Source organism: Streptomyces parvus, from assembly GCF_032121415.1.
Taxonomy (GTDB): Bacteria; Actinomycetota; Actinomycetes; order Streptomycetales; family Streptomycetaceae; genus Streptomyces; species Streptomyces globisporus_A.
Genome location: NZ_CP135079.1, coordinates 4,832,562 through 4,890,232 on the forward strand (window position 1 = coordinate 4,832,562; position 57,671 = coordinate 4,890,232).

Consider the following 57,671-nt stretch of genomic DNA (forward strand, 5'->3'; position numbering starts at 1 on the left):
GACGAGGCGCTCACCCTGTACGGCACCCCGCACTGGGCGAAGATGACGGAGAAGGACCGGGGCGAGCTGCGCAAGCACTACACCTCCTGGCAGTTCAGCCAGTTCCTCCACGGCGAGCAGGGCGCGATGGTCTGTGCGGCGCGCATCGTGGAGTCCGTCCCCGACCTCGACGCCAAGTTCTACTCCGCCACCCAGACCATGGACGAGGCCCGGCACGCCGAGATCTACGGCCGCTTCCTGCACGAGAAGATCGGCATGCTCTACCCGGTCAACGACAACCTCCAGGGGCTGCTGGGCGACACCCTGCGCGACTCCCGCTGGGACATGCCCTACCTCGGCATGCAGGTCCTGATCGAGGGCCTGGCGCTGGCCGCCTTCGGGATGATCCGCGACACGACGACCAAGCCGCTGCCCAAGCAGATCCTCGCGTACGTCATGCAGGACGAGGCCCGGCACGTCGCCTTCGGGCGGATGGCGCTGCGCGACTACTACAAGCAGCTGAGCGACGCCGAACTGCGCGAGCGAGAGGAGTTCGTCATCGAGGGCTGCTACCTGATGCGGGACCGGCTCAGCGGGGTCGAGGTCCTGGAGAACTTCGGCATCGGCAAGCAGGAGGCGAAGGACCTCTCGGAACACTCGGAGTACCTCCAGCTCTTCCGGAAGCTGCTCTTCAGCCGCATCGTCCCGTGCGTCAAGGACATCGGCCTGTGGGGCCCGCGCCTCCAGAAGGCGTACGTCGACATGGGCGTCCTCGAACTCGGCGACTCCAGCCTCGACCTGCTGATGTCCCAGGACGAGGAGATAGCCGAGCAGCTTGACCGGGACCGCTTCGCCGCCGAGGAGGGGGCCCGGGTGGCGGAGGTCGCGGAGGCGATCGAGGAAGGCGGCGCGGCGGCCTGAGACCGGGACGGCCGAACCGCCTCGCGGGGGCATGGCCCCTGTCGCACGGGGCGTTCCTCTCGACCTGATACCGAAATCGGCCGCATCGAAATTCCGTTCGCAAACCTGTCGTACCGTGAGCGCATGACCACCCCGCCGCATCCGCCGCAGAGCCCGTACGGGCCGCCGCACCCGCAGAACCCGTACGGCGGCCCGCCGCCGGTCGCGCCGGGAGCCGTGCCGCACCAGCAGCCCTACGGCTATCCGCAGCAGCCCCCGCCCCAGCAGGGCGGCTGGGGGCAGCCAGGACCTGCGGGCACGGGCGGCGGCTGGCCGCCCCAGGGCCCGCGGCCCCCGCGCCGCAAGCGGACCGGGCTGATCGTCGGGATCGCGGTCGGCGCGGTCCTGGCCGCGGGCGGGATCGTCTTCGGCGTCACCCAGCTCGCCGACAAGGGCGCCGACCTGGTGTACCCGAAGGCGGAGTACGAACTCGTCGTGCAGAAGAAGCTCCTGGACGGCGAGTTCAGCCTGGAGCAGGACCTCTCGAAGACCGAGGGCGAGGAGATCGAGAAGACCCCCGACGCCAGCATCCGGGATGCCGAGGCGGTCGTCGCGCACTACACCTCTGCCAAGGGTGGCGCGTTGGTGCTCTCGGGGATGTACGGGCGGCTGGCCAGCCCCGACTTCATGCGCGGCAAGATCATGGAGGGGGCGGCGGAGGCCGACGGCGCGACGCTCGTCGTGCGCCCCAGGGAGTTCCGGCCCGAGGGGCACGCCATCACGGTCGAGTGCCAGGTCGTGCAGTCGAAGGAGTCCGGCGGCCTCGTCAACATCCCCATGTGCGCCTGGGGCGACGACAACACCGCCGCCATGATCGGGGTGATCCGCCCGGAGACGCTGCTCAAGGACCCGAAGTCCATCGACCTGGCGGCGGTCGCGGAGGAGACGGCCAAGATCCGCGAGGAGATCCGGCGGCCGATCGGCTGACCGCCGGTCAGCGGCCTCCCGGCAGCGGCGGCGGAGGCGCGGCGGGCAGGGCGTCCTCCATCGCGCGGGCCGCGGCGAGCAGCCCCGGGTCCGCGCCGCGCGGTGCCACCACCTGGAGCCCCACCGGGCAGCCGTCCCCGGTGAAACCGGCGGGCAGGCTCGCCGCCGGATGCCCGCTCAGGTTGAACGCCCAGGTGAGCGCCGTGGAGTAGCGGGAGCCCGGGCCCTGGTGGCCGTGCGGCCGGTTCGGAGTGGCCGGGGTCAGCAGCAGGGCCCCGCCCAGGAGCAGCGCCTCCAGCCGCTCGTCGTTCGTCCGCCGCACCCGCACCGCCTCCGGGGCGTCCGGCGCTCCGCCCCGTACCGCCGTCCAGGCGCCCGCCGGGTCGAGCAACCCGGCGTCGCGGTCCAGCAGGCGCACGGTCCCCGCTGCGACGAGCCGGTCCACGGCCGCCCGGACGACGGCCGCCACCCCTGGGTCCACCGCCGCGAACCCGAGGCCCTCGCTGTACACGGCGGGCAGGGGGAGGGGGAGAGGCGTCGGCAGCCGGGCCGGGGCGTCGTCCGGTGCGCCGCCACCGCCCAGCACCTGGCGCAGATACGGCTCCGCTGCCGCCGCCGACCGGGCGAACACCCCGGCCGAAGCCAGCCCGGTCCGGTCGGGGGAGGGGAGGAGCCCGTTCGTCGTCTTCAGCCCGAACACCCCGCACCAGGCGGCCGGGATGCGGACCGAGCCGGCCCCGTCGCTGCCCGTCGCCGCCTCCGCCATCCCGGCCGCCACCGCGACCGCCGACCCGGCCGAGGAGCCGCCCGGAGTACGGTCCGCCCGCCACGGGTTGACCGTACGGCCGTGCGCGCCCTGCCCCCAGGTCTGCCAGACGGTCCCGGGCCCGGGCACCGAGGTCGCGCCCACCGGGACCCCGCCTGCCGCGATCAGTCGGCGGGCCGCGTACGAGCGGATGCCGGAGGGGCCCTTCACCGCGAACGGCAGCCCGCCCAGGGGGAGTCGCCGCGCCACGGCCTCCCGCTCCCGGGCGAGCGCCTCGTCCGGCCAGACCTCGATGAACGCGTGCAGCGCCGGGTCCAGCTGCTCGATCCGCTCCAGGGCCCGCGCCACCGCGGAGGTCGTAGGTGTCATCCGGCCAGTCTGGCGGTGCGGGCCCCCGGCCGGCCGCCCGGACTACTCCTGCTCCGCCAACGCCGCCTCCATCACGGCCCGGGCGATGGGGGCCGCGCTGCCGCCGCCGCTGATGTCGGCCCGGTCGGCGGCGGCGTCCTCCACCACCACCGCCACCGCGACGGCGGGGCGGCCCGAGTCGGCGGCCTGGGCCCAGGAGATGAACCAGGCGTACGGCAGACCGGAGTTGTCGACGCCGTGCTGGGCGGTGCCGGTCTTGCCGCCGACCCGGGCTCCGTCGATCGCCGCGTTCGACCCGGTGCCGTTCTCCACCACCTCGACCATCATCCGCTGGAGCTGCACGGCCGTCGCCGGGTTCATCGGCCGCTCGTACGACTGCGACCCCTCCTGCCGGACCGTGTCCCCGGTGTTCGTGGTCACCCGGTCCACCAGGTGCGGGCGTCGCAGGTCCCCGCCGTTGGCCACCGCCGAGGCGACCATCGCCATCTGGAGCGGGGTCGCCGTCGTGTTGAACTGCCCGATCGAGGACAGGGCCAGCTGGTCCTCGCTCATGTCCGTGTCGAAGTTGCTCCTCGCCACCCCGGACGGAATGCGCAGCCCGGAGTCGTTGAAGCCGAACTTCTTTGCCGTCTCCACCATCCCGTCGAGCCCGACCTCTACCCCCAGATGGGCCATCACCGTGTTGCAGGAGACCCGGATCGCGTCCGCCAGCGACGCGTTCTCACACCCCCTCGCCTCGTTCGGCAGGGTCGTCCGCGTCCCCGGCAGGACGTACGGCGACGGGGTGTCCGTGGCCGCGTCGGCGTCCGTCACCGCCCCGGTGTCCAGGGCCGCCGCCGCCGTCACGATCTTGAACGTGGAGCCCGGCGGATAGGTCTGCCGGATGGCCCGGTTGAGCATCGGCATGCTCGTGGAGGCGTTCAGCCGGGACCACGCGCCGGTCACCGCCGCCCCGGTCCCGGACAGCCGCTCGGGGTCGTACGACGGCGTCGACACCAGGGCCAGGACCGCGCCCGTAGAGGGATCCAGGGCCGCCACCGCGCCCCGCCGCCCGCGCAGCCCCTCGTACGCGGCCTGCTGCATCGACGCCCTGATCGTGGTGACGACATCGCCGCCCGGCTGCCGGCCCCGGGTGAACTCGTTCCAGAAGGGCAGCGGCGCCAGCAGCGAGTCCGTACCGGACAGCACCGCGTCCTCGGCGTTCTCGAGCAGCGTGGTGCCGTACGTCTGCGAGGCGTATCCGGTCACCGGCGCGTACAGCGGGCCGTGCAGATAGGTGCGCTCGAAGCTGAGCTGTTCGCCGGTCTCCTTGCTGCCGGTCACGGGCCGGCCGCCGACCAGGATGTTCCCGCGCGGTTGGTCGTAACGGACGATGGCGCCACGGCGGTTGGCCGGGTTGTCGTCCAGCTCGTCGGCCTCGAAGAGCTGGACGCGCGCCGCGTTGACGAGCAGCGCCACGAGCAGCAGCAGACAGAAGGCGGCGGCCCGCCGGATGTAGCGGATCACCGGTTCTCCTCCTCCTCGGCCGCCGCGACGACCCCGGTCTCCACCAGCTCCGGACGGGGCCGGCGCGCGACGTCGCTGAGCCGGATCAGCAGCGCCACGATGATCCAGTTGGTGACGACGGACGAGCCGCCCTGCGCGAGGAACGGCATCGCCATCCCGGTCAGCGGGATCAGCCCCATCACCCCGCCAGCGATCACGAACACCTGGAGCGCCAGGATCGAGGCGAGACCGATGGCGAGCAGCCGCCCGAACGGGTCGCGCAGGGCGAGCCCGGCCCGGTAACCACGCGCCACGAGCAGCGCGTAGAGCAGGAAGATCGCGGTCAGCCCGCACAGGCCCAGCTCCTCGCCCGCGGTCGCGAGGATGAAGTCGGACTTGGCGGCGAAGCCGATCAGGATGGAGTTCCCGGCACCGAGCCCCGCCCCGAGCATCCCGCCCGCCGCGAACGCGAACAGCGACTGGGCGAGCTGGCCCGGCCCCCGCCCCGCGTCGATCGAGGCGAACGGATCCAGCCAGTCCTGCACCCGGCTGTGGACGTGCGGTTCGAAGGAGCCGACGACGAACGCCCCCACGGCCGCCAGGAGCAGCCCGACCGCGATCCAGCCGGTCCGGCCCGTCGCCACGTACAGCATGATGACGAACAGCCCGAAGAACAGCAGCGAGGTGCCGAGGTCGCGCTCCAGCACCAGCACGCCGACGCTCAGCAGCCAGATCGCCACGATCGGCCCGAGCACCCGGCCCGCGGGCAGTTGCAGCTTCCACACCTTGCGGCCGGTGTAGGCGAGCGCGTTGCGGTTGGCGGCCAGATAGGCGGCGAAGAACACCGCCAGCAGGATCTTGGCGAACTCCCCGGGCTGGAAGGAGAGTCCGCCGATCCGGATCCAGATCTTCGCCCCGTTCACCGCCGGGAAGAAGATCGGCACGATCAGCAGCACCAGCGCCGCGGCCACCGAGAGATACGCGTACCGCTGGAGCACCCGGTGGTCGCGCAGGAGCACCACCACGGCGGTGAACAGCGCGACGCCGAGCGTGGACCAGACGAGCTGGGTGGGTGCGGCCTGGTCCCTCGGCGTCTCCAGGTCGAGCCGGTAGATCAGCACCAGGCCAAGGCCGTTGAGCAGGACGGCGATCGGCAGCAGCAGCGGATCGGCGTACGGGGCCCGGAAGCGGACCGCGACATGGGCGAGCAGCGCGAGCGCGCCGAGCCCGGCACCGTATCCGGCGACGTCCGGCGGCACGGCTCCGTCGTGGGTGAGCCCGACCGCCGCATAGCCGAAGACGGAGATCAGGACGCCCCCGACGAGGAGGGCGAGCTCCACCCCGCGCCGCTTGGGCAGGCGGAGCTCGGGCGGGGGAGCGTCCGCCGTCGTTGCGGTCATGCTCCGCAACGTAGCAAGAGGTGGGCGGTATTTCCCTTATGTCACACCTTTGCCGATTTCGGAGCCCCTTCGCTCCTGCGCCCGCCCGTGGGGCGCGCGGCGACAGGGGCCGGGCTCCACGGGCGGGCGCAGGTGCGTTGTGCGGGTGACGCGAGGTCAGCACCACTTCGGCGCGGCGCCGATGTTCTCGATGTAGCGGGCCGAACCCCAGGCCCAGGTGCCGTCGGTCAGCAGGTACCAGCGGTTGTTGCCGTCGACGTTGTCGCCCTGCGTCTTGCAGAAGATGTGGACGACCGAGCCGTACTCGACCGAGCCGACGATGCGGCTGCTGCGGGTCGGCTTGTCGCGGAGCAGCAGGTACGGCTTGGCGATGACCCGTCCCTTGTAGGTCCGCTTGGGCGCCTGGGGTCGCGCCTGACCCTGCTGCTGCGCCTCCTTCTGCTGCGCCTCGTGCTCGCGCTGCAGCGCCGAGGCGGAGAGCTCGTCGGACGTCGGGTCCGGAGCGCTGGCCTCCGCGCGCTGGCCGACGGGCTGGGGGTCGGCCGCCATGGCGGCGGGAGCGGCGGCCGTGAGCGCCGCGAGCGTACCGGTGGCCACGCAGAGACCGAGCCGGCGGAGCCGCGAGCGGCGGGACAGGGGGGACATGCTGCCTCCATGCGATGAGGAAAGCGGAACGTGGGGGACACGAGCTGGGCTCGTGATCGTCACGCTAGAATCGCCACTCACGGTCTGCAACGCGTCACGATGCGTGAGGGTCCTTCCCCGTTGGGCCGTCCGGGTCGTCCGGGCCCCGCCGAGCCCTGTCCCCACCGGGATTCCCGTCGGAATCACCGTCGTCGAGCCGCACGTACTCCGGCAGGGTCAACCGGGCGAGCGCCCCGCCGTCCGGCGCACTGCCGAAGTCCAGCCGGGCGCCGACGACCTGGGCCTGGCCGAGCGCGATGGTCAGCCCGAGGCCGTGCCCCTTGCCCGCGCCGTCGGTACGGAACCGCTGCGGCCCGCCGTCCAGCAGATACGCGGGGAACCCTGGCCCGTGGTCCGTCACGGAGACCACCGCCCCGTCCACGCTCAGCACCACCGGAGGGGCCCCGTGCCGGTGGGCGTTGGCCACCAGGTTGCCGATCACCCGCTCCAGCCGCCGCCGGTCGGTCTCCACCCGGGCGGCGCCGCTCACCCGTACCTCGGTGTCGGTGCCCGACGCCCGGACGACCCGCTCCGCGATCGGCGCGAGATCGTGCACGGCCAGGTCGACCTGTTCGGTGCGGGCGTCGAGGCGGGAGATCTCCAGCAGGTCCTCCGTCAGTGCCCGCATCGCCCGCACCCGGTCGCGCACCAGCTCCGCCGGCCGGCCCGGCGGCAGCAGTTCGGCGGCGGCCCACAGGCCGGTCAGCGGGGTACGCAGCTCGTGTGCCACATCGGCGGTGAACCGCTGCTCGGTCTGGAGCTTGCGCTGAAGGGTCGAGGCCATCGTGTCGAGAGCGCCCGCCACGATCGCCACCTCGTCCTGGGCTCGGACCGGGCGCGCCGTACGCGGGTCGCCGACCCGGGCGTCGAGGTCGCCCGCGCTGATCCGGCGGGCCACCCGGGCGCTCTGGTGGAGCCGGCGGGTCACCCGGCCGACGGCGAACAGCCCGACGAGCAGCGTGGCGGCGATGGCCAGCAGCGAGGAGCCGGTGATCGCCCGGTCGAGGCCGCCGATGGTCCGGGCGCTGTGGCTGTAGTCCGTCCAGGTGGCCAGCGCCCGCCCGTCCGCCGGGCCCGCCGCCCACATCGCGGGACCGCCCTGGCCGTCCGGGTCGCCCGGCCGGTGCGGCCCGTCCGCGACCACCGTGCCCCGCTCGCCACCGGCCGCGAGGGCGCGCAGCGGGCCGGGCAGGCCGGGCGGGTCGATCCCGGATCCCCGGGGCAGCGGCTCCCCGGCCTCGTACGCGTCGGTGACCACTTCCAGCCGGGCCAGCGCCTTCTCACGGGCGTGCTCGACGGTCTGCCGGGTGACCGCGGTGTGTACCAGGACGCCCAGGAGGGCGGCCAGGGTGCAGCACATGACGGTCAGGAAGACCGCGGACTTCCAGGTGAGGCTCGCGGTCCAGGAGAGCGAGCGGAACCGGCGCCGACGCCTCATCGCGTCTCCGTGGCGGAGTCGGAGGGCGTCGACGCCCCCGGGCCTGAGGCGGCGTCGGCGGACGGGGCCGGTGTGCCCGTCGGCGTGGGCTTCGGCCTCGGGGCCTTCCGGTGCTCGGGCGTCCGCAGGATCTCGTCCCGGGTCGGCAGCATCGCCCGCTGCCGGTCGTCCCAGGACCACGCGGTGCGGTACTCGTACCCCGGGATCACCGAGGGGGCCCGCATGATCAGGTCCCGGCCCGCCAGCTCCACGCTGATCACGGCGTCGTACGTCGACATGATCCGGGTCAGCCCGCCCCCGTCGGGCATGAAGACGCGCACGGCGAGCTGCCGGTCGGGCATGCGGATGCCGAGCACCAGTTCGTCCCTGCCGTCACCGGTCAGATCGCGGTAGTACGGCGGGAGGACCGGGCAGTCGTCCGGGGCGGTCCGGCACGCCTTGATCTGCCGCACCGTGCCGTCCGGCAGCTCGTCCAGGCCGCTGTCCCGGTCCGTCTTCGCCTTCAGGCCGGCCTGCGCCACCGCCACCGGATCCAGCCGCCGCACATCACCGCCGGCGACCCGGATCCCCGGGATCCGCGCGGTCTCGCCCTCCCCGTAGTCGTACGGGGCGGAGGAGGCGGGCGGCAGCTCCGGCCACAGGGCCTTGGGCTCGACGGCCGACGGCGCGTCCCCCGCGCTCTTCAGCCCACCCGCCGCGCCGCAGGCGGACAGCAGGGCGAGCGCGGCGACGGCGCACACCGCGGTGCGGGTCGCCGCCGGGGCGCGGTGCGGGCGCACGGCTCGCCTCCTCCTCGACGACAGAGGCTTCACACCCTAATCGGACAGCCGCGCGCAATGCCCGGTTCGCACCACTGCGTGACGGTGCGCGGCCCTACGGTCGCCGCAGGGCCGGCGCTCGGGGCAGGGCCGGGTCAGCGCTGGTACGGGTTCTGCCCGGGAGGCGTGACGCCGGGCTGCTGCGGGGCCTGGCCGTAGGCGTTGCCGTCCTGCCCGGCCGCGGCCTGGGCGAGCAGCTGGTCCGCCTCCTCCTTGGGTATCTGCCGCTCCCCGCCGCAGAACGTGCACTGCGTGGCGTACTTCGTCGAGAACGGGAACAGCGGCACGAAGAACAGCGTGAACTTCGTGACCCGCTTGCGCAGGGTGTGCGCCGCCGGATTGCCGCACCAGCCGCACACCATCGTCAGGACGGCCAGTTGGTGGAGATAGCCCTTGGTACCGAAAATGATCATGACGTGCTTCCTTTCCCCGTCCCCCGCAGTGCCTGCCGGCACAGCGCCAGGAGCTTTTCGTCCTCGTGGATGTCATGACTGCCGTACCCGCCGTCCATCGCGTTGTGGCGGCGTACGGAGACCAGTTCGCTCCGCAGGACGTGCGCTGCGGCCGACCCCTCCGGAATCGGCCCCATCCGTGCCAGGCATTCTGCCACCCGGACCCGGACATGGCGGTTCTGCTCCCAGGCGGCGAGCAGCGCCGCGACGGTCTCCCGCGTCCGGCCGGACACCTCCCACAGGGCGATCGCCGCCTCCACCCGCAGCCACAGCTCCTCGTGCGCCAGCAGCCCGCGCAGCCGGGGCGCGACCACCGCGGCGCGCGGCCCGAGGGTCCCCAGCGCCACCGCCGCCGCCCGCCGGTCGTGCACCTGGTCCGACTGGAGGCCCTCGATCAGCGCCGGCAGCACCGCGTCGGCGTCCCCGGAGACCGCCCACAGGGCCTCGGCCGCCTCTGTCGCGGACGCCGTCCCCGGTCGGCGGACCAGCGCCCGCAGCTCGGGGACGGCCTCCCGTGCGGCGGGCCCGAACGCACCGAGCGCCCGCAGCGCCGCCGTACGCAGCCACTCGCCCCGGTACTCCGGCGCCCCGCGCAGCACCCGCAGCACCTCGGGGGCCGCCTCACCCGCCTTCAGCGCGGTCAGCCCGGCCAGCAGCGGGCTCGCCCGGTCGTAGGCCCCCTCGTCGAGCTCCACCTCCGCGAGCCTGCGCCGCAGCGTCCCGGCGAGCGGCCGGGCCACCGCGCCGAGGTGGCCCACCGCGAACCCCACGTCGTGCGCCACCTGCGGCAGCTCCAGGGCCGCCGCGAGCGCGGGCACCGCACGGGCGTCGCCGAGCCGCGCCAGGGCCTTCACGGTGGAGCAGAGCCCGGGCGGACCACTGGCCCACGTCTTCACCCAGCTCCCGGGATCGGCGGCCAGCCGGGCGGCCAGGGCGTCCGCGGCGGGCGCGGCGAGCCCGAACAGCTCCTCCAGCACATGGGACGCGGCCTCGGCCAGCCGGGGCTCGGGGTCGGACAACTGCTCGCCGACGAGCGCCACCAACTGCTCGTAGGGGCCGCGCCAGGCCCGTATGAGCCCGCCGCTCATCCGCACCGCGTCGATGCGCTGGCGGCGGTCGGGGCTGCGCAACTGGTCGGCGAGCAGGGCGGTGCGGTCGCCCACCCGGTCGTCGAGGCCGACGTGCAGGGTGCGCAGCAGATCCGCCGCCCAGGGGGCGCCGCGCCCGGCGTTCTCCTGGGCGGAGAGCGAGCGCAACTGCCCCACGAGCGTCGGCGTCACGACGTGCTCGCCCCGCCCGGTCTCCGCCGAAGCCACGGGCTCGGGGTCCACGGGCAGCACCGGCTCCACGGGCTGCACCGACTCGGAGCCCGCCCGCTCGCTCGGCTCCAGCGGCTGGGGGCCCACCGGCTCCGTGGTCGGCGTCGGGTCGGCGTCCGGGGCCCGGTCGGGGTCCGGCTCGGCCCCTGCCCGCGTGGCGGCCCCTCCGGGAGAGGCGCTCGATTCCGGGATCGTGTCGGCTCCCGGGGCGGTGCCCGTCCCCGGGATGGCGCCCGCCCCCGGGGTGGCACCTGCTCCCGGGATGGTGCCCGCCCCCGGGATGGTGTCCGCCCCCTGCGTGGTCCCCAGGGTGGCGCCCGCTCCCGGAGCGGTGTGCTCATCCCGGTCGCCGGACTCCTCCGGTACCGAACGCATCTCGCGCAGCAGCCCCGAGACCACCGGCACGACATCGCCGGGCAGCCCGTCGGGCGAGCAGCGCGCCAGCTGGGCCAGCGCCGCGAGCCGCAGCCCCGGGGAGTCGGCCCGGGACGCCAGGTGGCCCAGCCACTTCCCGACCCGCTCCGCCAGCGGCCGGTGCCGCAGGGCGACCCGCCCGGCCGCCTCCACCAGGGCGAGCCGCACCTCCTCCTCGGGCTCCACCGGCAACCGCTCCCGCAGCAGCGCGAGCACCCGCACCGGATGCCGGTGCAGCGTGGCGAGCGCCAGCGGGGCCGCGAGCCGCACCCCGGGGTCCTCGTCGGCGATCAGCTCGAAGAACACACCGGCGCCCGCGGTGACCGCGGCCGCCGCCATCGCGTAGTTCGCAACGCCCTCGATCTCGTCCTCGTCGATCTCCGCCTCGTCGTCCTCGTCGAGGTCGAAGCCCCCGATGCTGGTGAGCAGTTCGACGATGCCGCCCCGGTCCTGCACCCCCGGGTCCACGACCAGCTCGAACAGGAACGGGATGCACGCGAGCGTGCACGCGTACACATCGCCCTGGTGGTGCACCGCCCCGTACATGCCGTCGAGCGCGGCCTCCCGCTCCGCCGGATCGGCGGAGGCGAGCCCCCGCAGCAGCTCCGGTACGTCGTCGGCCGGCCCGTAGGCATGCTCCATCGAGGCCCAGTCGACCTCGTCGATCCCCGAGAACACGCCATCCCCTCCCCACGATCACGACAGCGTCCGGACCGGCGCACCGCATGGCGCCGCCGGCCCGTCACACCCCTCCCGGCGCGCCCCGCAGAAAGCGCCTGCGCAGAGTGTGCACCACGGCTCCGACAATCCACCCGCCACTTGTGGCCTTTCCTCGCGCCCGTAACCAGGTCATGACCGGGTCAAGACGATCCGGCTGTGAGGTCCCTGTGAGCTGTCGGCTCTTCCCTGGGCCCGCGGGGTGTCATGCGGGCAGCGGACGAGCCTGTTCCGGGTCGTTCAGCGGGGCGAGCAGATCGCCGTGCAGGTCCAGCCGGGCGGCCATGTCCGCGGCGCGGAACACCAGGGCCCCGGCCTCCCGGCACCCCGCGATCTCGTCCCAGGTGACGGGGGCCGAGACGGTGGGCTCGGGCCGGGCGCGCAGGGTGTAGGGCGTGGCGGTCGTCTTCGACGCGGAGTTCTGGCTGAAGTCGACGAACACCTTGCCCGGCCGCAGGGCGCGCTTCATCCGGTGCAGCGCGAGCGCCGGCAGGGCCTCCTCCGCCTCCACGGCGAGCCGCTTCGCGTACGCGGACACCTCCCCGGACGGCGTGGGCTCCAGCGGAACCAGCAGATGCATCCCCTTGGACCCGGACGTCTTCCCGTACGCCGCCAGCCCGTCGCCCGCGAGCCGCTCCCGCAGCCAGAGCGCCACCGCGCAGCACTCCACGACGGTCGCGGGGGAGCCGGGGTCCAGGTCGAAGACCATGCGGTCGGCGATCCCCGGGGCGCCCGTGCGCCACTGCGGGGTGTGGAACTCCACCACCAGGTTCGCCGCCCACATCAACGAGGCCAGATCGCGCACGACCACCTGCCGGGCGCCCTGGTCCTCGCTCCGGGGGACCGGGGTGGTCTCCACCCAGGCGGGTGTACCGGGTGGCGGATTCTTGGTGAAGAAGAGCTGGCCGCCCGGCCCGTCCGGATACCGCAGGAAGGACACGGGACGCTCGGCCAGCTGGGGCAGGATCACGCTGCCCACGGTGGCCGCGTAGTAGTGCAGCACCTCGCCCTTGGTCGTTCCCGTGGCGGGATACAGGACCTTGTCGAGATTGCTGAGCGAGATCCGTCGCCCCTCCACCTCGGTGTTCGGCGTCATACGATAAGAGTCACACGAAATCAGGCCAAAGCATCCTTATTCACCACAGAGTCCTGCACGGTCGACAAGGGGTGAACGGTGAGGTCCATATGGAACGGCGCGATCTCCTTCGGGCTGGTCAGCATCCCGATCAAGCTGGTCAACGCCACCGAGAACCACTCGATCCACTTCCGCCAGATCCACCTCCCCGACGGTGGCCGGATCCGGTATCGCAAAGTCTGTGAACTGGACGAGGAAGAGGTCTCCGGCGGCGAGATCGGCAAGGCGTACGAGGACGCCGACGGCACGATGATCCCGATCACCGACGAGGATCTCGCCCAGCTCCCGCTGCCCACCGCGAAGACCATCGAGATCGTCGCCTTCGTGCCCGCGGACCAAATCGACCCGCTCCAGATGGACGCGGCGTACTACCTCTCCGCCAACGGCGTACCCGCCGCCAAGCCGTACACCCTGCTCCGCGAGGCCCTCAAGCGCAGCAACAAGGTCGCCGTCGCCAAGTACGCCCTGCGCGGCCGCGAACGGCTCGGCATGCTCCGCGTGGTGGACGACGTGATCGCCATGCACGGACTGCTCTGGCCCGACGAGATCCGCGCCCCCGGGGGCGTCGCGCCGGACGGCGACGTCACGGTGCGCGACGCCGAACTCGACCTGGCGGACGCCCTGATGGACACCCTCGGCGAGGTCGACATGGACAGCCTCCACGACGACTACCGGGAGGCGGTGGAGGAGCTCATCGCGGCGAAGGCGGCCGGCGAGACCGTGCGCCCGGCCGAGTCCGGGGATGCCGGCGGCGGCAAGGTCATCGACCTGATCGCGGCCCTGGAGAACAGCGTGCGGGCGGCGAAGAAGTCCCGGGGCGAGGAGGGGGCCGGGGCGGCGGACGAGGGCGAGATGGCCGCCGTGCACCCCATCAAGAAGACGTCCGGAAAGTCGTCGGCGTCGGGGAAGCCGTCCACGCGGACAACGAAGAAGAGCTCCCCGGCAACGAAGAGGTCCACCCCCAAGTCCACCGGCGCCAAGAAGTCCACGTCGGCGACGAAGAAGTCCACGTCGGCGACGAAGTCCACCGGAAGCCGGTCGACCGCGAAGAAGACGGCGACGAAGACGGCGGCGAAGAAGACCTCGTCGAGCGGCACCGGGACGAAGAAGACGGCATCGTCCCGCAAACGCGCCTCGGCCTGACCGGGGTTGCCGGCCCCCGCCCCTGCTCCCCGCTGTCCGACGCCCCCCGTACGCTACGGCCCATGAGCGAAGAGGTCCCCTCGGGGCGGGTGATCGACGGCCGTTTCACGTTGGTCGAGCGGCTCGGCAGCGGCGGCATGGGCATGGTCTGGCGGGCCCGCGACGAGGCGCTCCACCGCGATGTCGCGCTCAAGGAGGTGCGGCCCCCGGACCCGGCGCTCGCGGAGTACGACCCCGAGGGCGCCCGCACCCTGCGCGCCCGGGTGCTCCGTGAGGCCCGCGCCCTGGCCCGGGTCGACCACCCCAACGTGGTCACCGTCCACCACATCGTGGACCCCGGCGAGGACGGCTACCCGTGGATCGTGATGGAGCTGGTGGCCGGCTCCTCCCTGCACGACCGGCTCTCCACCGGCCCCATGGAGCCCGCCGACGCCGCCGGGCTGGGGCGCGGCATCCTCTCCGCCCTCCGCGCCGCCCACGCGGCCGGGATCCAGCACCGGGACGTCAAGCCCGCCAACGTCCTGCTGCGACCCGACGGCCGCCCCGTCCTCACGGACTTCGGCATCGCCGCCATCCGCGAGTCGACCAGCCTGACCATGACGGGCGCCCTCATCGGCTCGCCCGACTACATAGCCCCCGAGCGCATCCGGGGCACCGAGGGCGACCCGTCCTCCGACCTCTGGTCGCTCGGCATGATGCTGTACGTGGCCGTCGAGGGCCGCCACCCGCTGCGCCGGGCCACCACCCTTGCCACGCTGGCCGCCGTGCTCGACGAGGAGATCCCGCCACCGGTACGGGCCGGGGCCCTCGCTCCGGTGCTGAGCGCGCTCCTCACCCGGGACATCCCGGCCCGCCCGGACGCGGAAACCCTCGACCGGATGCTCGCCGAGGCCGCCCGGGGCGTCGGTGGCGCGCCCCCGACGCCCACGGAGCCCGTAAGGGAACGGCCCGCCTCCGCGCACCCCGGGCCCGTACACGCCGCGCCCACGCAGTCGGCCGCCACACCGCCGCCCCGCCCGGGGCCAGGGCCCGCGTCCCACGCGCCCTTCGGGTCACCGGTGGCCGACCGAGAGCGTCCGGCACCTGCCCGGGCCGGCGGATCCGCGGCTCCCGAGGACCGCGTCCCGACGGGCTACGGCACCCCGCCCCCCGTTTCCGGCACCGCCTCGCGGGAGAGCGGCCGCCGCACCGAGCGCCGGGTCTGGCGGATCAGCGCCGCGTCGTCCGTCGTCTCGGCCGTGGTGATCGCGGGCACCATCCTCTGGACCACCGGCGCCTTCTCCTCCAAGGGCTCCGACAGCGACGACCGCCCGCGCGACCGCGCGAGCGCACCGCGGGTCTCGGCCCCGGCGCCGGACCCGGTCGCCGACGGTTCCGACGACACCGGGGCGTCCGGCGCGTCCGACGAGAAGGACGTACCGGCGGCGGCGAACCTCCTGACCCCGGAGGGGGCGCGGACCGCGATCGAGGCGCTGAAGCCGCTCATGGGCGGAACGAAGGTCACCGACTTCACGCTCTACGGCGAACACGCCTCCGCCGAGGCGCCCCTGAAGTCCAACGCCGCGCTGTACGACCGCTTCAGCTACCGCGACGGCCGGGCGAAGAACGACGACATGGGCGGCACCCTGATGTCCGGGTCCACGACGGTCGACCTGGACTCCGTGGACTGGGACGCGCTGCCCGCCCTGCTGAAGACGGCGGAGAAGACGCTCAACGTGGATGCCCCGGAGAGCAGTTACGTGATCGTGGACCCCTCCTCGCCCTTCCACGGCGACCGCCCGGTGCTGCGCGTGTACGTCTCCGACTCGCACGGCGGCGCCTTCCTCACCGCCGGACTGGACGGCCGGGTCATCGAGACGAACCCGCGCCCCAAGGGCTGAGCGCCGGCTGGACCGGGTCCGGGAGCAGCGGCAGGTCCAGATCGAACGGGCTCCGCTCGATGACGTAGGTGCAACTGGTGTAGGTGTAGCCCGGCTGGACCTTCGTCCCGGAGGAGTAGCTGTCCACCCGGGCGGTCGCGCCCGTGCCGTGCTTGTAGAGGAAGTGGTACTCCCCGGCGGGCAGGTGGAGCCGGGCCTTCGGGTAGTTCCTGCTACTCGCCTTGCAGGCCCGCCGCGGGCCTTCGGAGGCGCTGTACCGCTCGCAGCCCGCGCACGCCTTCAGCGTGACGGTGCCGGTGACGGGCCCGGTGTAGAGGACCTCGACCGTGTTCGGCGCGTCATTGCTGATGACCAGCTCCATGCGGGCCCCGCCGGGCCGCTTCGACGGCGGCAGCCGCTTGCCCGCGGCCGACCGGTCGTCGGCTATCTCCGCGGCTATCGCGATGTTCCGCGCCTGCCGCGCCCGCCCGTCGCTCTTGTACGTCCGTGCGAAATCGGTCAGCGTCGTGCGCGCGGCACCGAACTTCTCGTCCTCGAACTGGTCGACCCCGCAGGCGTACACCCCGTCCACGACCCCCTTGTCGGCGTCGGCGCGCAACGTCTTCACGCTGTCGGCGGGAAGCCGCGACGCGGTGGCGCCGAGGCCGCGCAGCACCTCGGTGGCCGTGCACGGCTCGGCCCCCTTCAACGCCGCGACCTGGTCCTTGATCCGCTCGTCGATCGCGGGCGCGACGCGGCGCGCGGAGGCGGATTCGGGAAACGTACGCAACAACTCGCCCAGTTCATCACCGCCGTCCCCGCCACTGCCGCCCCCCGCCCCGCCCAGACGCGAGACGCCGCACGCGTAGAGCGACTCGGCGAGCGGAGTGTCGGGCCAGGCGGCCAGGTCACCCAGCAGCTTCTTGTCCACCGAGTCCGGCAGCGTCCGCAGATACGTCAACGGCGCGACGGCCTCGCAGTGCAACTTCTTCGCGTACGGGGCGGAGACGGCGTCGTAGTACGCCTTCAGCCGGTCCGGGACGAGCTTCGCGGCCCGGGACCCGGGATGGTCGTCGCCGAGCGCGCGATAGACGTCGAGGGCTTTCCCGTACTCGCCCTTCGCCGTTCCGAACGGCTGCCGCGAGGCGGTGGCGACCCGCTCGTCCCCGGCCTCCAGCCGCTCCAGCAGCATCTGTTCCCGCGCCTCGTCCCGCGCGGAGCCGTACACCGCGGCCCCGCCCGCCGGCACGGCCAGCAGCACCACGCCCAGCCCGACCGCCAGCCCGGGCCGCCACGCCCCGCCCACCGCCGTACGCCGGGCGATCCGCCCCCCGTCGACGGCGGCGAGCATCAGGACGAGCAGATACCCGACGAGCACACCCGCGGGCACCCCGTCCGGATCGGCGGGCAGCGCCACCCACAGCAGCACCGCCGTGGCCCCCCAGCACACCGCGGCCCGCCCCCAGCGCCCCAGGAGGGCGTAACCGAGCCCGAGCCCGGTCAGGTTGGGCAACGCGGCCGCGGCCGCCCGCAACGACGCGCCGGGCGGCGGAGGCCCGACGGACGGCGCGTGAGAAGGCGGAGGCGGCACGGCCCCGTCGGCCCCGTACCCCGCAACGCCGTAGCGATCACCGGACTCCATAACGGTCCCCCACCGCCGAGCCGACAAAGTCACCGGGAATCTGCCCGGAGGCGGAACCTCTCACGCATGACGGGCCACGCATTCTCCCTCCCTGCACCACATCGCTCGGTGGCCTATGTGGCGAAACGCCCTCTCCGTTACGGGAGTTGAGGGGAAGGGCTCCAGGGATTGCACCCGAACGAGTGAGCCTGTTCGGATCATCGGGCCGTTGTTCTGTGCCATGATCGCAGAGCCGGAAAGTCGGCGGTCAAACCCCCAACCAGCACTGTGCAGAAGGAAGTTGTCACACGCATGTGGAAAATTCTTCAGTGGATGTGGTGACCCCGCGCGGTCCTGTGGGCCACGTCACCAGCGGTTGATCCACACCGCCGATACGGACCGGCCCCCGGGCGCACCTCAGGCGCCGGTCCCTCTCGCTTTCTCCAGCAGCAGACGCCGCAGGCTCTCCGCCTCCGCCTCGGAGCCCAGGCTCCGGTACACCTCCTCCGCCCTCCGCGCGTATTCCAGGGCCGGTTCACTGCGATGCGTGATCAGCGCCGTATGCGCGAGCCCCGCCAGCGCCCGTGCCGCCGTGGGACGCGATCCCGTGCGCTCGGACAGGGCGAGCGCCTGCTCGTAGACCTCCATGGCCACGTCCGGCCGGCCCGCGGATCGGTGCGCGTCGGCCATGCCCAGCAGGGCCCGGGCGCGCTCGTAGGCGCTGTCGATCCTCCGCGCCACCTCCTCCGCCAGCGTGAAGTGCAGCAGCGCCCCCTCGCCGTCGCCGTTCGCGGCCTGGGCCGTGCCGAGACTGATCAGGGCGTTCGCCTCGCCCAGCGCGTCCCCCCGGGCGCGGTGGCTCTCCAGCGACCGCCGGAACCCCTCCAGCGCCCGCGGCGTGTCTCCCATCGCCTGGTACACGGCGCCGAGGTTCGTCTCCAGGATGGCCAGCTCCTGCGCTCCGCTGTGCAGGCGTGCCAGCACCTTCGACCGCTCCAGGTGGTCGTGGGCGCGCTCGATACGGCCCTGGATCCGGTGGACCTCGCCGATGTTGTTGTGCGCGCGGATCTGCCCCAGCAGGTCCCCGGTGTCCTCGTGGATGTGCAGCGTCAGGCGCGCCCGGCCGAGCGCCTCGTCGTACCGGCCCTCGTGGAACAGCGCCGCCCCCTCGACGTTCAGGCAGTCCGCCTCGCCGTGCCGGTCGCCCAGATCGCGGTAGAGCGCCAGTGCCCGCGCCACCATGCGCAGCGCCGGGCCGGTGTGTCCGGCGGCCAGGTGAGCGCGGCTGGCCTGGAGTGAGCTGTCGGCGCACCCCGCCGGGTCCTTCAGGTCCTGGAACAGCGCCAGCGCCTCGCCCGCGCAGCTCAGCGCCTCCCCGGGCCCCGACTGCGCCAGCACCTCCGCCGCCTCCACCAGCGTCTGTGCCAGCAGGACCGGGTTGCCCCGGGAGCGCAGCGCCTCCACCGCCGCCCCGTACAGCTCGTTGGTGATGTCCCAGCTGCCCCAGATCCTGAGTGAGGGGGCGAGCGCGTGCGGGAAGAGCGCCGCGTGCTCCGGATCCTCCGCGGCCGCCGTGCGGGCGGCTGCCATCAGGTTGGCCCGCTCGGCTCCCAGCCAGGCCGTCGCCTCCCGGGCGTCGCCGAACTCGGCCGCGTACACCGACAGATGCGCGGGCTCAAGGGCCCTGCGGCGCGGGTGGGTGAGGCGGTGGGCCCGGTACGCGGAGCCGAGGCAGTACCCGAGGAGCCGTCCGACGGCAGCGCCGCGCGCCTCCTGCGGCTCCTCGACGGTGCACATGCGCAAGGCGAACGCCCGAGTGAGGTCGTGCAGCTGGTAACGGCCGAGGGACGGTTCGGTCAGCAGATGGCCGTCCAGCAGTTCCTCGATACCGCGCCCGACGTCCCCGGCGCCGCCGGGCCCGGGCGAGCTCCCGGACAGAGCGGCCGCGGCCGCCGCCGTGATGTCGGGCCCGGGGTGCAGCGCGAGCAGCCGCAGCAGGCGGCGGGTGGCGGCCGTCAGCTCCGCGTACGAGAAGCGGAACGCCGAGACGAACACCTCCTCGTCGAGGCCGTCCAGGGGGTCGCTCGACTGCGCGAGGCGCTCCAGGAGATGGCGCAGGTCCCAGATCTCCCGGTGCCGGAAGCGGCCCGCGAGCAGCGTCGTGGCCAGCGGATGCCGGCCGCAGGCGTCCACCAGCAGCTCCAGCGCCTCCGGGTCGTGGGAGGTCCGGGCGGCGCCCGCGATCCGGCTGAACAGGGCCGCCGCCTCCCGGGCCGACAGCGCGTCCACCGGCACGGAGACGGCCCCGTCCAGCGCGGAGAGCCGGTTGCGGCTCGTCACGATCGCCAGGCATCCGGGCGATCCGGGCAGCAGCGGGCGCACCTGCGCGGCGTCCCGGGCGTTGTCGAGCACGACCAGCACCCGGTGGCGCGCGGTCCACTCCCGCCACGCGGCCGCCCGCCCGTCGAGGGTGTCCGGCAACGCCTCGCCGGTACCGGCGGCCTGCAGCAGCAGGGCCAGCGCCTCGGCCGGATCGACGGGCCGCCGTCCGCTGAACCCGTGCAGATCGACGTACAGCTGACCGGCCGGGTAGTCCTCGGCCAGCCGGTGCGCGGCGTGTACCGCCAGCGCGGTCTTGCCGATGCCGGGCATCCCGTGGAGCACGGCGAGCGGCAGGGCGTACCCGTCGGCGCCGGCGATCCCTTCGCGCAGAAGCGCCAACTCGTCGGCCCGGCCGGTGAAGTCCCGTGTGTCGCGCGGCAGGTTGTTGCGGCCCGGATGGCACGAGGCGGGCTGCGCGGCCGGGGCGGCGCTGGGTGTCGGGGGAGTGGCGGCTCCCGGGGCGACGCCGGACGCCGGGGCGGGGGGACTGACGGTGACCATTTCCGTCCGGGGCCCGGACAGACCCTGGTCCTGCTCCAGGATGCGCTGGTGCAGCGCCCGCAGATCGGGCCCCGGCTCCATGCCCAGCGCCTCCCGCAGGCGGGCGTGCGTCATGCGGTAGAGCTCCAGCGCCTCGCTGTGCCGGCCGCTGCGGTGCAGCGCCAGCATCAGGGAGCCGACCACCCCCTCCGCCAGCGGGCTCTCCGCCGCCAGCTCCCGCAGTTCGCCGATGAGATCGGCGTGCCGCCCCAGCTCCAGCTCCAGCCGGATGCGCTCCTCCCGGACGTGGCGGTGGTCCTCCACCAGCCGCGCCCGCACCGACGCCGCCCACTCGCCGGAGCTCTCGGTGAGCGGTTCGCCCCGCCACATGCTCTCGGCGGTCCGCAGCAGCCCGATCGCCCAGTCCGTGCGGCCCTGCTCCGCCGCCAGGGCGGCCTCGGAGCGGAACCGCTGGAAGCGGATCAGGTCCAGATCGTTCCGGTCGCGCATCCGGAGCCGGTACAGCCGGGGCTGCACGAGGTCCACCCGTACGAGCGGTCCCACGGCGTGGTCCAGACGCCGCCGGAGCTTGGAGAGATAGGCCTGGAGTGTGGCGGGCCCTTTGGGAGGCGGCTCGTCGCCCCAGACCCGCTCCATCAACGTGTCCACGGCGACCGGCTCTCCGCGCGCGTGTACCAGAACCGCGAGCACACAGCGCTGTTTCACCGAACCGAGCATGTGCTGCTGGTCTCCGTGCCACAGTTCCAGAGGTCCCAGAGCAAGAAGATCCATAACGCTCCCCCGGACAGGTGCACCACTTCCTGCCGCCACCGGCAGCCTCCGCACGTCTGTGCGGAACAGTCCACTGTTCCCTGAGCCACCGGCTCGGACCAGAGCGCACAGGGGGCGTGAGCGGGGCGCATGGCGCGGCGCTTTTCCCCTGCAGTTGGAAGGCAGGATTCCTGCAAGCCGCCTGTCCACATCGGTGGGCAGATGCGTCCCGGGCCGCCATCAGGAGCGGCCTCCGCGGGCCCCTCGGTCCGCGGCGACGGAAACGGGGACTGATTCGGATGAGCCTGACCTTGCCGGACGCGCACCGGCTCCTTGTACCGGTGCGCCTGGACGTCGAACGCTGGACCACCCGGCACACCCGCAGGAAGATCCTGGCGGTGGTGCACACCGTCACGGCGGGACAGCGACTGCTCGAAGCCGTGCGGCTGTTGGAGGGCGACACCCGTGTGCAGGTGTTCTTCACCCAGGCGCCCGACGTGTTCAGCCACGGAGTGGACCACTTCCTGGAACGGCTGGGCGGGCTGGTGCTGCCCTGGCACCAGGCGGTCCAGACGCCCTTCGACCTGGCCCTGGCAGCCGCCCACGGCGGCCTCCTGGAACTGCACGCCCCGGTGATCGTGCTGCCGCACGGTGCCGGGCACAACAAGCTGGTCTCCGCGGGGCAGCGCGGCCGCCGGGTCGCCCCACGCGGGACCTACGGACTCGACCGGCAATGGCTGATCCAGGACGGCCGGCTGGTCCCCGAATCGATCGTGCTCGCCCACCACGAGGACCTGACCCGCCTCGGCCGCGACTGCCCCGAGGCGCTGCCCGCCGCCGAGGTCGTCGGCGACCCCTGCTTCGACCGGATCACGGCGAGCCTGCCGCAGCGGGCCCTCTACCGCGACGCCCTGGGGGTCGGGCCGCGCCAGCGACTCGTGACCGCCTGCTCCACCTGGGGGCCGCGCTCGCTCCTGGGCCGGCAGTGGGAGCTGCTGGAACGGCTGGTCGACGAGCTGCCCCGGGAGGACTTCCGGGTCGCGCTCCTGCTCCACCCGCACGTCTGGAACGCCCACGGCGAATGGCAGGTCCGCAGCTGGCTCGCGCGGCTCGCACGCTCCGGGCTCCTGGTGATCAGCCAGCACGCGGACTGGGTGGGGGCGCTGGTCGCCGCCGACCACATCGTGGGGGACCACGGCTCCGTCTCGCTGTACGGGGCGATGACCGGAGCCCCGGTCCTCATGGGCGACGTCCCCGAAGACGACCTGGACCCCGGCTCACCCGCGGCCGAACTGGTCTCCTTCGCGCCGCGGTTGCACACCGGCCGCCCCCTCGTCCGGCAGTTCGCCCGGGCCGCCGCGTCCTACCGTGCGGAGCGGTACGCACAGGTGGCGGCCCGGATCACCTCGGAACCGGGGCGGTTCGCCGTCCGGATGCGGGCCCTGATGTACCGCAAGCTCCGGCTGCGCGCCCCCGCCGTGCGGCCGTGCACGGACCACGCGCCGCTGCCGGTGACGGCACGTCACGACGAACGGGGTACCACCTGATGACCGCGACGACCGTACGGATCACCGAGGACGTCCCGCAGCACGGGGTGCGCCGGGCCGTGGCCGCTCTGCTGCACCCGGACCGCCCGCTGCGGATCGCCGACGAGCATCTGCGCGTCCGGCTCCCCGCCCCGGCCCCGATGCCGCTGCTGGCGGACGTGCTGGTGGCAAAGGCCCCGGCCACGGAGCCTTCGCCGTACGAGGACTCCGCCCGGCACGCGGCCGAACTCGCCGACTGCCACCCCGGCGCGCTGGTGGTGGCCGTGTACCGGGGCTCGCGCTGCTGGCTGCGGTTGGGCGGCCGGCCCCGGCTGCTGGTCCGTGAGCCGGGATGGCCCGTGCAGCCCTGGACGGTGTGGGCCTCGGTCGCGCACGTCTGGCTGGTGGCCGGGCTGGACCCGGCCGCGTTCGACCCGGCTGCCGTACAGGTCGTCAGGACGGTGCGCAGCTACGCGCCGGCCCCGCCCTGCCCCTTCCCGGACGGGTCCGTCCCCGGGGGCGGGGGAGGTGGAGCCTCCGCTTCCGGCGGCTCCGACCGGGCGTCCGCTTCCGGTTCCGGCGGCTCCGGCGCATCCGGCCGGGCCTCAGCTTCCGGCGGCTCCGACCGGGCGTCCGCTTCCGGTTCCGGCGGCTCCGGCGCATCCGGCCGGGCCTCAGCTTCCGGCGGCTCCAGCGCGCCCAGCCGGGCCTCCGCCTCGACCGCCTCCCTCGACCCGGACCGTCCGACCGATGCGTACAGGGACAGCGCCTCCCGGTAGAGCTGCCGGGCCTGACGTGGCTGCCCGCGCCGCTCGGAGAGCTGGGCCAGCCCTCCGAGCACGCGGGCCGCCTCGAACCCGGCGGCCTGCGCCCGCAGCGCGGACAGCGCCGCCGACAACTCGGCCTCCGCCCGGTCGAGCCTGCCCAGACCCACACACGCCCGCCCGGTCAGGCCGGCCGCCCGCGCCGCGTTGTACGTGTCGCCGGCCGACTCCAGGACGAGGCGGGAGGCCTCGGCGTCCACGGCCGCGTCCTCGTACCGCCCCTGGACCAGGGCGACGTCCGCCAGATTGAACCGGGCCAGCGCACCGGCCCGTAGGTCACCGAGGGCGGGCAACGTGTCGGCGGCGCGGGCGAACAGCTCGGCCGCGCTGTCCAGTTGCCCGAGCCGCTGGTGGGCCAGCCCCCGGTAGTTCAGCGTACGCGCGTGCCCGAGGGCGTCGCCGCGCTGCTCGAAGGAGACGGCGGCCCGCTCGAACATGGCCAGTCCCTCGGAGTGGTCGCCCGTGGCGAGCCTCCCCAGGGCGCCGGAGGTCAGCATCCGGCAGAACGCCTCGTCGTCCCCCTCCTCCTCGGCGGTCAGCAGCCCCTCCCGGTGCGCCTCCACCCACTCCCGGTACAGCTTGCGACGCGGGAAGAGCGGCCACAGCGCATCGGTCAGCTGCCAGGCGAGCTCCGGTGCGCCCATCGCCCGCGCGTGACGGACCACCGCCATCAGATTGGGCAGTTCCCGCTCCAGCCAGTCCAGCGCCGCTTCGGCCGCCGTCTGCCCCTCCGCGGGAGCGAGGTCCTCCTCCACGACGGAACCGGGCTCGACGCCCCGTCCGAACGCCCGCTCCAGGGAGTCGCGTCCGGGCTCGACGACCTGCTCGGCCCGGCAGGCGTTCGCCAGGTAGTGGTGGCCGATGCGGAGCAGTGCGGTGGTCCGCTCCTCGGCGCTGGCGTCCTGTGCGGCCCGCTCGGCGGCGTGCAGCCGCACCAGATCGTGGAACCGGTAGCGCTCGTCGCCCGAGGCCCCGGCCACGTCGACGAGCAGATTCGCGTCGTGCAAGGCGTCGAGCGCCTCGACCGCGTCCCCGCCCAGCAGCGTCCGCGCCAGCGGGACGCCGAACTCCCGGCCCGGGTGAAGCCCCAGCAACCGGTAGAGGCGGGCCGCCCCGGGCGGCAGTCCCCGGTAGGAGAGGTCCAGCGCGGCCCGCACGTCGTGCTCGCCCTCGATGGCCAGCGCCTCCAGCCGTTCGCGCTCCTCGGACAGGGCCCGGACCATCGAGGTGATGCCCTGTCTGGGACGGGCCGCCAGCCGCGCCCCGGCGATGCGCACCGCGAGCGGCAGCCCCGCGCAGAGCAGGACGAGCGCCCGCGCCTCCTCTGGTTGGGCGGCGACCCGGCCATCGGCGAGGGTCGCGTCGAGCAGTTCGACCGCCGCATCGGTGGAGAGGGGGTCCAGGTGGATGACATGGCCCCCGTCGAGGCTGAGCCCCGGCATCCGCCGGCGGCTGGTCACCGCCGTCACGCACCGCCCCGCCGGGAGGAGCGGCCGCACCTGGGCCGCGGTCGCCGCGTCGTCCAGTAGCACCACGAGCCGCCGGTCCGCGGTCAACGACCGGTAGAGCGCGACCCGTTCGCCCAGCGCCGACGGCACCTGGCCGGCCGGGACGCCCAGCGCCCGCAGGAACCGTGCCACCACCTCGCCGGGATCGGCCGGACCCTCCGGAGCCTGCGCGCCCAGATCGGCGTACAGCTGACCGCCGGGGAAGTCGGGGCGCAAGGCGTGCAGCCAGGCCAGCGCGACCGCGGTCTTCCCCACGCCGCCGAGACCGCTGACCGCGGCCAGCGTGGGATGTCCTTCCTCCGTGGCCCGGCTTCTGTGCGCCTCCAGGGCGCGGAGCGCGTCCGTGCGGTCGGTGATCCGGACCGCGGGCGGTAACTGCCAGGGCGGCGGCATCTCCTCCCGCGCCGCGGGCCCCGACACATGGATACCGCCGTGCACGCTGCTCGCCTGGACCACGAAGCCGTGCACCGTTCCGCTCAGTTCGTTGACGCTGTGCTCGTGCCCCCGCATGCGTCCCCCTCCGGACAGCCGAGTATCAGCTTTCACCAGACATCCTTTCCGTACAGACGCTCGATACCCGGGGTGATGGCGACCGGCTACGGACGCACGGCCGCTCCACCGGAACGGACGTGCCTGTGGCATATGCCTCAGGCACAGTCATCATTCCGTGACGGTACGCGCCCCACGCCCCGGCCCGGCCTCTTCGCGCGTTCTCGACCGCCACCCCGGCACACCCTCTAAACTGCCGAACGCCGCGACTGGCGCGCGCCCCGGCAGGGGCGCTCCGTGGAACCGACCACGAGGAAGCGGCAGACCCCGGGCGTGCCCGGGGCGTCATCTCCGGAGAGCCGTCCGCCTGGGCATCCGGGTCCACGCCGCGTACAGCGGCCGACCCGGAAGGACTTCTTCCATGACCACCCGGCCCATCACCGCCACCGCGACCACCACCACGCCCCGCCATCCGGCCCTCGCCGCCTCCGACCCGGAACTGGCCGCCCTGATCGGCGCGGAGGAGCGGCTCCAGGCCGACACCCTGCGGCTGATCCCCAGTGAGAACTACGTCTCCGCCGCCGTCCTCGAAGCCTCGGGCACCGTGCTCCAGAACAAGTACTCCGAGGGCTACCCCGGCAAGCGGTACTACGAGGGCCAGCAGGTCATCGACCAGGTCGAGACGCTGGCGATCCGCCGCGCCCGGGCCCTTTTCGGGATGGACCACGCCAACGTCCAGCCGTACTCCGGCTCCCCGGCCAACCTCGCCGCCTACCTGGCCTTCCTCCAGCCCGGTGACACCGTCCTCGGCATGTCCCTCCCGATGGGCGGCCACCTCACGCACGGCTGGGACGTCTCGGCCACCGGCCGCTGGTTCCGGGGTGTCCGGTACGGGGTCCGCCGGGACACCGGCAGGATCGACCTGGACGAGGTCCGCGACCTCGCCCTCGCCGAACGGCCCAAGCTCATCTTCTGCGGCGGTACGGCCGTTCCCCGCACGATCGACTTCGCGGGGTTCGCGGAGATCGCCCGCGAGACGGGCGCCGTCCTGGTCGCGGACATCGCGCACATCGCCGGCCTGATCGCGGGCGGCGCGCACCCCTCGCCCGCCGGTCACGCGGACGTCGTCTCCACCACCACGCACAAGACCCTGCGCGGCCCGCGCGGCGCGATGCTGCTCTCCACCGCCGAGCACGCCCGCGCCATCGACCGCGCGGTCTTCCCCGGCCTCCAGGGCGGCCCGCACAACCAGACCACGGCCGCCATCGCGGTCGCCCTCGGCGAAGCCGCCACGGCCGGCTTCTGCTCCTACGCCCACCAGGTCGTGGCCAACGCCCGATCCCTCGGGGAGGAGTTGGCCGCCCGTGGCTTCGACCTGGTCTCCGGCGGCACCGACAACCACCTGTTGCTGATCGACCTCACGAACAAGGACGTCCCCGGCAAGACCGCGGCCAAGGCCCTCGACCGAGCGGGCATCGTCGTCAACTACAACACCGTCCCCTACGACCCCCGTAAGCCCTTCGACCCCTCCGGCATCCGGGTCGGCACGCCGGCGCTCACCTCGCGGGGCGTCCCGGCCTCCGCGATGGGCACGGTCGCCACCTGGATCACCACGGCGGTCGACGCGGCACGCACGGGCGACGAGAGCGCGATCAGGAAGGTGCGGGAAGAGGTGAAGGACCTGATGGACGCCTACCCGGCACCGGGGCTGCCGGTCGGCTGACGAGGCACTCTGCGCGCCTTCTTCACCCGTTCTCCGCCCTCCCAACTCCCCTCTGTGGCACCGTGGATCGACTGATGACCCGGGTGCCCGGGCACCCACGAGGGGGGACTTCCATGCGACTTCGTACCGCCGCGGCCTCGGCCGCCCTCGTCCTGTGCGCCACGGCGGGCCTGGCAGCCTGTTCGTCGTCACCGGGCACCGCGGACGCGGAGCGGCCCGCCGCCCCCACCGCGCCGGCCTCCGTGGAGGGGCTGGCGGAGAACATGGAGACGGGCACGCTCCGGACGGAGCCGCCCGAGCTGAACGAACAGAGTGTCGCGGGGCCCGAGAAGTGCGCCCGCTCCGCCGCCGACATCCCGGCGGAGTGCGCCGTCGACCCCTCGTTCGCCGAAGTCACCGAGGGGGAGCGGGCCGCCGAGCCGCCCACCCTGCCGTGAGCGTTCCGCCGGTGAGCGGGTGAGGAAACCGGAACGGGAGGGCGGGCACACCACCGTGTGCCCGCCCTCCCGTTCGGCGTACCGCGTCGCCCTGGGAGCCCGTGCGAGGGTCAGGACCACGGGCACCTTCAACCACTTGCGTCACAGGGGCCCCTTCCTTCCGTCACAGCGATCTCTTAGTCTCACACCCTGTTCACATATGACAATTGATGATCTCGCCACAGAGGTCAGGCGCGGGGGTAGTGAAGCATGCGTGAAAACTGGCGCTCGAAGTTGAGCGTTCTCGCCGGGGTGTCGGCACTCGCCCTCTCGGCCGTCACCGCGACGCCGGCGCTCGCCGACGACGCCCCGGAGACCCCCGTGGAAGTCCAGCTGCCCGCCGACGTGGAGATCGTCGAAGGCCTCGGCACGGAACCCGGCGCGGAGATCCCCTTCCCGGCGGACGAGGACGAGACCACGGGACCGGCGGGCGCGATGGCCGCCAAGGCCGCCCCGCCGTCGAACACGTGCCTGGGCGCGACCGCCGCCTACGGCACCAGCGGGTGCTTCCAGCACAACGGCGACGTCGTCTGGGCGGGCGACACCAAGAAGGACGGCATGTCCGCGGCCATCGGGGTCTACACCGACTACGGGCGCGCCGAGGAGGTCTGTGTGAACAAGCTCGGCGTGAACACCTGGGCGACCTGCAACAAGGACTACCGCGAGACCGGCAACGTACGCCTGCGCGTCCTGCGCTACGACGGCGACACGGGCAAGTTCTACCAGCCCGAGGCGTGGTCCGGCTGGATCCCGGTCGACGGGAAGTTCTGACCACCCCCGGTGAGGGCGACCCGGACCGTACTCCGCTCGCCCTCACGGGGTTGCGGCGTGCGCGGCGAACACGAAAAAACCGGACCAGCCTCTGCTGGTCCGGTTCTTCAATCCGGAAGTGCCCCCGGCAGAATTCGAACGCGCAGACTTCTCCTGGCTTGCGCGGGGACGCATGATGCCGCGGCTGGGCGGCCCTTGGACCTCATCACCGTGGATTCCTCCTGCCGACGAGTCCGCGTGCGGCACAATGACGGGTCGGCGAGACGGCAAGCGGGGAGGGGACGCGCGTGCACGCCCAGGAGACGACGTTCAGCAAGTTGGTCCACGGTGAGACGCAGTTCCAGGTTCCGCTCTACCAACGCACCTACACATGGCAGCGCGACGAGCTGAGTCAGTTGTGGGACGACGTCCTGGAACTCGTCGAGGACAAACGGGCGGGCAATGAGCCGGCGGCGCACTTCCTCGGGTCGGTCGTCCTCGCGCCGGAACGGGTCGCGGCGGGCGGAATGCAGCGCTGGCTCGTCGTGGACGGCCAGCAGCGGCTCACCACACTGATGCTCGCCTTCACCGCACTGCGGGACCGCCACCGGGCACGTGGGCGTGAAAAGAAGGCCGCCCGTATCCACGACCTGATCCTGGTCAACAGCTACCAGGACGGGAACGACCACTATCGCCTGCTGCCCACGCAGGCCGACCGTGAGGCGTTCGTCGCCTGTGTGGATTCCCTCCCCACGGCCGGAGGAGCGGGGAACATCGGCGGCGCCTACCGGTTCTTCCTCACTGTTCTGACCGAAGGTGAGGAGACCGCCGAGGAGGACGGCTCCGGCGAGCGGTGGATCGGTGCCGTGGAGTCCGTCCTCCGCGACCTTCTCTCCATCGTGTCGATCACCGCCGCCGAGGGCGACAACGTCTACCGGATCTTCGAATCCATCAACAACACCGGCGTCGGGCTGAGCCAGAGCGACCTGCTCCGCAACTACCTCTTCATGTGTCTGCCCAGACGTGGCGAGGCCGTCTACCGCAACCTGTGGCTTCCGATGCAGGAACTGCTGGGACCGACCAGACTGGAGCTCCTCGTCTGGCTCGACCTGGTCGTCGGAGGCGACAGCCGGGCCAAGCAGAGTGAGATCTACCGGGACCAGAAGAAGCGCCTCGAACCGCTGAGTTCCGACGAGGAGGCGCTGGAGGCGGAGGTCCTCCGGCTGCGGGTGAGGGCGGGACGCCTCATGCGGATCGTCGAACCGTGGCGGGAGAGCGATCCGCGTCTGCGCGACATCTTGGAACGCCTCGCCCGCTGGAGCGGCCAGACGCACTACCCGCTGGCGCTCCTCCTGCTCGACCGGCTGGACGAGGGGGACTGCGCACCCGGCGAAGCGGCTACTGCCCTTTCCTATGCCGAGAGTTACCTGGTGAGGCGTCTGTTCGCTGGCAACTCCACCACCGGCAACAACCGGACCTTCATGCAACTGCCCAAGGATGTCGAGCGGGAACTCGAGAACGGGCGCCCGCTCGCCGACGCCGTACGCCACGCCCTTTCCGCCAGAAGCGGGACGGGCGTCTGGCCCTCCGACGCCGCGGTGCGGCAGTCGATCCGCAGCCGCCCCTTCTACAAGTCGGGCCGGTCGAACCAGCGGTTCGAGGTACTGCGCCGGTTCGAGGAGAGTTTCGGCGCCACCGAACCCGTCGACTTCACCAAGGCGAAGCTGACCGTCGAGCACGTGCTGCCGCAGCAGCCCGCCCAGCAATGGTTCGACCTTCTCGCCGAGGAGGCCGGGGAGAGCGAGAGCCCGGAGGAGCTGCACGCCCAACTGGTGCACACTCTGGGCAACTTGACGCTTTCCGGGGACAACGCGCGGCTTTCCAATCATCCTTTCCACCGCAAGCAGCAGATCCTGGACTCCAGTGCTCTGCGGATGAACCAGCGCATCGCGGGTGTGGAGCGCTGGGGCAGGACGGAGATCCTCGCCCGCGCCGACGAACTGGCTGAGTTGGCCGTGGAATTGTGGCCGGGCCCCCTCGACGGCGTGGTCCACGCCGATGCCGAGTGGGCCGGCTGGGGCGAGCTGCGCCAGGCGCTGCTGAGCATGCCGGCGGGCACGTGGACGACCTATGGCGACCTGGCGACCCTCGTTGGTACCCACGCGGTCGCGGTCGGCAACCACATCAGTACCAGGCCCGCCCTGCACGGCGCCTACCGCGTGCTGATGGCGGACGGAAAGATCTCCCCCGGATTCCGCTGGCCGGAAGGGCACACAGGTGCTTCCGACCCGCGCGCGGTGCTGGAGCGCGAAGGCGTGCCGTTCGACGACCGGGGCCGCGCCCGCCGCTCCCACCGGCTGACAGCGTCCGACCTCGCCACACTGGTGGGCAGGGAAGACTTCGGGAACGAGGCACCTGCTCCGGCGCCCGAGACGGCGGGAGCCGACGGGGACTCCGCGGCCACCCGCTTCGAGAAGCTGCTGCATGACAACCAGACGCCGGACACGGTCGCGGGAGTCCTCTCGTGCCTCAGGTTCTGGACGGAACGCGGCGGCACGCTCGCGTATGGGAGGAGGAGCGAGACCAGCTGCTCGCCCACGCTGTCCCTGCCCGGTACCCGGGCACGCTCGGTGTGGCCTCTCGCCCTGTACCCGGTGACCGGCACTGCCGAAGTGGTCTTCCAGCACCTCAAGCGTCGACCGCCCTTCGACGACGAGCAGCCCCGGCGCGAGCTCATGGGCCGCCTGAACGCCGTGCCGGGCATCGACCTCGCGGCGGCCAAGCTGGATCTGCGTCCCGCGTTCCCGCTGGAGGTGTTCGCCGAGCACGGAGAGGAACTCCGCGGCATTCTGGAGTGGTTCGCGCACACGGTCGAGGCGGGCGGGGCCCGCGCGGGCGCCGAAGAGGCCGCACGGGGCGACGGAGGCGCTGCATAGACTGCTGCCCGGTCCGGTGGTCCCCCCCCGCACCGAACCGCGGAACGGCCGCCCGTGAGGGGGAGGCGTGGAACCGCTGAGCGCCGAGGTCCGACGGAGACCGGGGGTTCACTCTCGACTTCGGTCTCGCGGTGCTCGCGGAACGCCGTACCGCCCTGACCACCACCGGTTACGGAGCAGGCCCGCAAGGGAATGGAATACCGCTGCCTGATCATCGCCGGAGCGGCTACGGCCGCCTTGCGAGGCGGTAGACCGCGTACGTGATGCCCAGAATGACGTCCACGCCGGCCCACAGGACGATGATCAGGCCCGCACCGATCGCGGTGCCGGCGTTCTCGGCGTCGTTGCAGCTCCGCCTGTCGAGCGTCCCGCAGTCCTCGGGGGTGCCCGAGCCGGAAACGATCCCGATGATCAGCCGGACCAGGAAGAAAATTTGGACACCCAAGAAGACCCACAGGAAGATCCGGTGCTTCGTGGGCGAGTGCCGACGCCCAGCATCTCTCCGCCCGCCGAGTTCGGCGCGCCTGGCGGAACGAGAAGAGCCTGACCGGCATAAATGCAGGTCAGGCCCTCAATCCGGAAGTGCCCCCGGCAGGATTCGAACCTGCGCACCCGGCTCCGGAGGCCGATGCTCTATCCCCTGAGCTACGGGGGCGAATCGCGGTGGTGCTTTGCGACGGGTGAAACACTACCAGCTCCCACGGGGTGTCCGTGAACAGGTATTCCGCCGCGCCTCCGCGCCTCTTCCTCCCGGTCGGGCGGGGCGGGGAAGCGGCGCGGTGAGGCGCCGGCCACCCGTCCGGGGCGGAAGTGGACAAAACCCGGACGCCACCCCTCCGGCGGACCTACTCTCGAAGGGTGTCAGGGGCGTACGGCCGCGTGCTTGTTGTCGACGACAACAAGGTCATCCGGCAGCTGATCAGGGTCAATCTCGAGCTGGAGGGCTTCGAGGTCGTGACCGCGGCCGATGGTGTCGAGGCCCTGGAGCTGGTCGCGAGCGTCCGCCCCGACGCCATCACCCTCGACGTCGTGATGCCCCGGCTGGACGGTCTGGAGACCGCCACCCGGCTGCGCTCCGACCCCCGCACCCGCCGTCTTCCCATCGTCGTCATCAGCGCCTGTACGCCCTACGAGGTCGACGCGGGGGTGGCGGCCGGGGTCGACGCGTTCCTGGCGAAGCCGTTCGAGCCGAGCGAACTGGTGCGGATCATGCGCCGGCTGGTGACCGGGGAGGAAGAGCCCTCGCCGGACGGGCGGCGCGGTGCCGGTCGGGCGGGGAGCACGGCCGGCTGACCGGAGGGGTGGGCCGGGACCGGCTGCCCCGCGCCGTGGAACCGGGCCCGGCTGACCGGATGGCGAAACCGGGTCGCAAAGTGCCCCCCTCTCTCACCTACGCTTGACCCGTGACCCCCGCCGACCTCTCCCGGACCGTGCTGCACGCCGTGCGCCGCGCGGTCGACGAGGATGCGTTGCGCGCGCCCGTGCCCGCGCGCGTGCGGGTGGAGCGGACGCGGCCCGGCGGAAGCGGCGACTACGCCTGCGCCGTCGCCCTCCAGCTCGCCGGGCCCGCCGCGCTGCCCGCCCTGGAGGTCGCCCGGATCCTGCGTGAACGCGTCGCCGCCGAGCCCGGCGTCGGGCGGGTCGAGATCACCGGGCCGGGGTTCCTGAGCTTCACCCTCGACGCCCCGGCCGAGAGCGACCGGGCCGTGCTCGCGGCCGTACGGGAACGGGGCCTCGCTTACGGCCACGGGGACGCGCTCCGGGACGAGATCCACCAGTTCCACCACGCGCGGGAGGTCCGTGCCGCCGTGACCGCCCAGACCGTGCGCCGACTCCTCGTCGCCCAGGGCGCCCGGGCCCGGACCACCTGCGCACAGGCGCCCGACCCGGACTGGGTCCGCCTCGGCGTCACCGTCGACACGCACGGGACGCCCCCCGTACCGCTCACCGAGATCCGGCCCGTCCCCGCCGGGGCCACCGCGGGTGAACTGCTGGAGCGGCTCGGGCCCGACGCGGCCCGCTGGGGGCTCCTGCGGGCCGCCGGACACGACCGCGCCGCCCTCGGCCCCGAACTGCTCGTCCAGGGCGAGGCCAACCCGCTCTTCCGCGTCCGTTACGCCCACGCCAGGGCCCGCGCCCTCACCCGCGGGGCCGTCCTCCTCGGCTTCACCGCCGAGGCAGCCCCGTACGGCGAAAGCCCCCCCGGGCCCACCCCGTACGACAGCGCCGCCCGCCCCCTGCTCGGCCTCATCGCCGACCACCCCGGCGTCCTCCTCGCCGGGGCCCGTCACCGCGCGCCCGACCGGGTCGCCCGGCAGCTGGAAGCCGTCGCGCACGCGTTCTTCGACTTCCACGACTCCTGCCCGCCCCTGCCCGCCGGTGACGAGAAACCCTCGGCCGCCCACCGCGCCCGGCTGGCCCTCGCCGAAGCCGCCGGGACGGTGCTGGCAGGCGGCCTGTCCCTGCTCGGCATCCGCGCGCCCGAACATCTCTGACGAGATCAGAAGAGACCCGAGAGAGCATCACGATGAGCCGCTCCGCACACCCCGCAGGCCCCCGTCACGCCGACGTCCTCCCCGAGGGGCACTACTCCGCCCCCGCCGCCGACCTCAACGTCCTCGACGAGAAGGTCTGGTCGCGCACCGTCACCCGTGACGCGGACGGCGCCCTCACCGTCGGCGGCATCGCCGTCGCCCGGCTCGCCGAGGAGTTCGGCACCCCCGCCTACTTCCTCGACGAGAGCGACTTCCGGGCCCGCTGCCGTGCCTGGGCCGACGCCTTCGGGCCCGACGCCGACGTCTTCTACGCCGGCAAGGCATTCCTCTCCCGCGCCGTCGTGCGCTGGCTCAAGGAGGAAGGGCTCAATCTCGACGTGTGCTCCGGCGGGGAGCTGACCACCGCTCTCGACGCCGGTATGCCCGCAGAGCGCATCGCCTTCCACGGCAACAACAAGACCGTCGCCGAGATCGAGCGCGCCGTCGAGGCCGGCGTCGGGCGGATCGTGCTCGACTCCTTCCAGGAGATCGTCCGCGTCGCCCGCATCGCCCAGCGCCACGGGGTGCGCCAGCGCGTGCAGATCCGCGTCACCGTCGGCGTCGAGGCCCACACCCACGAGTTCATCGCCACCGCGCACGAGGACCAGAAGTTCGGCATCGCGCTCGCCGACGGGCAGGCCGCCGAGGCCGTTCGCCGCGCGCTCTCGCTCGACGGCCTCGAACTCGTCGGCGTCCACTCCCACATCGGCTCGCAGATCTTCGACATGGCCGGTTTCGAGGTATCCGCCCGGCGTGTGGTGCAGCTGCTCGCCGAGATCCGCGACGAGCACGGCGTCGAGCTCCCCGAGATCGACCTCGGCGGCGGCCTCGGCATCGCGTACACCTCCGACGACGACCCCCGCGAGCCGCACGAGATCGCCAAGGCGCTCAGCGCCATCGTCACCCGCGAGTGCGAGTCGGCGAAGCTGCGCACCCCCCGGATCTCCGTCGAGCCGGGCCGCGCCATCGTCGGCCCCACCGCGTTCACGCTGTACGAGGTCGGCACGATCAAGCCCCTGGAAGGGCTGCGGACGTACGTCAGCGTCGACGGCGGCATGTCGGACAACATCCGCACCGCGTTGTACGACGCCGAGTACAGCGTCGCGCTGGTCTCCCGCACCTCGGACGCCGAACCGATGCTCGTCCGGGTCGTCGGCAAGCACTGCGAGAGCGGCGACATCGTGGTCAAGGACGCCTTCCTCCCCGCCGACCTGGCCCCCGGCGACCTGATCGCCGTCCCCGCCACCGGCGCGTACTGCCGTTCCATGGCGAGCAACTACAACCACGCGCTGCGCCCGCCGGTCGTCGCGGTGCGCGACGGCGAGGCACGTGTGATCGTCCGGCGCGAGACGGAGGAAGATCTCCTGCGTCTCGATGTCGGCTGATGAAATAGTCATCTCAGGATCCGGACAGGGGTCAGAAACTCCCGTCCGGTGAGTGAGACTGGTCCCCAATGAGCATGGCTCTCCGGCGACGGGAGGGGCGGGAGAAGGAGCGGTGCTGGGTGCGTGCCCAGCACCGCGACGCCCCCCCGATCGCCGGAGGGTCCAGGTATGAGAAACGAGGTCGGATGATGCGTACGCGTCCGCTGAAGGTGGCGCTGCTGGGCTGTGGTGTGGTCGGCTCAGAGGTGGCGCGCATCATGACGACGCACGCCGACGACCTCGCGGCGCGCATCGGCGCGCCCGTCGAGCTCGCCGGTGTGGCCGTCCGCCGGCCCTCGAAGGTGCGTGAGGGCATCGACCCCGCACTGATCACCACCGACGCGACCGCGCTCGTGCGGCGCGGCGACATCGACGTCGTCGTCGAGGTCATCGGGGGCATCGAGCCCGCCCGTACGCTCATCACGACCGCGTTCGAGCACGGCGCCGGCGTCGTCTCCGCGAACAAGGCGCTGCTCGCCGAGGACGGCGCGGCCCTGCACGCCGCCGCCGAGAAGTACGGCCGCGACCTCTACTACGAGGCCGCCGTCGCCGGCGCCATCCCGCTGGTGCGGCCGCTGCGCGAGTCGCTCGCGGGCGACAAGGTCAACCGGGTGCTCGGCATCGTCAACGGCACGACCAACTTCATCCTCGACAAGATGGACACCAGCGGCGCCGGTTACTCCGAGGCGCTCGACGAGGCCACCGCCCTCGGGTACGCCGAGGCCGACCCGACCGCCGACGTCGAGGGCTTCGACGCCGCCGCGAAGGCCGCGATCCTCGCCGGGATCGCCTTCCACACCCGCGTGAAGATCGGCGACGTGCACCGCGAGGGCATCACCGAGGTCACCGCCGCCGACATCGCCTCCGCCCGCCGCATGGGTTGCACGGTCAAACTGCTGGCCATCTGCGAGCGCGCCGCCGACGGGGCCTCCGTCACCGCCCGCGTCCACCCCGCGATGATCCCGCTCAGCCACCCGCTGGCCTCCGTCCGCGAGGCGTACAACGCGGTGTTCGTCGAAGCCGAGGCCGCCGGACAGCTCATGTTCTACGGGCCCGGCGCAGGCGGCTCCCCGACCGCCTCCGCGGTCCTCGGCGACCTCGTCGCGGTCTGCCGCAACAAACTGGGCGAGGCCACCGGACCCGGTGAGTCCGCCTACACGCGTCTGCCGGTCAGCCCCATGGGCGAGGTCGTCACGCGCTACCACATCAGCCTCGACGTGGCCGACAAGCCGGGCGTGCTCGCCCAGGTCGCGACGGTCTTCGCCGAGCAGGGCGTATCGATCGATACGGTCCGCCAGCAGGGAAAGGACGGCGAGGCATCGCTCGTCGTCGTCACCCACCGCGCGCCCGACGCCGCCCTCTCCGGGACCGTCGAAGCGCTGCGCAAGCTCGACACCGTGCGCGGTGTCGCCAGCATCATGCGTGTTGAAGGGGAGTAAAGGACCCATGACCAGCAAGGGCACCCACCAGTGGCGCGGCATCATCGAGGAGTACCGGGACCGGCTTCCGGTCACGGCGACGACGCCGGTCGTCACGCTTCGTGAGGGCGGCACGCCGCTTGTACCGGCGCAGGTCCTCTCCGAGCGCACGGGCTGCGAGGTGCACCTCAAGGTCGAGGGCGCCAACCCCACCGGATCCTTCAAGGACCGCGGCATGACCATGGCCATCACCCGGGCCAAGGAGGAGGGGGCGAAGGCCGTCATCTGCGCCTCCACCGGCAACACCTCCGCCTCCGCCGCGGCGTACGCGGTGCGCGCGGGGATGGTCTGCGCCGTCCTCGTACCGCAGGGCAAGATCGCGCTCGGCAAGATGGGCCAGGCCCTCGTGCACGGCGCCAAGATCCTCCAGGTCGACGGAAACTTCGACGACTGCCTGACCCTGGCCCGCGCGCTCTCGGACAACTACCCGGTGGCGCTGGTCAATTCGGTCAACCCGGTCCGTATCGAGGGCCAGAAGACCGCCGCGTTCGAGATCGTCGACGCGCTCGGCGACGCCCCCGACATCCACGTCCTGCCGGTCGGCAACGCGGGCAACATCACCGCGTACTGGAAGGGGTACACCGAGTACGCCGGTGACGGCGTCTCCAGCCGGTCCCCGCGCATGTGGGGCTTCCAGGCCTCCGGTTCCGCGCCCATCGTGCGCGGCGAGGTCGTCAAGGACCCGTCCACCATCGCCACCGCGATCCGCATCGGGAACCCGGCCTCCTGGAACTACGCGCTCGCCGCGCGGGACGAGTCGGGCGGCTTCATCGACGAGGTGACGGACCGGCAGATCCTGTCCGCGTACCGGCTGTTGGCCTCCCAGGAGGGCGTCTTCGTGGAGCCCGCGTCGGCCGCGTCCGTCGCGGGTCTGCTCAAGGCCGCCGAGGAGGGCAGGGTCGACCCCGGGCAGAGGATCGTCTGCACGGTCACCGGCAACGGCCTCAAGGACCCGGACTGGGCCGTCGCGGGCGCCCCGCAGCCGGTCACGGTCCCGGTCGACGCGGCCACCGCCGCCGAGAGGCTCGGCCTCGTCTGAGCCGGCGCCGGACGGGCCGCTGCAGCCGCCGCGGCCCAGGGTCCGCCGGCCCCGGCGGCGCCACCCCGCCGCCCGTGGCGATGCCATCCGGCCAACCGTGACAACCCAGCTCAACCGCCCTCTTTCCGGGGCGGAGAGCGCATAGGAGGTGGGCGACACGCATCGTGCGCCTCCTGTGCGCCCTATGTCGCGACAGAACCTTCCTTCGATAAGCTGTACCCCATCCGCCCGACACCCGCCCGACGGTCCGCTGCGGTACGGCAGCCGTCGTGGGCGAACGCGAGGCGGGCCACCGGATCCCCTGTACACCCCGGTGCGCACTGTGTCCCGCCCCCGTCCCCCGCAGACCCCGCCGCAGATCCACCGCACTGCATCCCCGCCGCCTTACAAGGAGTGGTCCGACCGATGGCCGGTCCCGCGTTCCGAGCCGCCGCCGTCCGGGTGCGCGTCCCCGCCACCAGCGCCAACCTGGGGCCGGGGTTCGACGCCCTCGGTCTCTCGCTGGGGCTGTACGACGACGTCGTCGTCCGGGTCGCCGACTCCGGACTGCACATCGACATCGCAGGTGAGGGCAGCGAGAGCCTGCCCCGCGACGAGAGCCACCTGCTCGTGCGCTCCCTGCGCACCGCGTTCGACCTGCTCGGCGGCCAGCCCCGCGGGCTGGAGATCGTCTGTGCCAACCGCATCCCGCACGGCCGCGGCCTCGGCTCCTCCTCCGCCGCCATCTGCGCCGGAATCGTCGCCGCCCGCGCCGTGACGTCCGGCGGCGACGCACGCCTCGACGACGCGGCCCTGCTGGAGCTGGCGACCGAGATCGAGGGGCACCCCGACAACGTCGCGGCCTGCCTGCTCGGCGGATTCACCCTCGCCTGGATGGACGGCGGCTCGGCCCGGGCGATCCGGATGGACCCCGCCGACTCCGTGGTGCCCGTCGTCTTCGTGCCCGGACGCCCGGTGCTCACCGAGACGGCGCGCGGTCTGCTCCCGCGCACCGTCCCGCACGTCGACGCGGCCCTCAACGCCGGCCGGGCGGCGCTGCTCGTCGAAGCCCTGACCCGCCGCCCCGAGCTGCTGCTCGCCGCCACCGAGGACCGGATCCACCAGGAATACCGGGGCCCGGCCATGCCGGAGAGCGTGGAGCTGGTGCACCGCCTGCGCGCCGACGGCGTGCCCGCGGTCATCTCCGGCGCCGGACCCACGGTCCTCGCGCTGACGGAGGAGGGTTCGGCCGACAAGGTCGCCCGACTGGCGGGGGAGGGCTGGGCGGCGAATCGGCTGGCCCTCGACGCGACAGGCGCGAGTGTGCTGCCGCTGGCCGCATAACCGCATGTGATTACCGGTGAGCGAGAGGGGGAATGTTTGTTGGAGCCGGTAGTGTTAACCTCAAGTCTGCAACCGACGTCTTTGAGGCGCGTTGCTTCGTGTCCCCCTCCGGGACCACCATTCTTCCGGGAGCCTCCCCAACTGCCTGAGCAGCCTGCCTGAGCAGTTTCGAGCACGCTCCGGAACCGGCACGACACCCCTCGCTCGTCCAGGAGTGGGCCGAGCAGGGGGATCTCGCGCCGGACCCCGCACGTTCATCTCTCCGCCGTACCCGGCGGACCACCGCCCCGGCAAGGTCCGCGATCCAGCAAGATCAACAGACCGCAGTCGGACAGCACAACCGGTCGCCGAGCCAGAAGGCCGACGTCCGCTCCAGGGAAGGACCCTTCGTGAGCGACACCACCGATCTGATGGGCGTGACTGCCGACAAGAACGTCGACAGCGCCGCGCCCGCCGAAGGTGCTGCCACTGGCACCACCGCACGGCGCCGCCGCTCCGGCACCGGCCTCGAGGGCATGGTCCTGGCCGAGCTGCAGCAGGTCGCGTCCGGCCTCGGCATCAGGGGCACCGCGCGCATGCGCAAGAGCCAGCTGATCGAGGTCATCAAGGAGGCGCAGGCGGGTGGCGGATCCGCCGCCCCCAAGGCCTCCTCCAAGGCCGCAGAGGCCCCCGCCGAGGCGGAGAGCAAGCCCAAGCGCCGCGCGACCTCGAAGGCGCGCACCGGGGACGAGGGCGCCGCTGCCGCCGCCGAGAAGAGCACGGCCGCCCAGCAGCAGATCGACATCCCCGGCCAGCCGGCCAGCGACGACCAGCCCGCGGGCGAGCGCCGTCGCCGCCGTGCCACCGCGCAGGCGGGCAGCCCTGACACCAAGACCGAGGCGAAGACCGAGGTCAAGGCCAAGGCGGAGCCCCAGGCCGAGCAGAAGACCGAGGAGCGGGCCGAGCCCAAGGGCGACGCCCGGGCCGAGAACGCCACCGACACGGCCGAGGGCCGTCGTGGTGACCGCCAGGGCCGTGACCGCGGTGACCGCGAGGGCCGCCGTGAGCGTCAGCGCGACCGCCGCGGCAAGGGCGACGACCAGGGCCAGCAGGGCGGCGGCGGGCAGCGCCCGCAGCGCCAGGGCCAGGGCCAGGGGCAGGGTCAGCAGAACCGTGACAACGGTCCGCAGGACGACTTCGACGACGAGGCGGGCGGCCGGCGCGGCCGTCGTGGCCGCTACCGCGACCGCCGCGGCCGCCGTGGGCGCGACGACTTCGCCGGCGACGTGCAGGTGGCCGAGGACGACGTCCTGATCCCCGTCGCGGGCATCCTGGACATCCTCGACAACTACGCGTTCATCCGGACCTCCGGCTACCTGCCGGGCCCGAACGACGTGTACGTCTCGCTCGCCCAGGTCCGCAAGAACGGCCTGCGCAAGGGCGACCACGTCACCGGCGCGGTGCGCCAGCCCAAGGACGGCGAGCGGCGCGAGAAGTTCAACGCGCTGGTCCGCCTCGACTCGGTCAACGGCATGGCGCCGGAGTCCGGCCGGGGCCGCCCCGAGTTCCAGAAGCTGACCCCGCTCTACCCGCAGGACCGGCTCCGTCTGGAGACCGACTCCAACATCCTGACGACGCGGATCATCGACCTGGTGGCCCCGATCGGCAAGGGCCAGCGCGGGCTCATCGTCGCCCCGCCGAAGACCGGCAAGACGATGATCCTCCAGGCCATCGCCAACGCGATCACGGTCAACAGCCCCGAGTGCCACCTGATGGTCGTCCTGGTCGACGAGCGTCCGGAAGAGGTCACCGACATGCAGCGGTCGGTGAAGGGCGAGGTCATCTCCTCGACCTTCGACCGTCCCGCCGAGGACCACACCACCGTCGCCGAGCTGGCCATCGAGCGCGCCAAGCGTCTCGTCGAGCTGGGTCACGACGTGGTCGTCCTGCTGGACTCGATCACCCGCCTGGGCCGCGCGTACAACCTCGCGGCGCCGGCCTCCGGCCGCATCCTCTCCGGTGGTGTCGACTCGACCGCGCTGTACCCCCCGAAGCGTTTCTTCGGCGCCGCGCGCAACATCGAGGACGGCGGCTCGCTGACCATCCTGGCCACCGCGCTCGTCGAGACCGGCTCGCGCATGGACGAGGTGATCTTCGAGGAGTTCAAGGGCACCGGCAACATGGAGCTCAAGCTCGACCGGAAGCTCTCGGACAAGCGCATCTTCCCGGCGGTGGACGTCGACGCGTCCTCCACCCGTAAGGAGGAGATCCTGCTCGGCACCGACGAGCTGGCGGTCGTCTGGAAGCTGCGCCGGGTGCTGCACGCGCTCGACCAGCAGCAGGCGATCGAGCTCCTCCTGGACCGGATGAAGAAGACCCAGTCCAACGCGGAGTTCCTGCTCCAGATCCAGAAGACGACGCCCGGCAGCGGAAACGGCAACGACTGACGCAGCCCTCGGCGGTTTTCCCAACCGCCCCTTGAATCCGCCCCGTTACTTCGGTGACGGGGCGGATTTCTGCATGTAATATCAATTCGCCGTCACTCTCCCCCCACTTACGGCACCTCCACTTGATGCCCCTGGATAACGGGAGACTTGCGTGCGCATATCGCGCCATGCCGGATCAGTACGAATCATCGGCCGCCTGGCGGCCGTCGGTGCCGCGACGTTGGCACTGCTGGGCGGCGGCCTGACCGTCGGGGCCCAGGCCGCGGAGAACGGTGAACGCTTCCTGCCGCCGAAGGGCGTCGAGGTGGTGAGCCCGCAGAAGCTCTCGCCGAAGATCATCGGCGGCAGCAACACCGCCTTCAAGGACGCGCCTTGGATGGTGCAGCTGCTTTTCGAGTACGACAACGACGGGCTGTTCTACTTCACCTGCGGTGGCACTCTCGTCGCCCCCAACAAGGTGATGACGGCCGCCCACTGCGTCACCGACGAGAATGGCAACGCCCTCGATATGGTCAACCGGGGCATGGTGCTCGCGGGAACGGCCAAACTGGCGGGCGGAGCCACGGACGAAGGGACCGCTGTAGGCATATCCCGCTCCTATTTCGCGGGTTCGTACAACGCGGCCGAGATCGACAACGACATCGCGCTCCTGACGCTCTCCAAGCCCTTGAACTACACCCCGGCGCAGCCCGCTTCGTACGGCGACACCGCCCGGTACGTCGCGGGGACGAAGGCCACCACCTACGGCTGGGGCATGACCGGATCGGACTGGGACTTCTCGCCCCTGTCGGACACCCTGCTGCGGCTGGAGCAGCCGCTGCGCTCGGACGCCGAGTGCTCCGAGAACCTCGACGGCGCCATCGGCGTCCCGGGCGCCTACAAGGCCGGCCACATGATCTGCGCGGGCATCGGCGGCACCGGCAACGACTCCACCGGGAAGGCCACCTGCCCCGGTGACTCCGGCGGCCCGATGTTCGTCTCCGGACGCATCATCGGCATCACCTCCTGGGGCCCCGCCAACAGCGTCGAGGCGTGCAACCTGAGCGGCACGTACGACGCGTACACGAAGGTGTCGACCTACTACCGGTCGATCCAGCCCCGTATCGACGACACCAGCTTCAGCGGTGACCACCGGGCCGACGTGTTCGCCCGTTCCACCGGCTCCACCGCGTACACCTTCCCCTCCTCCGGTGAGAAGCTCGCGGCGCGCAAGGTGCTCGCCGGGTCCTACAGCGCGTACAACCTGTTCATCCAGACGGACCTCGACCGGGACGGCTACCAGGACCTGATCGCCCGGCAGGCCTCGACCGGGGACGTCTACTGGCTGCACCGCTCGGCGAGCAGCTCGACCTATGCCAAGACGAAGATCTTCAGCAACTGGAAGACGGTCCGGGCGATCGTCGCCCCGGGCGATGTGAACAACGACGGCAAGGGCGACATCCTGGCCGTCACGTCCACGGGCGACCTCATGACGTACCCGAGCTACGGCAACGGCAAGTTCAACACGCCGGTGAAGTCGGCGACCGGCTACCAGGCCTACAACCAGGTGCGCGGACACGGCGACCTCACCTATGACGGCAAGAACGACCTGCTGGTCCGCCGCGGCGGGACGAACGACCTCTACCTGGTCAAGGGCACCGGCAAGTCCACGGCCCCCTTCGAGGAACCGGTCAAGGTCCGCAGCAACTGGTCGACGTACAACCTCCTGATCACGCCGGGCGATGTGAACGGCGACGCCAAGTCCGACCTCGTGGCCCGCTCCACCGCCGGCGACCTGTACCTCCTCAAGGGCACCGGTAAGGCCGACTCGGAGATCTTCGCCACACAGATCAAGCTCGGCAGCGGCTGGAACAGCTACTACACCGTCGGCTGAACCCCCAGGTGAACGCCGCCTCACGGCTCGTACGCCCATGAGACCCGTGGCCCCCGTCCTCCGACGGGGGCCACGGGCACGTATGCAACCCTTCTTGGTGCTTCGGCCGTCCTCAAGGACAGCCGACCGCGCGTGGAACACCACGGCAGGGGGCAGACGGGCAAACAGGAGTGACGAGGGAGACGCGTGAGCGAGCAGAGCAGGGGCACGGGCCGCATACGCGGCACCGGCAGCCGACGGAGGAAGCCGAGCCGCCGGCACCGTGCCAAGGTCGTCGCGGCCTGGACGGTGGCAGGGGTCGTGGTCGTCGGCGGGGCGGGTGTCGGCTACGCGTACATGGCCCTCGACGGCAACCTCTCCAGCATCGACATCGACGCCAAGCTGGGCACCGACCGCCCCGACGACGTGGACGACGGCTCGCAGGACATCCTGGTGCTGGGCTCCGACTCGCGCTCCGGCGACAACGGCAAGTACGGCCAGGACGAGGGCGCGGCCCGCTCGGACACGGCGATGGTCGTCCACGTCGACAAGGGCCACAAGTCAGCGAGCGTCGTCTCGATACCGCGCGACACCCTGATCGAGCGCCCCGCCTGCGAGAGCGACACCACCGGCGACCGGGTCCCCGCCGAGCACCGGGCGATGTTCAACACCGCCTACGAGGTCGGCGGGCCCGCCTGCGCGGTCAAGACCGTCGAGTCGATGTCCGGCATCCGCATGGACCACTACCTGGAAGTCGACTTCACCGGCTTCAAGAAGCTCATCGACGAGCTCGGCGGCGTCGAGATCACCACGAAGACCGCGATCGACGACCCCAAGAGCCACCTCGACCTGGAGCCCGGCACCCACACCCTGAACGGCGAGGAGTCCCTCGGGCTCGTCCGTACCCGCAAGAGCGTCGGCGACGGCAGCGACCTGGGACGCATCCAGCTCCAGCAGGCGTTCATCAAGGCGCTCATGGAGCAGACGAAGAGCGTCGGGGTGTTCTCCAGCCCCAAGAAGCTCTACGGTCTCGCGGACGCCGCCACCAAGGCCGTCACCACCGACTCCGGACTCGGCTCCGTCAAGAAGCTCACCGGATTCGCGGGCGGCCTCAAGGGGCTCGGCGCCGACAACGTCCACATGGTGACCCTGCCCGTGGAGTACGACCCCGCCGACCCGAACCGCGTCCTGCCGCAGGAGAAGGCCGGCCGGCAGGTCTGGGCCGCGCTCCGGAACGACCGGCCGATCCCCGCCTCCGCCACCGAGAAGTCGGCCGGCGACAAGGGCGAGGCCGCGAAGGTCGTCGAGTAGTCCACCGGTCACCCCCGGTGCCCGGCCGGGGGCCGGGAATACCAGCGCTCCGCCCCCGGTTTTGGGAGATACGGCCGGTCCTGGCAGACTGGTACGTCGGCCCCGGTTCACGGCCCCGCAAATCCGCGCGGACGACCCGGCGCCCTCCCGAAACTAGGAGACACCTTGAAGCGCGACATCCACCCCGAGTACGTCGAGACGCAGGTCAGCTGCACCTGCGGTGCGTCGTTCACCACCCGGAGCACCATCGACAACGGCACCATCCGTGCCGACGTCTGCTCCGAGTGCCACCCGTTCTACACGGGCAAGCAGAAGATCCTCGACACCGGCGGCCGTGTGGCCCGCTTCGAGGCCCGCTTCGGCAAGGCTGCCGGCTCCGCCAGCAAGTAGCGAGCCACTGCGCCGGTTCCTGGCGCCCTCTTCCCGGGGGCGTCGGAACCGGCGTTTTTTCCGGTCGGGTGTCCGGGGGAGACCTGCCGGACGCCCCACCGGGCAGTCACGCCCTCCAGCAGGCCCGCAGATTTCAGACCCACCAGGAGCCCCCGCATGTTCGAGGCGGTCGAGGAACTGATCGGCGAACACGCCGATCTCGAGAAGAAGCTCGCCGACCCGTCGGTCCACACCGACCAGGCCAACGCGCGCAAGCTGAACAAGCGCTACGCGGAGCTGACCCCGATCGTCTCCACGTACCGGACGTGGAAGCAGACCGGCGACGACATCGGGACCGCCCGCGAGTTCGCCGCGGACGACCCCGACTTCGCCGCCGAGGTCAAGGAGCTGGAGAAGCAGCGCGAGGAGATCACGGAGAAGCTCCGCCTCCTCCTCGTCCCGCGCGACCCCAGCGACGACAAGGACGTCCTCCTGGAGATCAAGGCGGGCGCCGGCGGTGACGAGTCCGCCCTGTTCGCCGGCGACCTGCTGCGCATGTACCTGCGCTACGCCGAGCGCGTCGGCTGGAAGACCGAGATCATCGACTCCACCGAGTCCGAACTCGGCGGCTACAAGGACGTCCAGGTCGCGGTCAAGACCAAGGGCGGCAACGGCGCCACCGAGCCCGGCCAGGGCGTCTGGGCCCGGATGAAGTACGAGGGCGGCGTGCACCGTGTGCAGCGCGTGCCCTCCACCGAGTCCCAGGGCCGCATCCACACCTCAGCCGCGGGCGTGCTCGTCACCCCCGAGGCCGAGGAGGTCGACGTCGAGATCCACGCCAACGACCTGCGCATCGACGTCTACCGCTCCTCCGGCCCCGGCGGCCAGTCCGTCAACACGACCGACTCCGCCGTCCGCATCACGCACCTGCCGACCGGTGTCGTCGCCTCCTGCCAGAACGAGAAGAGCCAGCTCCAGAACAAGGAGCAGGCCATGCGCATCCTGCGGTCCCGGCTGCTCGCCGCAGCCCAGGAGGCCGCCGAGCAGGAAGCCTCCGACGTCCGCCGCAGCCAGGTCCGTACCGTCGACCGCTCCGAGAAGATCCGGACGTACAACTTCCCGGAAAACCGCATCTCGGACCACCGCGTGGGCTTCAAGGCGTACAACTTGGACCAGGTGCTCGACGGCGAGCTCGACGCGGTCATCCAGGCGTGCGTCGACGCCGACTCCGCCGCCAAGCTCGCCAACGCGTAAGCGACCCGCCCGCCCCGCACACCCCGTACGGAGAACCGCGATGAACCTGCTGCTCGCCGAGGTGGCCCAGGCCACCCAGCGGCTGGCCGACGCCGGTGTCCCCTCACCGCGTTTCGACGCCGAGGAACTCGCGGCCTTCGTCCACGGGGTGAAGCGGGGCGCGCTCCACACGGTCCCCGACAGCGACTTCGACGCCCGCTACTGGGAGGCCATCGCCCGCCGCGAGGCCCGCGAACCCCTCCAGCACATCACCGGCCGCGCCTTCTTCCGCTACCTGGAGCTCCAGGTAGGACCCGGCGTCTTCGTGCCCCGCCCGGAGACCGAGTCGGTCGTCGGCTGGGCCATAGACGCCGTCCGCGCGATGGACGTCGTCGAACCCGTCGTCGTCGACCTGTGCACCGGATCGGGCGCCATCGCGCTCGCCATGGCCCAGGAGGTCCCCCGCTCCCGCGTCCACGCCGTGGAGCTCTCCGAGGACGCCCTCAGGTGGACGCGGAAGAACGCCGAGGGGTCCAGGGTCACCGTCCACAAGGGAGACGCCCTGAGCGCCCTTCCCGAGCTCGACGGCCAGGTCGACCTGGTGATCTCCAACCCGCCGTACATCCCGCTCACCGAATGGGAGTACGTCGCCCCCGAGGCCCGCGACCACGACCCGGAGATGGCCCTGTTCTCCGGCGAGGACGGCCTCGACACCATCCGAGGCATCGAACGCACCGCCCACCGCCTGCTGCGCCCCGGCGGCCTCGTCGTCATCGAGCACGCCGACACCCAGGGCGGCCAGGTCCCCTGGATCTTCACCGAGGAGCGGGGCTGGGCCGACGCGGCCGACCACCCCGACCTCAACAAGCGCCCCCGGTTCGCCACCGCCCGCAAGGCCATGCCGTGACCGGCCCCCGGCACCACCACCCGTACCCGCACCTGTCCGAGGAGGCCGGCTGATGGCTCGGCGATACGACTGCAACGACGCCACCGACCGGACCACCGGGCTGCGCGAGGCCGCATCGGCCGTCCGCCGGGGCGAACTGGTCGTGCTGCCCACCGACACCGTCTACGGGATCGGTGCGGACGCCTTCACCGCGGAGGCCGTCGCGGACCTGCTGGACGCCAAGGGCCGTGGCCGCAACATGCCCACCCCCGTCCTCATCGGCTCCCCGAACACCCTGCACGGCCTGGTCACCGACTTCTCCGAGGAGGCCTGGGAGCTCGTCGACGCCTTCTGGCCCGGCGCCCTCACCCTCGTCGCCCGGCACCAGCCCTCCCTCCAGTGGGACCTCGGCGACACCCGGGGCACCGTCGCGATCCGGATGCCGCTGCACCCGGTCGCCATCGAGCTGCTCACCGAGGTCGGCCCGATGGCGGTCTCCAGCGCCAACCTCACCGGACACCCCTCGCCCGAGGACTGCGACGCCGCCCAGGGCATGCTCGGCGACTCCGTCTCCGTCTACCTCGACGGCGGCCCGACGCCCGGCATCGTGCCGTCCTCCATCGTCGACGTCACCGGCGCCACCCCGGTCCTGCTGCGCGCCGGCGCCCTCTCCGCGGAGGAGCTGCGCAAGGTGGTCCCCGACCTTGAGGTGGCCAATTGACCGCCCCCGAGGGGCGTGGCATAGCGGGGCGGACCGACACCTTCCGCATCCTCCACGTCAGCACCGGCAACGTCTGCCGCTCGCCCATCACCGAGCGGCTGACCCGCCATGCCCTGGTGGACCGCCTCGGCGACCCGCTCAGCGGCGGCCTGATCGTGGAGAGCGCCGGCACCTGGGGCCATGAGGGCGCCCCCATGGAGGCCAACGCCGAGGTCGTCCTCGCCGACTTCGGCGCGGACGCCAGCGGTTTCGTCGGCCGCGAACTGCTCGACGAGCACGTCATCCGTGCCGACCTGGTCCTCACCGCCACCCGCGACCACCGCGCCCAGGTCATCTCCATGGGCCACTCCGCGGGCCTGCGCACCTTCACGCTCAAGGAGTTCACCCGGCTGGTCCGGGCGATAGACCCGGCCACCCTGCCCGACCCGCGCGACGAGGGCGTCGTCGAGCGCGCCCGCGCCCTGGTGCGCGCCGCCGCAGCGCTGCGCGGCTGGCTGCTGGCCCCGACCGCCGAGGCGGACGAGGTCTACGACCCCTACGGCGCGCCCATCACCTTCTTCCGCTCCATCGGCGACGAGATCAACCAGGCCCTCGACCCGGTCGTCACCGCGCTCACCGGCGTACCCGCCCCGCACTGACCGGCTCTCCCGCGCCGTGCGGTACGCCGGTGCGCCGACCGGCGTACGGCACCCTCCGACAGCGGGCACGCCGCCCCGCCCCGGCGTACGTTGGAGCTGACACCGGCACCCCTCGCCGGCGCACCCACCTCCAGGCCCGGAGCCGTCCCATGCCGGTCACCTCTCCCGCCGCACCCGCGGCCGCGCCGCCCGCGCCCCACCGCCCCGACGCCCTGCCCCAGGACTTCGGCACGCTGCTGAGCCAGGACCCGGAGATCGCCGGGATCCTGCTCGCGGAGCGGGACCGGCAGGCGGGCGCCCTCCAGCTGATCGCCGCCGAGAACTTCACCTCGCCCGCGGTCCTGGCCGCCCTCGGCTCCCCGCTCGCCAACAAGTACGCCGAGGGGTACCCGGGCGCCCGCCACCACGGCGGCTGCGAGCAGGCGGACGCCGCCGAACGCATCGCCGTACGCCGGGCCACCGCTCTTTTCGGCGCCGAACACGCCAACGTCCAGCCGCACTCCGGCTCCTCCGCCGTCCTCGCCGCCTACGCGGCGCTGCTGCGCCCCGGTGACACGGTCCTCGCGATGGGACTCCCGTCCGGGGGGCATCTCACCCACGGGGCGCCGGGCAACTTCTCCGGCCGCTGGTTCGACTTCGTCGGCTACGGGGTCGACCCGGGCACCGGGCTCATCGACCACACCCGGCTCCGCGCCCTGGCCCGCGCCCGCCGCCCGAAGGCCATCGTCTGCGGCTCCATCTCCTATCCCCGCCACCCCGACTACGCGCTGTTCCGGGAGATCGCCGACGAGGTCGGGGCGTATCTGATCGTGGACGCCGCCCACCCGATGGGGCTGATCGCCGGGGGAGCGGCGCCGAACCCGGTCCCGTACGCCGATGTGGTCTGCGCCACCACGCACAAGGTGCTGCGCGGACCGCGCGGCGGCATGATCCTGTGCGGCGCCGAGCTGGCGGAGCGGATCGACCGGGCGGTGTTCCCGTTCACCCAGGGCGGGGCGCAGATGCACACGGTGGCGGCGAAGGCGGTCGCGTTCGGAGAGGCGGCCACCCCCGCGTACACGCTCTACGCCCACCAGGTCGTCGCCCACGCCCGGGTCCTCGCCGCCGGTCTGGAGGCGGAGGGCTTCGAGGTGACGACGGGCGGCACGGACACCCACATCGTCGTCGCGGACCCGGCCCCGCTCGGTGTCGACGGCCGAACCGCCCGTGAGCGCCTGGCGGCGGCCGGTATGGTCCTCGACACGTGCGCCCTGCCGCACGGGGAGGCCCGGGGCATCCGGCTCGGCACCGCCGCCGTCACCACGCAGGGCATGGACGACGGGGACATGGCCCGCATCGCGGCCCTGTTCGGAGCGGCCGTGCGGGAGCCGGGCGATGTGAGCCCGATCGCGGCGGAGGCCCGGGCGCTGGCGGAGCGGAATCCTCCCTACCCGGGGTAGGCGAGGCGCATGGAACCATCACCCGTACCGTTGAGTCCTTGTATCAGAGACTAGGGTGTGGGGCTGAGATGGCCGGCGAAACCTGTGGGGCAGCCCGTGCGTGATTACCTGCTGACGCTCTGTGTCACGGCAGCGGTGACCTATCTGCTGACCGGACCGGTGCGTAAGTTCGCCATCGCGATCGGGGCGATGCCCGCGATCCGTGCGCGCGACGTCCACCGGGAGCCGACACCCCGGCTCGGTGGCATCGCCATGTTCGGCGGGCTGTGTGCGGGGCTGATCGTCGCCGACCACCTGTTCAATCTGCAGGGTGTCTTCGAACTCTCCAACGAGCCACGGGCGTTGCTCTCCGGAGCCGCCCTGATCTGGCTGATCGGCGTACTCGACGACAAGTTCGAGATCGACGCCCTGATCAAGCTCGGAGGTCAGATGATCGCCGCCGCCGTCATGGTCATCCAGGGGCTCACGATCCTGTGGCTGCCGATCCCGGGCGTGGGCACGGTCGCCCTCACCCAGTGGCAGGGCACGCTGCTCACGGTGGCGCTGGTCGTCATCACGATCAACGCGGTCAACTTCGTCGACGGCCTGGACGGGCTCGCGGCGGGCATGGTGTGCATCGCCTCGGCGGCGTTCTTCCTGTACGCCTACCGGCTCTGGATGGGTTACGGGATCGAGGCGGCGGCCCCCGCGACGCTCTTCGCGGCGATCCTGATGGGCATGTGCCTCGGTTTCCTGCCGCACAACATGCATCCGGCGCGGATCTTCATGGGCGACTCGGGCTCGATGCTGATCGGCCTGGTGCTGGCGGCGGGCGCGATCTCGATCACGGGCCAGGTCGACCCGGACAACATGCAGATCTTCTTCGAGGGCAGTGAGCGCGGGGCCACCCACGCGATGTTCCCGGTCTTCATCCCGCTGCTCCTCCCGCTGACGATCATCGCGATCCCGGCCGCCGACCTGATCCTGGCCATCGTCCGGCGTACCTGGAACGGGCAGTCGCCGTTCGCCGCCGACCGGGGCCACCTCCACCACCGGCTGCTGGAGATCGGGCACTCGCACAGCAGGGCCGTGCTGATCATGTACTTCTGGTCCGCCCTGATCGCCTTCGGCACGGTCAGCTACTCGGTGCACTCGGCCTCCATGTGGATCGTGTTCGTGATCGTGGGGGCGAGCGCGGTCGGTCTGATCCTGTTGCTGATGCCGCGGTTCACCCCGCGTACCCCGCACTGGGCCAACCGCTTCGTGCCGCCGCGTTACCGCCACGGTGCCACCGACCAGGCCGCCTCCTCGCCCTCCTGCGGCGAGGAGCCGACACCCGTCGCCTCCGGGGCCCAACAGGGCGCGGGGGGCGCTCAGATGGGCGAGGAAGCCGCCGACCGGGCCCCTGTGGCGGTCGGGGTGGCCGGCGTCAACGGCGCTACCGCGATCGGCGCTCGTTCGCGGTTCCCCGATCGCCGTTCCCTCGACTCCTCTCGTTGACGCATACGGAAGTCGCGGTGCATTAGCAGACATTGCGACGGCTCGTCGTGCACACACGCGCGGGTTAACTCTCATGTGTGACAGTTGGCACACTTTCCAGGTAAAGACCTCATCAAATAGTTTGTGATACCGTTCACGAGACCCGGTGACGGAGCCGAAGGACCCTAGTGAGACGGTCCCTTGGCCTGGTAATCCGCCTCGCGGACCGGGCCTACGCTCGTCCATGACGACGCCCCATTCCTCCTCTCAGACCAGTGGAGCTGCCGCCATGCAGTCCGACATGCGCGAAGTACTGCGCATCGCCACCCCCACCGCCGCGGTGGGAGCCATCGCCACGCTCGTCGGCGGGCTCGTCGTCGGCGGCAAGGGGGCGATCGGCGCCGTCGTGGGCTGCGTGGTGGTCATCCTCTTCATGGCTCTCGGACAGCTGGCGCTGCAGTGGGTCGCCAAGTCGATGCCGCACCTCTTCCAGGGCATGGGACTGCTGGTCTACTCGGTCCAGCTCGTGCTCCTGCTCGGCCTCATCATGGCCATCAGGAACACCTCCCTCTTCGACCTCCAGGTCTTCGCCCTCACGCTCGTCGTCTCGGTGATCACATGGATCGTCACGCAGACCGTGCTGCACGCCAGGAGCAAGACCCTGTACGTCGATCCCGACGGGGAGAGCCGGAACACCCCGGGCGGAACCGAGGGGAAGCATGACCAGTAGGGCCGGGATAAAGCCCTGTTCGACATGCTGCTATCGTCCGGTCTCGGTTGCGGTACTGCGGGCGCGGACAACACGGCTGTCGCCTGATACATCGCGAGGCTTCGGGCCCGGCCGCCGCCTCCTCACCGTAAGAACCAGTCCGGTGCCGACCTGCGGCTACCAGCCGCTCCGATACAACGAGGTAGCCGTATCCATGCGCCATGCAGAAGGAGCTCCTGGTGACTGCTGACGCCCAGACGCTCGCCTTCGAGGTTGACTGCCACCTGTTCCAGGGCTCGTGCGGATTCCCAGCCCCGAGCGCGTGGTCGTTCATCTTCGACCCGATCTTCGCCATCGGGCCGGTCGAGTTCAACAAGCCGATGCTGCTCGCGATCATCGGGACCTTTGCGATCCTGGCTCTGTTCTGGGCCGGCTTCTCCAAGCCCAAGGTCATCCCGGGCAAGCTCCAGATGATCGCCGAGACGCTCTACGACTTCGTGCACCGGGGCATCGCCAAGGAGATCATCGGCAAGAAGGGCGAGCCCTTCGTCCCGCTGCTGGTGTCCCTGTTCTTCTTCGTCTGGATGCTGAACCTCTGGGCGATCATCCCGATCGCACAGTTCCCGGTGAGCTCGCTCATCGCGTACCCGGTCGGACTGGCTCTGCTCGTCTGGGCCGTCTACATGACGGTGACCTTCCGGAGCAACGGCTTCGTCGGCGGTATCCGCAACCTGTGCGTACCCAGCGGCCTGCCCAAGCCGATCTACGTGATCCTGACGCCGATCGAGTTCGTCTCGAACATCTTCGTGCGCCCCTTCACGCTGGCGGTCCGACTCTTCGCGAACATGTTCGCCGGCCACATCCTGATCCTGGTCTTCACGATCGCGACCTGGTACATGCTCGGCACCGTGCTCGGCACCGTCTACGCCACCGCGTCGTTCGCCGTGACCCTGGCCCTGACCGTCTTCGAGATGTTCATCCAGGCGCTTCAGGCCTACGTGTTCACCGTGCTGACCGCCACGTACTTGTCCCAGGCGCTCGAAGAAGCGCACTGAGGACACCCGGGCCACCACCCGGACACCCCCTAGACGTCCGGTGGACGCAATCTCCACCGGCCAATCAAGAGAAGGAATCACAGATCAATGTCTGAGACTCTCGCAGCCGTTGTGGGCAACGTCGGCACCATCGGTTACGGCCTCGCGGCGATCGGCCCCGGCGTCGGTATCGGCATCATCTTCGGTAACGGTGTGCAGGCCATCGCCCGCCAGCCCGAGGCGGCCGGCCTGATCCGCCAGAACATGCTGCTCGGCTTCGCGGTCATCGAGGCCCTGGCCCTGATCGGCTTCGTCGCCCCCTTCATCTACCCGAAGTAGTCCTGGCGACCTGACGATACGTTTTCGACGAAAGGTCCACCATGTTGCACTTGGCAGCCGAGGAGCCGCAGTCACCGCTGCTGCCGGTCTGGCCCGAGATCGTCATCGGTCTGATCTGCTTCAGCATTGTCTTCTTCGTCTTCTACAAGAAGCTCCTCCCGGCCATCAACAAGGCCCTGGACGAGCGTCGCGAGGCGATCGAAGGTGGCATCGAGAAGGCCGAAGCGGCTCAGACCGAGGCGCAGAGCGTTCTTGAGCAGTACAAGGCCCAGCTCGCCGAGGCCCGCCACGAGGCCGCGCGTCTGCGCCAGGAGGCGCAGGAGCAGGGCGCCGTCATCATCCAGGAGATGAAGGCGGAGGGTCAGCGCCAGCGCGAGGAGATCATCGCCGCCGGCCACACCCAGATCGAGGCAGACCGCAAGGCCGCCGCCTCGGCGCTGCGTCAGGACGTGGGCAAGCTCGCCACCGACCTGGCCGGCAAGCTCGTCGGCGAGTCCCTCCAGGACCACGCCCGGCAGAGCGGCACCGTCGACCGGTTCCTCGACGAGCTCGAGGCGAAGGCCGAGGCGGCCCGATGAACGGCGCGAGCCGCGAAGCACTGGCTGCCGCACGCGAGCGTCTCGACGCGCTGACCGACAACACGTCGGTCGACGCGGCGAAGCTCGCCGGCGAGCTGGCCTCGGTCACCTCGCTGCTCGACCGCGAAGTATCCCTGCGCCGGGTTCTCACCGACCCGGCCCAGAGCGGCGAGAGCAAGGCCGAGCTGGCCACGCGGCTGCTCAGCGGACAGGTCGGCGGCGAGACCGTCGACCTGGTCTCCGGACTCGTCCGGTCCCGCTGGTCGTACTCCCGTGACCTGGTGGACTCGGTCGAGGAGCTGGCGAACACCGCCGACCTCACCGCGGCCCAGCGCGGCGGCAGCCTCGACGACGTCGAGGACGAGCTGTTCCGGTTCGGCCGGATCGTCGGCTCCGCCACGGAGCTGCGTTCCGCGCTGACCAGCCGCACGGCCACGGCCACGGCCAAGGGCGAGCTGCTGCGCAGCCTGCTCGGCGGCAAGGCGCAGCCGGTCACCGAGCGGATCATCGTCCGCCTCGTGACCCACCCGCGTGGACGTAGCCTGGAGGCAGGGCTGGACTCGCTGTCCAAGCTCGCCGCGGAGCGCCGGAACCGCATGGTCGCCGTCGTCACCTCGGCGGTGCCGCTCAGCGACCGGCAGAAGCAGCGCCTCGGCGCCGCTCTGGCGAAGCTGTACGGCCGCGAGATGCACCTGAACCTGGACGTGGACCCCTCGGTCCTCGGCGGGGTCTCGGTGCGCGTCGGTGACGAGATCATCAACGGCACCGTCGCGGAGCGCCTCGACGAGGCGACCCGTCGCATGGCCGGCTGAGACAGAGCAAGAACAAGCAAGACCAGCGGCCCGGTTGGGCCGTGCAGAAATTGCAGAAGATTCCTGGGGGTCGGCCCCCAGACCCCCTTAAGAAACTTCGGGCCCAACAAGGAGAGCAGGGAACCCAGATGGCGGAGCTCACGATCCGGCCGGAGGAGATCCGGGACGCACTGGATAACTTTGTCCAGTCGTACCAGCCGGACGCGGCCTCGCGCGAGGAGGTCGGTACGGTCAGCGTTGCCGGCGACGGCATCGCGAAGGTGGAGGGTCTGCCCTCCGCCATGGCGAACGAGCTGCTGAAGTTCGAGGACGGCACCCTCGGTCTCGCCCTCAACCTCGAGGAGCGCGAGATCGGTGCGATCGTCCTCGGCGAGTTCAGCGGAATCGAGGAGGGCCAGCCGGTGCAGCGCACCGGTGAGGTGCTCTCCGTCGGCGTCGGCGAGGGCTACCTCGGCCGCGTCGTCGACCCGCTCGGCAACCCGATCGACGGTCTCGGCGAGATCGAGACCGACAGCCGCCGCGCCCTCGAGCTGCAGGCCCCTGGCGTCATGGTCCGCAAGTCGGTGCACGAGCCGATGCAGACCGGCTACAAGGCCGTCGACGCCATGGTGCCGATCGGCCGCGGCCAGCGTCAGCTGATCATCGGCGACCGTCAGACGGGTAAGACCGCGCTGGCTGTCGACACGATCATCAACCAGCGCGACAACTGGCGCTCGGGCGACGTGAACAAGCAGGTCCGCTGCATCTACGTCGCCATCGGTCAGAAGGGTTCCACCATCGCCTCCGTGCGTGGTGCGCTCGAAGAGGCCGGTGCGCTGGAGTACACGACCATCGTCGCCGCCCCGGCGTCCGACCCGGCCGGCTTCAAGTACCTGGCGCCGTACACCGGTTCGGCCATCGGCCAGCACTGGATGTACCAGGGCAAGCACGTCCTGATCATCTTCGACGACCTCTCGAAGCAGGCCGACGCCTACCGCGCCGTGTCCCTGCTGCTGCGCCGCCCGCCGGGCCGCGAGGCCTACCCGGGTGACGTCTTCTACCTGCACTCCCGTCTGCTGGAGCGCTGCGCCAAGCTCTCCGACGAGATGGGCGCCGGTTCGATGACGGGCCTCCCGATCGTCGAGACCAAGGCGAACGACGTGTCGGCGTTCATCCCGACCAACGTCATCTCCATCACCGACGGCCAGTGCTTCCTGGAGTCCGACCTGTTCAACGCGGGTCAGCGTCCGGCGCTCAACGTCGGTATCTCGGTCTCCCGTGTCGGTGGCTCCGCCCAGCACAAGGCCATGAAGCAGGTCTCCGGCCGGCTTCGCGTGGACCTCGCCCAGTACCGCGAGCTGGAGGCGTTCGCCGCCTTCGGTTCCGACCTGGACGCGGCCTCGAAGGCCTCGCTGGAGCGCGGTAAGCGCATGGTCGAGCTGCTGAAGCAGCCGCAGTACGCCCCGTTCCCGATGGAGGAGCAGGTCGTCTCGGTCTGGGCCGGCACCACGGGCAAGATGGACGACGTCCCGGTCGAGGACATCCGCCGCTTCGAGAGCGAGCTGCTGGAGTTCCTGCGCCGCGAGCGCAAGGACCTCCTGACCAGCATCGCCGAGGGCGGCAAGATGTCCGACGACACGCTGCAGTCGATCGCCGACGCGATCGCCGCCTTCAAGCAGCAGTTCGAGACCTCGGACGGCAAGCTCCTGGGCGAGGGCTGATCGATGGGCGCTCAGCTTCGCGTTTACAAGCGCCGCATCCAAGCCGTCACCGCGACCAAGAAGATCACCAAGGCGATGGAGATGATCGCCGCCTCGCGCATCGTCAAGGCGCAGCGCAAGGTGGCGGCATCGCAGCCGTACGCGACCGAGCTCACCCGCGCGGTGACCGCGGTGGCGACCGGCTCCGACGCCAACCACCCGCTCACCACCGAGGTCGAGACCCCGACCCGGGCCGCGGTCCTGCTCATCACGAGCGACCGCGGTCTGGCCGGCGGGTACTCCTCCAACGCCATCAAGGCCGCGGAGCGACTGCGGGAGCGCCTTGCCTCCGAGGGCAAGGAGGTCGACACGTACATCGTCGGCCGCAAGGGTGTCGCGTACTACGGCTTCCGCGAGCGCAAGGTCGAGGACTCCTGGACCGGCTTCACCGACAACCCGGCGTACAGCGATGCCAAGCGCGTCGCCGCCCCGTTGATCGCGGCCATCCAGAAGGACACGGCCGAGGGCGGCGTCGACGAGCTGCACATCGTCTTCACGGAATTCGTGTCGATGATGACGCAGAACGCGGTCGACGCCCGGATGCTGCCGCTTTCGCTCGACGATGTGGCCGGGGAGAGCACCCGCAAGGGTGAGATCCTTCCGCTCTTCGAGTTCGAGCCGTCGGCCGAGGACGTCCTCGACGCCCTTCTGCCGCGCTACGTCGAGAGCCGTATCTACAACGCACTGCTGCAGGCGGCCGCTTCCGAGCACGCCGCCCGCCGCCGCGCGATGAAGTCGGCCACCGACAACGCCGGGGACCTCATCAAGAGCCTGTCCCGGCTTGCCAACGCGGCCCGCCAGGCCGAAATCACCCAGGAAATCAGCGAGATCGTCGGCGGTGCCAGTGCTCTGGCCGACGCGACCGCGGGGAGTGACAAGTAATGACGACCACTGTTGAGACGGCCGCTGCCACGGGCCGCGTCGCCCGGGTCATCGGCCCGGTCGTCGACGTGGAGTTCCCCGTCGACGCGATGCCGG

General features: G+C 71.9%; 46 protein-coding genes and 1 tRNA gene (2 of these 47 cut by a window edge). 33 read left to right on the forward strand and 14 right to left on the reverse strand.

Annotated elements, in window-relative coordinates:
- A protein-coding gene (locus RNL97_RS22950) for a ferritin-like domain-containing protein (RefSeq protein WP_030579684.1) crosses the window boundary here: on the forward strand, positions 1 to 900 show its 3' portion. The gene continues 210 nt to the left of window position 1, outside the view; only the last 900 of its 1,110 coding nucleotides appear in the window; its start codon lies beyond the left edge, outside the window; its stop codon occupies positions 898 to 900.
- Positions 901 to 1,023: 123 nt separating this feature from the next.
- Entirely contained in the window at positions 1,024 to 1,866 is an 843-nt protein-coding gene (locus RNL97_RS22955) for a hypothetical protein (protein WP_313751134.1), read from the forward strand.
- A gap of 7 nt (positions 1,867 to 1,873) precedes the next feature.
- Here the strand turns inward: RNL97_RS22955 and RNL97_RS22960 are convergent, their stop codons facing one another.
- The 9 genes from RNL97_RS22960 to ligD all read right to left on the reverse strand — a co-directional run bounded on the left by RNL97_RS22960 (position 1,874) and on the right by ligD (position 12,824).
- Positions 1,874 to 3,001, reverse strand: a complete 1,128-nt coding sequence (locus RNL97_RS22960; protein WP_313751135.1) for an amidase family protein — start codon at positions 2,999 to 3,001, stop codon at positions 1,874 to 1,876.
- A 42-nt stretch (positions 3,002 to 3,043) separates the two neighbouring features.
- Positions 3,044 to 4,507: a peptidoglycan D,D-transpeptidase FtsI family protein gene (locus RNL97_RS22965; RefSeq protein WP_030579692.1), complete on the reverse strand. Its 1,464-nt coding sequence runs from the start codon at positions 4,505 to 4,507 to the stop codon at positions 3,044 to 3,046.
- Complete coding sequence (locus RNL97_RS22970) at positions 4,504 to 5,886, reverse strand: FtsW/RodA/SpoVE family cell cycle protein (RefSeq protein ID WP_243315138.1); 1,383 nt, start codon at positions 5,884 to 5,886, stop codon at positions 4,504 to 4,506. The genes RNL97_RS22965 and RNL97_RS22970 overlap by 4 nt, the downstream gene beginning before the upstream one ends.
- 156 nt (positions 5,887 to 6,042) lie before the next feature.
- The gene (locus tag RNL97_RS22975; RefSeq protein ID WP_030579697.1) at positions 6,043 to 6,531 is read right to left on the reverse strand and encodes an SH3 domain-containing protein; all 489 of its coding nucleotides are present in this window, start codon (positions 6,529 to 6,531) and stop codon (positions 6,043 to 6,045) included.
- A gap of 94 nt (positions 6,532 to 6,625) precedes the next feature.
- Positions 6,626 to 8,008, reverse strand: a complete 1,383-nt coding sequence (locus RNL97_RS22980; RefSeq protein ID WP_313751136.1) for a HAMP domain-containing sensor histidine kinase — start codon at positions 8,006 to 8,008, stop codon at positions 6,626 to 6,628.
- Positions 8,005 to 8,787, reverse strand: a complete 783-nt coding sequence (locus RNL97_RS22985) for a hypothetical protein (RefSeq protein ID WP_243315141.1) — start codon at positions 8,785 to 8,787, stop codon at positions 8,005 to 8,007. The genes RNL97_RS22980 and RNL97_RS22985 overlap by 4 nt, the downstream gene beginning before the upstream one ends.
- 134 nt (positions 8,788 to 8,921) lie before the next feature.
- The gene (locus tag RNL97_RS22990) at positions 8,922 to 9,239 is read right to left on the reverse strand and encodes a zinc ribbon domain-containing protein (protein WP_030579706.1); all 318 of its coding nucleotides are present in this window, start codon (positions 9,237 to 9,239) and stop codon (positions 8,922 to 8,924) included.
- Positions 9,236 to 11,689, reverse strand: a complete 2,454-nt coding sequence (locus RNL97_RS22995) for a PBS lyase (protein ID WP_313751137.1) — start codon at positions 11,687 to 11,689, stop codon at positions 9,236 to 9,238. Before RNL97_RS22995 ends, RNL97_RS22990 begins: the two co-directional genes overlap by 4 nt.
- 244 nt (positions 11,690 to 11,933) lie before the next feature.
- Positions 11,934 to 12,824, reverse strand: coding sequence for a non-homologous end-joining DNA ligase (ligD, locus tag RNL97_RS23000; protein ID WP_243315143.1), 891 nt, complete (start codon positions 12,822 to 12,824; stop codon positions 11,934 to 11,936).
- A gap of 78 nt (positions 12,825 to 12,902) precedes the next feature.
- Here ligD and ku point away from each other — a divergent pair, with 78 nt between their 5' ends.
- Together ku and RNL97_RS23010 are read left to right on the forward strand one after the other, a co-directional pair.
- Complete coding sequence (gene ku / locus RNL97_RS23005; RefSeq protein ID WP_243315146.1) at positions 12,903 to 14,006, forward strand: non-homologous end joining protein Ku; 1,104 nt, start codon at positions 12,903 to 12,905, stop codon at positions 14,004 to 14,006.
- A gap of 62 nt (positions 14,007 to 14,068) precedes the next feature.
- Entirely contained in the window at positions 14,069 to 15,886 is a 1,818-nt protein-coding gene (locus RNL97_RS23010; protein WP_030579718.1) for a serine/threonine-protein kinase, read from the forward strand.
- Here RNL97_RS23010 and RNL97_RS23015 read toward each other — a convergent pair.
- Positions 15,855 to 17,507, reverse strand: a complete 1,653-nt coding sequence (locus RNL97_RS23015; protein WP_243315148.1) for a hypothetical protein — start codon at positions 17,505 to 17,507, stop codon at positions 15,855 to 15,857. The two genes, RNL97_RS23010 and RNL97_RS23015, sit on opposite strands and share 32 nt — an antisense overlap.
- A 396-nt stretch (positions 17,508 to 17,903) precedes the next feature.
- A complete protein-coding gene (locus RNL97_RS23020) occupies positions 17,904 to 21,140 on the reverse strand; it encodes an AfsR/SARP family transcriptional regulator (RefSeq protein ID WP_313751138.1) in 3,237 nt (1,078 codons plus the stop codon).
- Between the two features lie 278 nt (positions 21,141 to 21,418).
- On the opposite strand from RNL97_RS23020, the gene RNL97_RS23025 reads away from it, so the two are divergent.
- Complete coding sequence (locus RNL97_RS23025; RefSeq protein ID WP_030579727.1) at positions 21,419 to 22,666, forward strand: hypothetical protein; 1,248 nt, start codon at positions 21,419 to 21,421, stop codon at positions 22,664 to 22,666.
- A gap of 448 nt (positions 22,667 to 23,114) precedes the next feature.
- Here RNL97_RS23025 and RNL97_RS23030 read toward each other — a convergent pair whose 3' ends face one another.
- Positions 23,115 to 25,487, reverse strand: a complete 2,373-nt coding sequence (locus tag RNL97_RS23030) for an ATP-binding protein (RefSeq protein WP_313751139.1) — start codon at positions 25,485 to 25,487, stop codon at positions 23,115 to 23,117.
- Positions 25,488 to 25,887: 400 nt separating this feature from the next.
- On the opposite strand from RNL97_RS23030, the gene RNL97_RS23035 reads away from it, so the two are divergent.
- The 4 genes from RNL97_RS23035 to RNL97_RS23050 all read left to right on the forward strand — a co-directional run bounded on the left by RNL97_RS23035 (position 25,888) and on the right by RNL97_RS23050 (position 31,351).
- Positions 25,888 to 27,189 (forward strand): serine hydroxymethyltransferase, encoded by a 1,302-nt coding sequence (locus tag RNL97_RS23035; RefSeq protein WP_313751140.1) that lies wholly within the window; start codon positions 25,888 to 25,890, stop codon positions 27,187 to 27,189.
- 113 nt (positions 27,190 to 27,302) lie between these two features.
- Positions 27,303 to 27,626, forward strand: a complete 324-nt coding sequence (locus RNL97_RS23040; RefSeq protein WP_243315154.1) for a hypothetical protein — start codon at positions 27,303 to 27,305, stop codon at positions 27,624 to 27,626.
- A 249-nt stretch (positions 27,627 to 27,875) separates the two neighbouring features.
- Positions 27,876 to 28,436, forward strand: coding sequence for a hypothetical protein (locus RNL97_RS23045; protein ID WP_030579742.1), 561 nt, complete (start codon positions 27,876 to 27,878; stop codon positions 28,434 to 28,436).
- Positions 28,437 to 28,723: 287 nt separating this feature from the next.
- Positions 28,724 to 31,351 carry a GmrSD restriction endonuclease domain-containing protein gene (locus RNL97_RS23050; protein ID WP_032765204.1) on the forward strand — a complete coding sequence of 876 codons (2,628 nt, stop codon included), beginning with the start codon at positions 28,724 to 28,726 and terminating at the stop codon, positions 31,349 to 31,351.
- Positions 31,352 to 31,577: 226 nt separating this feature from the next.
- Here RNL97_RS23050 and RNL97_RS23055 read toward each other — a convergent pair whose 3' ends face one another.
- Complete coding sequence (locus tag RNL97_RS23055) at positions 31,578 to 31,796, reverse strand: hypothetical protein (protein ID WP_313751141.1); 219 nt, start codon at positions 31,794 to 31,796, stop codon at positions 31,578 to 31,580.
- Between the two features lie 138 nt (positions 31,797 to 31,934).
- Positions 31,935 to 32,006, reverse strand: a tRNA-Arg gene (locus RNL97_RS23060).
- A gap of 224 nt (positions 32,007 to 32,230) precedes the next feature.
- On the opposite strand from RNL97_RS23060, the gene RNL97_RS23065 reads away from it, so the two are divergent.
- From RNL97_RS23065 to atpD, 24 genes are all read left to right on the forward strand, one after another.
- Complete coding sequence (locus tag RNL97_RS23065; RefSeq protein WP_030579752.1) at positions 32,231 to 32,644, forward strand: response regulator; 414 nt, start codon at positions 32,231 to 32,233, stop codon at positions 32,642 to 32,644.
- Between the two features lie 110 nt (positions 32,645 to 32,754).
- A complete protein-coding gene (gene nrtL / locus RNL97_RS23070; RefSeq protein ID WP_030579755.1) occupies positions 32,755 to 33,846 on the forward strand; it encodes an ArgS-related anticodon-binding protein NrtL in 1,092 nt (363 codons plus the stop codon).
- Positions 33,847 to 33,878: 32 nt separating this feature from the next.
- Complete coding sequence (lysA, locus tag RNL97_RS23075) at positions 33,879 to 35,270, forward strand: diaminopimelate decarboxylase (RefSeq protein WP_030579758.1); 1,392 nt, start codon at positions 33,879 to 33,881, stop codon at positions 35,268 to 35,270.
- Between the two features lie 188 nt (positions 35,271 to 35,458).
- Positions 35,459 to 36,748, forward strand: coding sequence for a homoserine dehydrogenase (locus RNL97_RS23080; RefSeq protein ID WP_030579761.1), 1,290 nt, complete (start codon positions 35,459 to 35,461; stop codon positions 36,746 to 36,748).
- 7 nt (positions 36,749 to 36,755) lie between these two features.
- Positions 36,756 to 37,826 carry a threonine synthase gene (thrC, locus tag RNL97_RS23085; protein WP_030579764.1) on the forward strand — a complete coding sequence of 357 codons (1,071 nt, stop codon included), beginning with the start codon at positions 36,756 to 36,758 and terminating at the stop codon, positions 37,824 to 37,826.
- 405 nt (positions 37,827 to 38,231) lie between these two features.
- Entirely contained in the window at positions 38,232 to 39,149 is a 918-nt protein-coding gene (gene thrB / locus RNL97_RS23090) for a homoserine kinase (protein WP_030579767.1), read from the forward strand.
- A gap of 389 nt (positions 39,150 to 39,538) precedes the next feature.
- The gene (gene rho, locus RNL97_RS23095; RefSeq protein ID WP_030579769.1) at positions 39,539 to 41,575 is read left to right on the forward strand and encodes a transcription termination factor Rho; all 2,037 of its coding nucleotides are present in this window, start codon (positions 39,539 to 39,541) and stop codon (positions 41,573 to 41,575) included.
- Between the two features lie 151 nt (positions 41,576 to 41,726).
- On the forward strand, positions 41,727 to 43,448 hold the full coding sequence (locus RNL97_RS23100; RefSeq protein WP_050499995.1) for a trypsin-like serine protease: 1,722 nt from the start codon (positions 41,727 to 41,729) through the stop codon (positions 43,446 to 43,448).
- Between the two features lie 186 nt (positions 43,449 to 43,634).
- Positions 43,635 to 44,738, forward strand: coding sequence for an LCP family protein (locus RNL97_RS23105; RefSeq protein WP_030579780.1), 1,104 nt, complete (start codon positions 43,635 to 43,637; stop codon positions 44,736 to 44,738).
- Positions 44,739 to 44,903: 165 nt separating this feature from the next.
- Positions 44,904 to 45,128, forward strand: a complete 225-nt coding sequence (gene rpmE / locus RNL97_RS23110) for a 50S ribosomal protein L31 (RefSeq protein ID WP_003966263.1) — start codon at positions 44,904 to 44,906, stop codon at positions 45,126 to 45,128.
- 156 nt (positions 45,129 to 45,284) lie between these two features.
- Entirely contained in the window at positions 45,285 to 46,361 is a 1,077-nt protein-coding gene (prfA, locus tag RNL97_RS23115) for a peptide chain release factor 1 (RefSeq protein ID WP_030579783.1), read from the forward strand.
- 40 nt (positions 46,362 to 46,401) lie between these two features.
- Positions 46,402 to 47,247, forward strand: a complete 846-nt coding sequence (prmC, locus tag RNL97_RS23120) for a peptide chain release factor N(5)-glutamine methyltransferase (protein WP_030579786.1) — start codon at positions 46,402 to 46,404, stop codon at positions 47,245 to 47,247.
- A gap of 52 nt (positions 47,248 to 47,299) precedes the next feature.
- The gene (locus RNL97_RS23125) at positions 47,300 to 47,947 is read left to right on the forward strand and encodes an L-threonylcarbamoyladenylate synthase (RefSeq protein WP_030579788.1); all 648 of its coding nucleotides are present in this window, start codon (positions 47,300 to 47,302) and stop codon (positions 47,945 to 47,947) included.
- The gene (locus tag RNL97_RS23130) at positions 47,944 to 48,585 is read left to right on the forward strand and encodes an arsenate reductase/protein-tyrosine-phosphatase family protein (RefSeq protein WP_030579791.1); all 642 of its coding nucleotides are present in this window, start codon (positions 47,944 to 47,946) and stop codon (positions 48,583 to 48,585) included. The genes RNL97_RS23125 and RNL97_RS23130 overlap by 4 nt, the downstream gene beginning before the upstream one ends.
- 149 nt (positions 48,586 to 48,734) lie before the next feature.
- On the forward strand, positions 48,735 to 50,024 hold the full coding sequence (locus RNL97_RS23135) for a serine hydroxymethyltransferase (protein ID WP_030579794.1): 1,290 nt from the start codon (positions 48,735 to 48,737) through the stop codon (positions 50,022 to 50,024).
- Positions 50,025 to 50,108: 84 nt separating this feature from the next.
- Positions 50,109 to 51,503, forward strand: a complete 1,395-nt coding sequence (locus RNL97_RS23140; RefSeq protein ID WP_243315161.1) for an MraY family glycosyltransferase — start codon at positions 50,109 to 50,111, stop codon at positions 51,501 to 51,503.
- A 268-nt stretch (positions 51,504 to 51,771) separates the two neighbouring features.
- Positions 51,772 to 52,212, forward strand: a complete 441-nt coding sequence (locus RNL97_RS23145) for a hypothetical protein (RefSeq protein ID WP_030579799.1) — start codon at positions 51,772 to 51,774, stop codon at positions 52,210 to 52,212.
- A 200-nt stretch (positions 52,213 to 52,412) separates the two neighbouring features.
- Complete coding sequence (atpB, locus tag RNL97_RS23150; protein WP_030579802.1) at positions 52,413 to 53,246, forward strand: F0F1 ATP synthase subunit A; 834 nt, start codon at positions 52,413 to 52,415, stop codon at positions 53,244 to 53,246.
- A gap of 87 nt (positions 53,247 to 53,333) precedes the next feature.
- Complete coding sequence (gene atpE, locus RNL97_RS23155) at positions 53,334 to 53,564, forward strand: ATP synthase F0 subunit C (RefSeq protein ID WP_006127588.1); 231 nt, start codon at positions 53,334 to 53,336, stop codon at positions 53,562 to 53,564.
- A gap of 41 nt (positions 53,565 to 53,605) precedes the next feature.
- The gene (locus RNL97_RS23160; protein WP_006127589.1) at positions 53,606 to 54,142 is read left to right on the forward strand and encodes a F0F1 ATP synthase subunit B; all 537 of its coding nucleotides are present in this window, start codon (positions 53,606 to 53,608) and stop codon (positions 54,140 to 54,142) included.
- Positions 54,139 to 54,954, forward strand: a complete 816-nt coding sequence (locus RNL97_RS23165; RefSeq protein WP_313751142.1) for a F0F1 ATP synthase subunit delta — start codon at positions 54,139 to 54,141, stop codon at positions 54,952 to 54,954. Before RNL97_RS23160 ends, RNL97_RS23165 begins: the two co-directional genes overlap by 4 nt.
- A 128-nt stretch (positions 54,955 to 55,082) precedes the next feature.
- Entirely contained in the window at positions 55,083 to 56,654 is a 1,572-nt protein-coding gene (atpA, locus tag RNL97_RS23170) for a F0F1 ATP synthase subunit alpha (protein ID WP_006127591.1), read from the forward strand.
- A 3-nt stretch (positions 56,655 to 56,657) separates the two neighbouring features.
- A complete protein-coding gene (locus RNL97_RS23175) occupies positions 56,658 to 57,575 on the forward strand; it encodes a F0F1 ATP synthase subunit gamma (protein ID WP_030579810.1) in 918 nt (305 codons plus the stop codon).
- Positions 57,575 to 57,671, forward strand: partial view of a F0F1 ATP synthase subunit beta gene (atpD, locus tag RNL97_RS23180; protein WP_313751143.1) — the beginning only. Its footprint extends 1,346 nt past the window's final position; the window shows 97 of its 1,443 coding nt (coding positions 1–97); the start codon lies at positions 57,575 to 57,577; its stop codon lies off the right edge, out of view. Before RNL97_RS23175 ends, atpD begins: the two co-directional genes overlap by 1 nt.

Bases quoted from the DNA above. Each gene is read 5' to 3' on its own strand.
- RNL97_RS22955 (WP_313751134.1), top strand. From the start codon at position 1,024: ATGACCACCCCGCCGCATCCGCCGCAGAGCCCGTACGGGCCGCCGCAC.
- RNL97_RS22960 (WP_313751135.1), bottom strand. From the start codon at position 3,001: ATGACACCTACGACCTCCGCGGTGGCGCGGGCCCTGGAGCGGATCGAG.
- RNL97_RS22970 (WP_243315138.1), bottom strand. From the start codon at position 5,886: ATGACCGCAACGACGGCGGACGCTCCCCCGCCCGAGCTCCGCCTGCCC.
- RNL97_RS22975 (WP_030579697.1), bottom strand. From the start codon at position 6,531: ATGTCCCCCCTGTCCCGCCGCTCGCGGCTCCGCCGGCTCGGTCTCTGC.
- RNL97_RS22980 (WP_313751136.1), bottom strand. From the start codon at position 8,008: ATGAGGCGTCGGCGCCGGTTCCGCTCGCTCTCCTGGACCGCGAGCCTC.
- RNL97_RS22990 (WP_030579706.1), bottom strand. From the start codon at position 9,239: ATGATCATTTTCGGTACCAAGGGCTATCTCCACCAACTGGCCGTCCTG.
- ligD (WP_243315143.1), bottom strand. From the start codon at position 12,824: ATGACGCCGAACACCGAGGTGGAGGGGCGACGGATCTCGCTCAGCAAT.
- RNL97_RS23010 (WP_030579718.1), top strand. From the start codon at position 14,069: ATGAGCGAAGAGGTCCCCTCGGGGCGGGTGATCGACGGCCGTTTCACG.
- RNL97_RS23015 (WP_243315148.1), bottom strand. From the start codon at position 17,507: ATGGAGTCCGGTGATCGCTACGGCGTTGCGGGGTACGGGGCCGACGGG.
- RNL97_RS23020 (WP_313751138.1), bottom strand. From the start codon at position 21,140: ATGGATCTTCTTGCTCTGGGACCTCTGGAACTGTGGCACGGAGACCAG.
- RNL97_RS23025 (WP_030579727.1), top strand. From the start codon at position 21,419: ATGAGCCTGACCTTGCCGGACGCGCACCGGCTCCTTGTACCGGTGCGC.
- RNL97_RS23030 (WP_313751139.1), bottom strand. From the start codon at position 25,487: ATGCGGGGGCACGAGCACAGCGTCAACGAACTGAGCGGAACGGTGCAC.
- RNL97_RS23035 (WP_313751140.1), top strand. From the start codon at position 25,888: ATGACCACCCGGCCCATCACCGCCACCGCGACCACCACCACGCCCCGC.
- RNL97_RS23040 (WP_243315154.1), top strand. From the start codon at position 27,303: ATGCGACTTCGTACCGCCGCGGCCTCGGCCGCCCTCGTCCTGTGCGCC.
- RNL97_RS23045 (WP_030579742.1), top strand. From the start codon at position 27,876: ATGCGTGAAAACTGGCGCTCGAAGTTGAGCGTTCTCGCCGGGGTGTCG.
- lysA (WP_030579758.1), top strand. From the start codon at position 33,879: ATGAGCCGCTCCGCACACCCCGCAGGCCCCCGTCACGCCGACGTCCTC.
- RNL97_RS23080 (WP_030579761.1), top strand. From the start codon at position 35,459: ATGCGTACGCGTCCGCTGAAGGTGGCGCTGCTGGGCTGTGGTGTGGTC.
- thrC (WP_030579764.1), top strand. From the start codon at position 36,756: ATGACCAGCAAGGGCACCCACCAGTGGCGCGGCATCATCGAGGAGTAC.
- thrB (WP_030579767.1), top strand. From the start codon at position 38,232: ATGGCCGGTCCCGCGTTCCGAGCCGCCGCCGTCCGGGTGCGCGTCCCC.
- prfA (WP_030579783.1), top strand. From the start codon at position 45,285: ATGTTCGAGGCGGTCGAGGAACTGATCGGCGAACACGCCGATCTCGAG.
- prmC (WP_030579786.1), top strand. From the start codon at position 46,402: ATGAACCTGCTGCTCGCCGAGGTGGCCCAGGCCACCCAGCGGCTGGCC.
- RNL97_RS23125 (WP_030579788.1), top strand. From the start codon at position 47,300: ATGGCTCGGCGATACGACTGCAACGACGCCACCGACCGGACCACCGGG.
- RNL97_RS23135 (WP_030579794.1), top strand. From the start codon at position 48,735: ATGCCGGTCACCTCTCCCGCCGCACCCGCGGCCGCGCCGCCCGCGCCC.
- RNL97_RS23145 (WP_030579799.1), top strand. From the start codon at position 51,772: ATGCAGTCCGACATGCGCGAAGTACTGCGCATCGCCACCCCCACCGCC.
- atpB (WP_030579802.1), top strand. From the start codon at position 52,413: ATGCAGAAGGAGCTCCTGGTGACTGCTGACGCCCAGACGCTCGCCTTC.
- atpE (WP_006127588.1), top strand. From the start codon at position 53,334: ATGTCTGAGACTCTCGCAGCCGTTGTGGGCAACGTCGGCACCATCGGT.
- RNL97_RS23160 (WP_006127589.1), top strand. From the start codon at position 53,606: ATGTTGCACTTGGCAGCCGAGGAGCCGCAGTCACCGCTGCTGCCGGTC.
- RNL97_RS23165 (WP_313751142.1), top strand. From the start codon at position 54,139: ATGAACGGCGCGAGCCGCGAAGCACTGGCTGCCGCACGCGAGCGTCTC.
- atpA (WP_006127591.1), top strand. From the start codon at position 55,083: ATGGCGGAGCTCACGATCCGGCCGGAGGAGATCCGGGACGCACTGGAT.
- RNL97_RS23175 (WP_030579810.1), top strand. From the start codon at position 56,658: ATGGGCGCTCAGCTTCGCGTTTACAAGCGCCGCATCCAAGCCGTCACC.